This is a genomic window from Streptomyces lydicamycinicus (assembly GCF_000829715.2).
GTDB classification, from domain to species: Bacteria; Actinomycetota; Actinomycetes; order Streptomycetales; family Streptomycetaceae; genus Streptomyces; species Streptomyces lydicamycinicus.
The window spans coordinates 115,139-171,117 of the sequence record NZ_BBNO01000012.1; the positions used below are offsets into that span (position 1 = coordinate 115,139).

Consider the following 55,979-nt stretch of genomic DNA (forward strand, 5'->3'; position numbering starts at 1 on the left):
CGGTCCTGGCGGATCCGCACCGGCTGTACGAGATGTCGCGCGCGGCTTCCGAGTTCGGCCGCCGGGACGCCGACGAGCTGTTGGTTGGCATGGTGTACGAGGCGATCGCACAGCACAACAAGTAGCCCACGAGAGAAGGCAGGGAGCGTGGCCGGACCGACAACCGCCCGGCGAGGCGAGAAGAAGTCACTGTCCGGCCCGCCCTCCGCCGCGGCACCCCCGGGGCGAAGATTCCGGTGGGAGCGCCTTCCCCTTCGCGCGCCGAGCCGTCGCAGTCTGATCATCATCTTGATCGTCGCGGTGCTGCTCGGCGCGTTCGGCGTCTGGGTCCTCTACGCCTCGAACTGGCTCCGGGTGGAGCGCGTCAGCCCCACCGGCACCAAAGTGCTGACGCCGCATGAGGTCATCGCCGCGGCGGACGCCCCCATGAACGCGCCGCTGGCCTCGGTCGATACGGACGCGCTGGCCCACCAGCTGCGCGCCCGGCTGCCGCGCATCAAGACCGTGGACGTCGAACGGTCCTGGCCGCACACAATCAGCCTGAAGGTGACCGAAAGGGTGCCGGAACTGCTGCTGCGATCGGGCAAAAAGTTTGTCGAAGTGGACGCCGGGGGCGTTCGGTTCGCCACCGTCGGCACGGCCCCCAAGGGCGTTCCGCTTCTGGAAATGGCCGTATCCGACTCCCCGAGTCTGCACCGGTTCGGAATCGATCGGTTGCGGCGTGCCGCGGTCGAGGTCGCCCAGGATCTGCCGGCAGCCGTACGCAAGGACGTACGGAAGGTCCGCGTACGGTCCTACGACGCCATCACCCTCGAACTGGCCGGCGACCGCACGGTCGCCTGGGGCAGCCGCGAACAGGGCGCCGAAAAGGCAAAGGTGCTGACCGCGCTGCTGAAAGCGGCGCGTGACGCGCGCCACTTCGACATCTCGGTGCCCAGCGCCCCTGCGGTGTCCGGGAGTTGACGTCCGTAGCGGCAGGCCAGCACCCTGGATGGCTACGACTATGGGTGATCACATAGGGTGAAAAGAAAAACGGGAGGTTCGGCGTGTTCGTTGAACGGGCGCGCCTTGTCGACTTAGTGTCTCGTTCCAAAGGGACTATGGAAGCAAGGAACACAGGCACAGGTAACCCTAAACTTCAACGTTAGGGTTCGGGTCGGCGATACGAACCGTCCCATCGGCATCAGTCGGCGTCCACACGCAGTGCGGCGACGACACGTAACTCGAGGCGAGAGGCCTTCGACGTGGCAGCACCGCAGAACTACCTCGCAGTCATCAAGGTCGTCGGCATCGGCGGCGGTGGCGTGAACGCCATCAACCGGATGATCGAGGTCGGGCTCAAGGGCGTCGAGTTCATCGCGATCAACACCGATGCGCAGGCGCTGCTGATGAGCGACGCCGACGTCAAGCTCGACGTCGGCCGCGAAATGACCCGGGGGCTCGGCGCCGGCGCCAACCCGGATGTGGGTCGGAAGGCGGCCGAGGACCACCGCGAGGAGATCGAGGAGGTTCTCAAGGGGGCCGACATGGTCTTCGTGACCGCGGGTGAGGGCGGCGGCACCGGCACCGGCGGCGCACCCGTCGTCGCCAACATCGCGCGCTCGCTGGGCGCCCTGACGATCGGTGTGGTCACCCGGCCGTTCACCTTCGAGGGCCGCCGTCGCGCCAACCAGGCCGAGGACGGCATCGCCCAGCTGCGCGAAGAGGTCGACACCCTCATCGTGATCCCCAACGACCGACTGCTGTCCATCTCGGACCGCCAGGTGAGCGTGCTCGACGCGTTCAAGTCCGCGGACCAGGTCCTGCTGTCGGGTGTCCAGGGCATCACCGATCTGATCACCACCCCGGGCCTGATCAACCTCGACTTCGCCGACGTCAAGTCCGTGATGTCGGAGGCCGGCTCGGCCCTCATGGGGATCGGCTCGGCGCGCGGCGACGACCGCGCGGTGGCCGCAGCGGAGATGGCGATCTCCTCGCCGCTCCTGGAGGCGTCCATCGACGGCGCCCGTGGTGTGCTGCTGTCCATCTCCGGCGGCTCCGACCTCGGTCTCTTCGAGATCAACGAGGCCGCCCAGCTGGTCAGCGAGGCGGCACACCCGGAAGCCAACATCATCTTCGGTGCGGTCATCGACGACGCACTGGGCGACGAGGTCCGGGTGACGGTCATCGCCGCGGGCTTCGACGGCGGTCAGCCGCCGGCCCGCCGGGACGCACAGTCCTCCGCACTGTCGGCCCCGAAGCGCGAGGAGCCCGCCCCGGCCCCGAGCCGTCCGGCGACTCCGCCCGAGCCGCGTTCGTCGTCCTTCGGCGGACTGGGTTCGGTGCCCGTACGGGACGAGGAGCCGGCACCCGCCGAGTCCTCCTCCTCGCTGAGCGAGGTCCCGTCGTCCCCGGCGAGCGCTCCGCAGGTTCCCCCGGCCCGTCCGTACTCGGACTCCGCGGCCGAGGAACTGGACGTCCCCGACTTCCTGAAGTGACCGAAGCACTGAAGTGATAGGGCAACAGCACCACGAGAGCGGCGCGCACTTCGCCTTCACCGACAGGTGGGGCGGGGTGAGCGCCGCTCCGTACGATCAGCTCAACCTGGGCGGCGCGGTCGGCGACGACCCGCGGGCCGTCCACGCCAACCGGTCCCGCACCGCGGTGGAACTCGGTCTCGACCCGGCCGCCGTGGTCTGGATGAACCAGGTGCACGGCCGGGACGTCGCGGTCGTCGACGGGCCCTGGCGGCACGGTGACGACATCCCCGGTGTGGACGCGGTGGTGACGGAGCGCCGGGGCCTCGCACTCGCGGTCCTGACCGCCGACTGCACCCCGGTCCTGCTCGCCGACCCGGTGGCCGGGGTCGCGGGGGCCGCGCACGCCGGCCGGCCCGGCCTGGTCGCCGGGGTCGTCCCGGCGGTGGTCGAGGCGATGGTGAAGCGGGGTGCGGAGCCGGCGCGGATGATCGCGTACACCGGACCGGCGATCTGTGGGCGCTGTTACGAGGTGCCCGCTCAGATGCGTTCCGACGTCGCCGCGGTGGTTCCTGAGGCCCGCGCGACGACCAGTTGGGGCACTCCCGCGGTCGACGTCACCGCGGGGGTACGGGCCCAACTCGCCGCGCAGGGCGTGCTGGTGCGTGAAGATTCCCACATCTGCACCCGCGAATCCGCGGACCATTTCTCGTATCGGCGCGACCGTACGACGGGGCGGCTCGCGAGCTATGTATGGCTCGGGGAGACCCCCGGCCCGGGGCTGGGGGAGGCCACGCCGTGACGGAGGACCGCAGGACGCAACTGGCAGAGAACCTGGCGCAGGTGGAGGAACGTATCTCCGCCGCCTGCGCCAAGGCCGGCCGGCCGCGTGACGAGGTGACCCTGATCGTGGTCACCAAGACCTACCCCGCGAGTGACGTCCGCCTGCTCGCGGAGCTGGGGGTGCGGCAGGTCGCGGAGAACCGCGACCAGGAGGCGGCCCGCAAGGCCGCTGAATGTGCTGATTTGCCCCTTACTTGGCACTTCGTTGGTCAACTACAGACCAACAAGGTGCGGTCCGTGGCTGGTTATGCCGGAATTGTTCAGTCGGTCGACCGGGCCCGGCTCGTCACCGCACTCGACAAGGAGGCGGTGCGCACCGGGCGCGAACTGGGTTGCCTGATCCAGGTGGCGCTTGACGCGGAGTCGGGTGTGCGGGGTGAACGGGGCGGTGTGGCGCCGGACGGTGTCGCGGCCCTCGCCGAACAGATCGCCGGCGCCCAAGGTCTGCGGCTGGACGGTCTGATGACCGTCGCGCCGCTGGCCGGGCCCTATGCGGGGCGTGAACTCGCGGCTTTCGAACGGCTCATGGAAATCTCATCCGACCTGCGCGGGAACCATCCTGCTGCCAACATGGTGTCAGCAGGCATGAGCGCGGACCTCGAAGAAGCCGTGGCGGCCGGGGCGACACATGTGCGCGTCGGCACTGCGGTACTCGGAGTCCGACCACGGCTCCGGTAACGTCGCCAAGCAAGTCGGACCACAGCACAAAATATGGTCATTCCCGTAAAAAGCGGGGCAGGCCGAGTGGATCCAAGGCCCCTGGTGACGGAGCCGATCCACCACAGAGCGGAGGACGCAGAGAATGGCCGGCGCGATGCGCAAGATGGCGGTCTACCTCGGCCTCGTGGAGGACGATGGGTACGACGGCCGGGGGTTCGACCCCGATGACGAGTTCGAGCCCGAGCTTGACCCGGAGCCCGATCGAGGGCGGCGTCAACAGCACCCGGTGCAGGCTGAAATTCCCCCGGAACGGGAGGAACCCGTCCGTGCCGTGACGCCTCCGGCGCAACGTGAACCGGCCCCGCTTGCCGCGGAAAACGGACGACCCGCGCGAATCGCCCCCGTGGCATCCATCACACCCGACCGTCCGAATCTGGAGAAGAACGCACCGGTGATCATGCCCAAGGTTGTGTCCGAGCGGGAGCCCTACCGCATCACCACACTTCACCCGCGGACCTACAACGAAGCCCGTACCATCGGGGAACACTTCCGTGAGGGCACTCCGGTGATCATGAATCTGACGGAGATGGACGACACCGACGCGAAGCGACTTGTCGACTTTGCGGCCGGTTTGGTGTTTGGTCTTCACGGCAGCATCGAACGGGTGACGCAGAAGGTGTTCCTGTTGTCGCCTGCTAACGTCGATGTCACGGCGGAGGACAAGGCCCGTATCGCAGAGGGCGGGTTCTTCAACCAGAGCTGAGACGCAACACCGGGCACACCGAGGCCGTGAGGCCAACACAGGAGCAAGGCAAGGGGAGAGGGACAGCGCGAGATGAGTGTCTTTGGTCAGGTGATCTACATCGCGCTGTACTGCTTCCTGATCGTGTTGATCTTCCGGCTGGTGATGGACTATGTCTTCCAGTTCGCCCGTTCATGGCAACCCGGCAAGGCGATGGTGGTCATTCTTGAGGCCGCCTACACTGTCACTGATCCGCCACTCAAGCTTCTGCGGCGGGTCATTCCGCCGCTGCGTCTCGGGGGCGTGGCGCTCGACCTGTCCTTCTTCGTATTGATGATCATCGTGTACATCCTGATCACCGTCGTGAGGTCGGTGTTGTTGGTGTGAACGATACGGTCTTGCCGATTGCCGACGACTACGTTGAGGTGAAGTAGAGATGCCGTTGACCCCCGAGGACGTGCGGAACAAGCAGTTCACGACCGTCCGCCTCCGAGAAGGCTATGACGAGGACGAGGTCGATGCCTTCCTCGATGAGGTCGAAGCCGAACTGACCCGGCTCCTGCGGGAGAACGAGGACCTTCGCGCCAAGCTGGCCGCTGCCACCCGCGCCGCCGCGCAGAACCAGCAGCAGCAGGGCCTGCGCAAGGGACCGGACCAGCAGCAGGAGCAGCAGCAGCGGCCCGGGGCTCCGGTGCCCGCCGCCATATCCGGTCCGCAGCCGGTGCCGCCGCAGCAGCAGGGGATGGGTGGACCTCCCCAACTGCCCGGTGGAGCACCTCAGCTGCCTCCTGGTCCCGGTGGTCACGGCCCGCAGGGTCACGGCCCCGGTCCGATGGGCCCCGGTGGTCCCATGGGCGGCCCGATGGGCGGCCCCGGCGGACCTCAGCTGCCCGGCCCCGGTGGCCAGCAGGGCGGCCCGGGTGGTGACAGCGCCGCGCGCGTGCTGTCGCTGGCACAGCAGACCGCCGACCAGGCGATCGCGGAGGCCCGTTCCGAGGCCAACAAGATCGTCGGCGAGGCGCGCAGCCGTGCCGAGGGCCTGGAGCGGGACGCCCGCGCCAAGGCCGACGCGCTGGAGCGGGACGCGCAGGAGAAGCACCGCGTGGCGATGGGCTCGCTGGAGTCGGCCCGCGCGACGCTGGAGCGCAAGGTCGAGGACCTGCGCGGCTTCGAGCGCGAGTACCGCACGCGGCTGAAGTCCTACCTGGAGAGCCAGCTGCGTCAGCTGGAGAACCAGGCGGACGACTCGCTGGCCCCGCCGCGGACCCCGGCGACCGCTTCGCTGCCGCCGTCGCCGTCGATGGCGTCGGCCGGTGCGGGCACCATGGGCGGCAACCACACCATGGGTGGCGGCCAGTCGATGGGTGGCGGCAACCACTCCATGGCCGGTCAGTCCAGCAACGGTCCGTCCTACGGCGGTCAGCAGCAGATGTCGCCGGCGATGACCCAGCCGATGGCTCCGGTGCGTCCGCAGAGCCCGCAGCCGATGCAGCAGACGCCGTCGCCGATGCGCGGCTTCCTGATCGACGAGGACGACAACTGACGTCCGCGTAGCGCGCACAGTCGGCAATCAGGGCCGGGCCCCGAAGGAACATTCCTTCGGGGCCCGGCCCTTTTGTGTGGACTTGTGTGTGCGGTGCGGTGCGGTCAGCGGGGACGGCAGAGCCCCCCGGTGCGGTGGCGCCGGGGGGCTCTGTTGACGTCGCGGGGTGGCCGCGTGCGCGGTTATGCCTTGCGCAGCCGGAACGTGAGAGCCAGGCTCTCGTCGGCGAACGCGGAGCCGTAGGAACCGTCCGCCTCGCCGGGGGCGAAGTCCGTGGCGAGCACCTCGTCGGAGATCAGGCCGGCGTGGTCGGTCAGCGCCGTGCGCACCTCCTCGTCGGTGGACTGCCAGCGCAGCGCGATCCGGTCGGCGACGTCGAGGCCGCTGTTCTTACGGGCGTCCTGGATCAGCCGGATCGCGTCGCGGGCCAGGCCCGCCCGGCGCAGCTCCGGGGTGATCTCCAGGTCGAGGGCGACCGTCGCGCCCGCGTCGGAGGCCACCGACCAGCCCTCGCGCGGGGTTTCGGTGATGATCACCTCGTCGGGGGCGAGCGAGACGGTCTCGCCGTCCACCTCGACGCTCGCGGTGCCCTCGCGCAGGGCGAGGGAGAGGGCGGCGGCGTCCGCCGCGGCGACGGCCTTGGCGACCGCCTGGACGCCCTTGCCGAACCGCTTGCCCAGGGCCCGGAAGTTCGCCTTGGCGGTGGTGTCGACCAGGGACCCGCCGACCTCCGACAGCGAGGCCAGCGAGCTCACGTTGAGCTCCTCGGCGATCTGCGCGCGCAGGTCCTCGGACAGGCCCGCGAAGCCGTGCGCCGCGACCAGTGCACGGGACAGCGGCTGGCGGGTCTTGACGCCCGACTCGGCGCGGGTCGCCCGGCCCAGCTCGACCAGCCGGCGCACCAGCTGCATCTGGCCGGACAGCGCCGGGTCGATGAGCGTGCGGTCGGCGACCGGCCAGGTGGAGAGGTGGACGGAGTCCGGGGCGTCCGGGGTGACCGGGACGACCAGGTCCTGCCAGACCCGCTCGGTGACGAACGGGGTGAGGGGCGCCATGAGGCGGGTGACGGTCTCGATGACCTCGTGGAGCGTGCGCAGTGCGGCCGCGTCGCCCTGCCAGAAGCGGCGGCGGGAGCGGCGGACGTACCAGTTGGAGAGGTCGTCGACGAAGGAGGAGAGGAGCTTGCCGGCGCGCTGGGTGTCGAAGGCCTCCAGCGACTCGGTGACCTGCTCGACCAGGCCGTTCAGCTCACCGAGCAGCCAGCGGTCCAGCAGCGGGCGGTCGGCGGGGGCCGGGTCGGCCGCGGAGGGCGCCCAGCCGGACGTCCGGGCGTACAGCGCCTGGAAGGCGACGGTGTTCCAGTACGTCAGCAGCGTCTTGCGGACGACTTCCTGGATGGTGGAGTGGCCCACCCGGCGGGCGGCCCAGGGTGAGCCGCCGGCGGCCATGAACCAGCGGACCGCGTCGGCGCCGTGCTGGTCCATGAGCGGGATCGGCTGGAGGGTGTTGCCCAGGTGCTTGGACATCTTCCGGCCGTCCTCGGCGAGGATGTGGCCGAGGCAGACCACGTTCTCGTACGAGGACTTGTCGAAGACGAGGGTGCCGACCGCCATCAGGGTGTAGAACCAGCCACGGGTCTGGTCGATGGCCTCGGAGATGAACTGCGCCGGGTAGCGCTTCTCGAACAGCTCCTTGTTGCGGTACGGGTAGCCCCACTGCGCGAACGGCATCGAGCCCGAGTCGTACCAGGCGTCGATGACCTCCGGGACCCGGGTCGCGGTGCCCTGGCAGGTCGGGCAGGGGAAGGTGACCGCGTCGATGAACGGGCGGTGCGGGTCCAGGTCGGACTGATCGGTGCCGGTCAGCTCGGTGAGCTCGGCGAGCGAGCCGACGCAGGTGAGGTGGTCTTCCTCGCAGCGCCAGATGGGCAGCGGGGTGCCCCAGTAGCGGTTGCGGGACAGCGCCCAGTCGATGTTGTTGTTGAGCCAGTCGCCGAAGCGGCCGTGCTTGACCGACTCGGGGAACCAGTTGGTGTTCTCGTTCTCCCGGAGCAGGGCGTCCTTGATCGCGGTGGTGCGGATGTACCACGACGGCTGGGCGTAGTAGAGCAGCGCGGTGTGGCAGCGCCAGCAGTGCGGGTAGCTGTGCTCGTACGCCAGGTGCCGGAAGAGCAGACCGCGGGCGTCCAGGTCGGCGACGAGTGCTTCATCGGCCTTCTTGAAGAACTGGCCGCCGATCAGGGCCAGTTGCTCCTCGAAGGTGCCGTCCGGGCGGACCGGGTTGATCACCGGCAGGTCGTACGCCTTGCAGGTCTTGAGGTCGTCCTCACCGAAGGCCGGGGCCTGGTGCACGAGGCCGGTGCCGTCGTCGGTGGTGACGTACTCGGCGTTGACGACGATGTTGGCGCCGTCGAGCTCGACGAGGCCGAAGGGGCGCTCGTAGGCCCAGCGCTCCATCTCGCGGCCGGTGAACGACTCACCGGTGGCCGTCCAGCCCTCCCCGAGGGCCTTCTCCAGCAGCGGCTCCGCGACGACCAGCTGCTCGGTGCCGTCGGTGGCGACGACATAGGTGACGTCGGGGTGCGCGGCGACGGCGGTGTTGGAGACCAGGGTCCAGGGGGTGGTCGTCCAGATGAGCAGCGCGGCCCGGCCGGCCAGCGGGCCGGAGGTCAGCGGCAGGCGGACGAAGACGGAGGGGTCGACGACGTTCTCGTAGCCCTGGGCCAGCTCGTGGTCCGACAGGCCGGTGCCGCAGCGCGGGCACCAGGGGGCGACGCGGTGGTCCTGGACCAACAGGCCCTTGCCGAAGATCTCCTTCAGCGACCACCACACCGACTCGATGTAGTCGGGGTCCATCGTGCGGTACGGGGCGTCCAGGTCGGTCCAGTAGCCCATACGGGTCGTGAGCTCGGCGAAGGCGTCGGTGTGGCGGGTCACCGACTCCCGGCACTTGGCGTTGAACTCGGCGATGCCGTACGCCTCGATGTCCTTCTTGCCGCTGAAGCCCAGCTCCTTCTCCACGGCCAGCTCGACCGGGAGGCCGTGGCAGTCCCAGCCGGCCTTGCGGTCGACGTGGTAGCCCTGCATCGTGCGGAACCGGGGGAAGACGTCCTTGAAGACGCGCGCCTCGATGTGGTGCGCGCCGGGCATGCCATTGGCGGTCGGGGGGCCCTCGTAGAAGACCCACTCGGGCCGTCCCTCGGACTGCTGGAGGGTACGGGCGAAGACCTTCTGCTCCTGCCAGAACTCGAGCACGGCGTGCTCAAGGGCGGGGAGGTCTACCTGGGCGGGTACCTGGCGGTACTGGGGCTGCGGACTCATCGGGGGCTTCCTCCGGCGGACACCTGCTGCGTTCTCCGTCCGGAGGGACGAGAGCCTGGGCTCCCGCGGTACCACCCTCCTTGGCGGTGCCACTGCACCGCCCCCTCATTGGGGTCGCGCTGCCGGTTCTACTCGCCCAGGGGCTTTCTTCCGGCGGCTCCGGGGTGATCTTCACGTCGTGCACGCCCCCGGGCTTCCACCGTCCCCGGGTCGCTGCTGGCTGCGTACGGCGCTACTCGTCCCGTCAATGCCTCTCGCTGGGCCCAGTGTACGGGGCGGGGCCGACAGCGGCCGACCGGATTTCGGCGGCCGGGCCGGAGCCCGGCGCGGGGCGCCGTACGGGGGTGGCCCGGACCGTCGCCGCGCCGCGCTCCCGGCCCGCGCGATGACCCGAATGCCCAGCGGCCCGCCGCCCCTCCCACGGGCGGATTCGCCCCGCCGGGAAGCGGGCACAACCGAGACGAACCGCCCTTCCGGGCCAGGCGCGGGGGCACGGAGGGCGGTGCGTCCCGTTGCCGCGTGGCGTGCGGCGATTTATCGTTCCCGTCACGATTCGCGAACAAAGTCACATATGTGAAGGGGTCGCGGCCATGGTGGCGAAAAAGACCGCCGCGGAGAAGAGCACGACGCCTGCCGACGAGGCCGACGCGAAGCAGCCTCCGACGAAGAGGACAGCTCCCAAGAAGGCCGCGGCCAAGAAGCCGGCGGCCGGTACGGCCACGCCGGAAAAGGCGACGGCCCGGAAGGCGGCGCCCAAGCGGGCCGCCACGAAGAAGACGGCGGCGAAGAAGACGGTGGTGAAGAAGACGGCGGCGAAGAAGGCCGCGAAGAAGGCTCCGGCCAAAAAGGCCGCGGTGCCCGCTAAGAAGACGGGAGCCAAGACGGTGGTGGCGAAGAAGACTGCGGCCGCATCGGCCACGGCACACGGCAAGGACTCCGCGGTGCCCATGGCCCGGGTGGCCGCGGCGCCGGGCGAGCTCGCCGTACGGCCCGGCGAGGACCCCTGGACGCCCGAGGAGGTCGCCGCGGCCCGGACCGAGCTGATGGACGAGACGGCCCGGCTGCGGCTGGAGATCGTCTCGGCCGAGGACGCCATCGCCGGGCTGATGCGTGACTCCGGGGACGGTGCGGGCGACGACGAGGCCGACACCGGCAGCAAGAACATCACCCGCGAACACGAGCTGGCGCTCGCCTCCAATGCCCGCGAGATGCTCCACCAGACCGAACGGGCCCTCGGCCGGCTGGACGCGGGCACCTATGGGCTGTGCGAGAACTGCGGCAACCCCATCGGCAAGGCGCGGATGCAGGCCTTCCCGCGCGCCACGCTCTGCGTGGAGTGCAAGCAGCAACAGGAGCGCCGCTGAGCCGGCCGACCGGTGGCGCGGACGGCACCCGTGTCGCCCGCGCCCGCACGGGTGTGCCGTACTCTCGTGGTTCAGCCGGGCACGGCCCGGCCGGGGACACAACGGGCTGAGGGACTCACACGTGGCAGAGGCGGAACGCATCACCGGTACGCCGGAACCCGAGCCGGGTACCGGAGCGGATCCCACGACGGGGTCCGAAGGGGGAGGTCCGGTGCGGACGGAGGAGAGCAAGGACCGCGGTAAGCGGCGGATCGCCGCGCTGCTGCTGGTCGCGCTCGTCGTCTACCTGCTCGATCTGGGCAGCAAGCTCCTCGTGGTCGCGAAGCTGGAGCACCATGCGCCCATCGAGGTGATCGGGACGCTGCTGCGGTTCACGGTGATCCGCAACCGCGGCGCCGCGTTCGGCATGGGCGAGGCCCTGACGATCTTCCTCACCATCATCGCGGCGGCCGTGATCCTGGTGATCGCCCGGATCGCCCGCAAGCTCTACAGCCTGCCCTGGGCGATCGCGCTCGGGCTGCTGCTCGGTGGTGCCTTCGGCAACCTCACCGACCGGATCTTCCGCGCCCCGGGCGTCTTCGAGGGTGCGGTGGTCGACTTCATCGCACCGGCGCACTTCGCGGTCTTCAACCTCGCCGACTCCGCGATCGTCTGCGGCGGCGTGCTGATCGTGATCCTCTCCTTCCGCGGGCTGGACCCCGACGGGACCGTGCACAAGGACTGATACCCCGCAGCGGGGCCGGCCGGGGCAGGAGCCGTTGGTGGCGCCGGTCGGCGGGCCCCAGGGGCCGGGGCCCGGCCCCGGGCAGGACACCATGGCGGGACTGCCATACTCGTGAGGTGAGCACCATTCCCGAGATCCGCACCCTGCCCGTACCGGACGGCCTGGAGGGCGAGCGCGTCGACGCCGCGCTGGCCCGGATGTTCGGCTTCTCCCGTACGAAGGCGGCCGAACTCGCCGCCGCCGGAAAGGTCCGGGTCGACGGATCCGAGGTGATGAAGTCGGAGCGGGTGCACGGCGGCGCGTGGCTGGAGGTCGAGATGCCGCAGGCCGCGCCGCCCGTCGAGATCGTCGCCGAGCCCGTCGAGGGCATGGAGATCGTCCATGACGACGACGACATCGTGGTGATCATGAAGCCCGTCGGGGTCGCCGCCCACCCGAGCCCCGGCTGGAGCGGAACCACCGTCATCGGCGGTCTGGCCGCGGCCGGCTACCGCATCTCCACCTCCGGCGCCGCCGAGCGCCAGGGCATCGTGCACCGCCTCGATGTCGGCACCTCCGGCCTGATGGTGGTCGCCAAGTCCGAGCGCGCCTACACCCTGCTCAAGCAGCAGTTCCGCGAGCGGACGGTCGACAAGCGCTACCACTCCCTGGTTCAGGGCCACCCGGACCCGATGAGCGGCACCATCGACGCCCCCATCGGCCGCCACCCCCAGCACGACTACAAGTGGGCGGTCACCGCCGAGGGCAAGCCGTCGGTCACGCACTACGACCTGATCGAGGCGTTCCGTGCGGCCAGCCTGCTCGACATCAAGCTGGAGACCGGCCGCACCCACCAGATCCGGGTGCACATGGCCGCGCACCGCCACCCCTGCGTCGGCGATCTGACCTACGGCGCGGACCCCACGCTCGCCAAGCGGCTGGGCGTCGGACGGCAGTGGCTGCACGCGGTCCGGCTGGGCTTCGAGCACCCCTCGGACGGCCGCTGGGTCGAGTTCGAGAGCGGCTACCCGGACGATCTTCAGCGCGCCCTCGACACCGTCCGGGACGAGAGCGGCTGACGCGGCGGCCTCCGGGTCGCCGGCACCGCGGGCAACCGGCGGCTTCATGGCAGGCTGGGGACGGAACATGACCGGATCCGACCCCGGAGCGTCGCCACCGTGGACCAGCTGGCTCTTGTGTTCGTCCTGCTGCTCGGAGCCGTGGTCATGGTTCCGGTCGGCGACCGGCTGCGGCTCCCGTCACCGGTGCTGATGACGCTCGCCGGCGCCGTACTGGCGCTGCTGCCGTTCGTGCCCAACGTCGAGGTGCCGCCCGAGTTCATCCTGCCGGTGGTGCTGCCGCCGCTGCTCTACGCGGCCGTTCAGCGCACCTCCTGGCGGCAGTTCACCGCCAACCTCCGGCCGATCTTCCTGCTCGCCGTGGCGCTGGTCTTCGCCACCACCGCCGCGGTCGCCGCGGTCGCCCAGGCGGTGGTGCCCGGGATGCCGGTGGCCGCCGCGGTGGTGCTCGGCGCGCTGGTGGCACCGCCCGACCCGGTCGCCGCGACCGCCGTCGCCGGCAAGCTCGGGCTGCCCCGCCGGCTGGTCTCCATCCTGGAGGGCGAGGGGCTGTTCAACGACGTCACCGCGATCGTGCTCTACCACGTCGCCCTCGCCGCGGCCGTCAGCGGCAGCTTCTCGGTGTCCGCCGCGATCGGCTCGCTGGTGCTGTCCGCGGTGGTGGCGATAGCGGTCGGCCTGCTGCTGGGCTGGGTCACCAACAAGCTGATGGGGCTGCTCGGTGACCCGACGCTCCAGATCGGCCTGACGCTGCTGGTGCCGTTCGTCGCCTATGTCCTGGCCGAGGAGTTCCACGGCTCCGGTGTGCTCGCGGTGCTGACGTGCGCGCTGTTCCTGGCCGAATACGCGGTCGACGCGGACGATGTGATGGGCCGGCTGGCCGGCTACACCTTCTGGGAGGTCGTCGACACCCTCGTCACCGGCGTCGCCTTCGGGCTGATCGGGCTGGAACTGCACAACATCTTCGGGGCCGCGTCGCACCGTTGGGGTCAGCTGCTCGGGGCCGGTGCCGCGGTCGTCGGGGTGGTCGTCGGCGTCCGGCTGCTGTGGCTGCTGCCCGCTGCCTGGCTGGCCAAGCGGATGCACAAGCTCCGCGACTACGACGAGGAGATCCCGATGAGCTGGCGGGAGACGCTCATCATGTGGTGGTCGGGGATGCGCGGGGTGGCCTCCGTGGCGCTGGCGCTGGCCATCCCCTTCAGCATCGACGGCGGCAGCGGCTTCCCCGCCCGTGACGACATCCTCTTCATCGCCTTCGCGGTGGTGCTCAGCACCCTCCTCGTCCAGGGCCTCACCCTGCCCTGGCTGGTGCGCAGGCTGCGGGTGCGGGCCGACACCGATGCCGTCGACGCGCTGGAGCGGGAGCTGGCGATCCGGGTGATCAAGGCGTCCAAGCGCCGCCTGAAGGAGATCCTGGAGGTCGAGGAGCTGCCCGACGAGGTCAGCGACCAGCTGGCGCGCCGGGCGTACGACATGGGCGCCCGGATCGCGCCGGACATCGTCGACGACGAGCGCCGCGAGCTCTTCGAGCGGCGCATCCACCGGATGAAGAAGGTGCACCGCATCCAGGGCGAGATGCTCTCGGCCGCCCGGCACGAGGTGCTGGCCGCGCGCAGCGAGCCGGGCACGGACCCGGAGATCGTCGACCGGGTGCTGCGGCATCTGGACATGCGCAGTCTGCGGCACACGCCCTGACGCCGGGGCGCGGCCGGGCGGCCGGGCCGCTCAGCCCTTCCGCAGCTGCCGGGCGTCCGGCTCCTCGCCGTGCCGCGCCTCCGGGACCCCGAGCGGGGCCGGTGCGGTGCTGATCCGCGGCAGCGCGTAGGCGTGCTCGGTCCGCAGCCACTCCAGCATCCGCTCGCGGACCTCACAGCGCACCGTCCAGAGGGTGTCCGCGTCCCGCGCGGTGACCAGCGCCCGCACCACGATCGTGGACGGGGTGGTCTCGGTGACCACCAGGCTCCAGGAGCGGCCGTCCCAGTCCGGGCACTCCTGGAGGATTTCCAGCAGCCGCTGGCGCATCTTCTCCACCGGCGCGCTGTGGTCGAGATGGAACAGGACGGTGCCGGTCATCTGCGACCCGCCGCGCGACCAGTTCTCGAACGGCTTGCCGGTGAAGTACGACACCGGCATGGTGATCCGGCGCTCGTCCCAGGTCCGTACGGTCAGAAAGGTCAGCGTGATCTCCTCGACGGTGCCCCACTCGCCGTCCACGACCACGGTGTCTCCTATCCGCACCATGTCACCGAAGGCGATCTGGAGCCCCGCGAAGAGGTTGCCGAGGGTGGACTGGGCGGCGATACCGGCGACGATGCCGAGCAGTCCGGCGGACGCCAGCATGGACGTGCCGACCGCCCGCATCTCCGGGAACGTCAGCAGCATCGAGGCGGCCGCGACGACGATCACCACGGCCGTCACCACCCGCTGGATCAGCGTCACCTGGGTGCGCACCCGCCGCACCCGCGCCGCGTCCCGGCCGCTCGCCGCGTAGCGCGAGTACGACGACTCGACGATCGCCGCCGCGGCCCGGACCACCAGCCAGGCGGTGGCCGCTATGAGGACCAGGGTCAGCGCCCGGCCGATGCCCGCCTCGTGGTCCTCGGCGATCTTCAGCCCCGACTTGTCGTAGGAGCTGCCCAACAGGGCCGTGCACAGCGCCACTTGCAGCGGTATCCGGCAGCGGCGCAGCAGTCCCCACAAGGGCGTCTCGGGGTGGGCGGCGTCGACCCGGCGCAGGGCGCGGTCGGTGAGCCAGACCAGGATGAGTGTGAGGACGATCGATCCGCCGATGACGACGATCGGACGCAGCACGGCCTCCAGGGACACGGTGTTCCTCCTTGCTGTGGTGCGTGCGGTGTGCTCCTGCCGGTCCTACCGACCGTAGCTGGCACGATGGGGGCAGTGCGATCCAACTCCAGGGAAGTGATGTCAGTGCCGGCCTCGACCGAGTCCTCGAACAGCGGGCTTTCGACGATTGTCCTGTTTCATTCGGTATGCGGGCTGCGTCCCGCGGTGCACGCCGCGGCGGACCGGCTGCGGGCCGCGGGACACGAGGTGATCGTCCCCGATCTGTTCGACGGCCGGACCGCGGAATCGGTACCGGACGGCATCCTCATCAAGGACGAGATCGGCAAGGAGGAGCTGCTCAAGCGCGCCATCACGGCCGTGGCGCCGTACTCCGACCGCGGGCTGGTCTATGCGGGCTTCTCCTTCGGCGGCTCGGTCGCCCAGAACCTCGCGCTGGGCGACGAGAAGACCCGCGGGCTGCTCCTGCTGCACGGCACCTCGGACATCGCGGAGGACACCACCGCCGACGATCTGCCGGTGCAACTGCATGTCGCCGACCCGGACCCGTACGAGCCGCACGACTGGCTGAACGCCTGGTACCTCCAGATGCGCCGGGCCGGCGCGGACGTAGAGGTCTTCCGCTACGCCGGCGCCGGCCACCTGTTCACCGATCCCGGGCTGCCCGACTACGACGCGGAGGCCGCGGAGCGCGCCTGGAAGGTGGCGCTGGGCTTCCTCGCCGGGCTGTGAACCGGGCGGCCGGCGCCGCGCGGGACGTGCGCCGTCAGCCGACCGGCTGGTCCGCCCGCTCCATCTGCTGGGTGCCGGACCGGGTGCGGTACGAGCGCAGCAGTTCGCTGGTGGCCTGCGGGTCGGTCCGGTCGGAGACCCCGAAGTAGTCCATCTGCGTCCGCTCGGCGCTGACGTCCAGGACCCCGTAGCCGTGGGAGTCCATGTCCAGCCACTTCACATGCCGGTTGGCGGCCTTGAGGGCGGCGACCCCGGCCAGCGAGACCGTGTGCGGGGCGACGTGCAGGAAGTCGTCCACGTTGTCGGAGGTGACGGAGGTGACCACGAACTCCGTCGCCACCGCGCGGTCGGCGGGGTAGGTCGCCGCCTGGAGCGGCACCTCGTTGGCCCAGGCCATGTGGATGTCGCCGGTCAGGAACACGGTGTTGTCGATGCCGCGGTCGCTGAGGTGGCTCAGCAGCTCGCGCCGGTCATCGGTGTAGCCGTCCCACTGGTCGGTGTTGATCGCCAGGCCCTCCTTGGGTATCCCGAGGATGTCGGCGAGCGGGCCGAGCAGCTTCGCGGGGACGGCGCCGAAGGCGACCTGCGAGATCATCACCGAGGTGCCGACCAGCCGCCAGGCGGTGTCCGAGCGTTCCAGGCCGGCCTTGAGCCAGTCCAGCTGGGCCCGCCCGGTGAGCGTACGGCTCGGGTCGTCGACCGCGCCGCTGCCCGGCTTGGCCTGCTCGTCGCGGAACGACCGCAGATCCAGCAGATGCAGATCGGCGAGGGTGCCGAAGCGCAGCCTGCGGTAGGTGGTGCCGGCCGTCGAGGGGCGCACCGGCATCCACTCGAAGTACGCCTGCTTCGCGGCGGCCATCCGCGCGGACCAGGGGCCCTCGCTGTCCGGCGTGTGGTTCGTCGCGCCGCCCTTCCAGGCGTTGTCGGCGAACTCGTGGTCGTCCCACATGGCGATGACCGGGTGCGAGGCGTGCATGGCCAGCGCGTCCGGGTCGGTCTTGTGGACGCCGTGCCGGATGCGGTAGTCGGCGAGCGTCAGCAGCTCGTGGGCGGGGGAGTGCGGGCGGACGACGTACTTGAACTCCGGGTACTCGCCGGACTTGTACTCGTAGAGGTAGTCGCCGAGGTGCAGCACCGCGTCCAGGTCGGTGCGGGCGGCCAGGTGCCGGTACGGGGAGAAGTAGCCGGACTCCCAGTTGGCGCAGGAGACCACACCGAAGCGGACGTTGCCGGCGGCGGAGTCATGGGCCGGGGCGGTGCGGGTCCGGCCGACGGGGGAGTGCTGCCCGCCGGCGGTGAAGCGGTAGTAGTAGTGGGTGGCCGGCTTCAGGCCGCGGACGTCCGCCTTGACGGTGTGGTCGGCGGCGGCCGAGGCGGTCAGGTTCCCCCGGGCGACGACGGAGGCGAAGTCCTTGTCGGTCGCCACCTGCCAGCTCACCTCGGTGGCCGGCCCCCGGCCGGATCCGGGGGTGGCCGCCGGGGTCGGCGTGACCCGGGTCCACAGCAGGACGCCGTCCGGGAGCGGGTCACCGGAGGCGACTCCGTGCTGGAAGAACGGGTCCTGGCCGGAGGCCTCTTGGGCGTGCGCCGTGGTGGCGCCGGCGAACGGCAGAAGTGCGGCGGTGGCGGCTACGGCCGTAACGGCAGTGCGGCGCGAGATCTGGTCATGATCGGTCACGGCCGCTCACCCTACTGGCCGGTAAGCGGGCCCGGGAGGGCGAATTCACGGCAACCCCGAGAATTCGCCCGCCCGTTGTCCGAAAGGCGCTCAGCGGGAGGCCGTGGGGTCCTTTTCGCCCTCGCGAATGCCGTTCCGGCCCTCATCGCCCTTGCTGTCGCCCTTGCCCGGGTCCGGCTTCCCGGAGCCCTTCGCCGGGCCGAACTCCTTGTCGATCATCTTCTTGAAGTTGGCCTGGGCGAGCCGGTTGTACTGCGCCTGCGTCATCTGCTGCTGCGGTACCTGGGGGATCGTCAGCTTCTTGTCGCCGTGCATGAAGGTGGGTGTGCCCTTGACGCCCTTACGGCCGAACAGCGCGGTCATGTCCATCACCCAGCGGTCGTAGGTGCCCTGCTTCACCGCCGTCTCGAACGCCTTGTTGTTCTTCAGCTCCGGCACCGTGGCGGCGACCTTGAGCAGTTCGGCGTCCTTGCCGTAGGTGTCCACCTGCTCTTCGGGGTGGAACTTGGCGGAGTACAGCGCGGCCTTGTACTTCAGGAACGCCTCCGGGCTGACGTTCAGCGCCGCGCCGAGCGCGCTCAGCGCGTTCTTCGAGCCCTCGCCGCCGGCCGGGGTGTCGTCGATGAAGGTGTACATCGAGAAGCGGACCCGGTAGCGGCCGTCCTTGATGTCCTTGAGCAGCGCCTCGCCGCTGCTCTGCTCGAAGGAGGCGCACGCCGGGCAGCGGATGTCCTCGAAGACCTCCAGGGTCTCCTTGGCGTTCTTGTCGCCTATCAGGATCTCGGTGCCGTTCTTGCCCTGGGTGTGGGCGGGCGCGACGGGCTTGGCCTCCTTGGCGGCCTCCCAGCCCGTGGGCTCGTTGGCCTTCATCACCATGAAGCCGATGCCGCCGGCCACGGCCAGGACGCCGACCACGGTCCCGGCCACGATGAGCTGACGGCGCAGCTTCTCCTTCTTCTTCTGGCGCTCGCGCTCGGCCCGGATGCGCTCGCGGGCAGCGGCCTTGTTGGCCTGGGTGTTGCGGTTGCTCATGGGGGGTTCCGTCTCTCAAGGGTGGGGTTGCTGCTGCGGACTGGTCAGACGGCGGCCGCGGCGGGCGGGCCGCGGCGCAGTACGCAGTGCACCAGGAGGGGGAGTGGGCCGGCCGGCGGCGGAGGTGGCGGGCACCGGCGCCGACGGGGCGGCGGGAACGCGGTGGTGACCACCGCGACCGCGGTCCGCAGCGGGCGGAAGGCGCCGGCCGCGGCGGCGCGCAGCAGGGCGTCCAGGGCGGCGTCACCGCGGTGCAGCCAGCCGGCGGCGAGCAGGCCGACGGCGACATGGGCGGCGAGCAGCAGCCACGGGGCGGCCGGCGGCACCGGCGGCAGCGGCGTGCCGGTGTGGGCGGCGAGGCGGGCGAGCGGAGTGCCCAACTCGCCGCCCGCGCACAGCAGATCGACGCCGACCGAGCGCAGCGGGCCGGCGACCGGGCCGCCGGCCCCGCCGTAACAGGTGTGCTGCCCGGCGGTGAAGACGGTGTCGGCGGTCAGCTCCAGGGGCACCAGCAGCGCGGCGATCCGGCCGTATCCGCGCTCCCGTCCGGTCAGCGCATAGGCCGCGGCGAAGACACCGGCGCAGATCGCGGCGACCGACGCGGGCGGCAACGGGGCGTGGGAGAGCAGGACATGGGAGGTCGCGGACAGGGTGGTGCACAGCGCGCTGAACAACGCCGCCCGCACCGCCCGGAGCTGGACCCCCGGCGCGGCCGCCGGCCGGGTCCCGGGACGCCCTCCCGTCGCCTGCACGTTCGGGAGTCTGCCATGTGCGCGGCACCGGCACGGGTCAAGATTTGGCATCGGCCGGCACGCGGGGAGCGTGCCGGCCGAGGAGCGAGGAGGGCCGGCCGGGGAGACCGGTCCTCGCCTACGTCACTTCTTCAGGGCCTTGTCCACCGCGGAGTTGAAGGCGGCCACGCTGGACGGTGCCGACGTGCCCTGCGGGGTCTTCGTGCCCAGCACCGTGCCGTTGAGCTTGATCGTCGGGGTGCTCTTGACGTCCTTGACGGAGTTGAAGGCCTTGGACACCCCCAGCGCCCAGCGGTCGTACGTGCCGTCCTTGACGGCCTTCTGGAAGGCGGCGTTCCCCTTCAGCGCCGGGACGGTGTCGGCGACCTTGATCAGGTAGCTGTCGTCGGCGAACTTGTCCGGCCCGGTCTCGTCCGGGTGGAACTCCTTCGAGTACAGCGCGTACTTGTACTTCAGGAAGGCGTCCGGGCTGACGTTCAGGGAGGCGCCCAGCGCGCTGAGCGCGTTCTTGGAGCCGGTGCCCTGGAGATTGTTGTCGAGGAACGTGCCCAGGTGGTACGAGGCCTTGTACTTGCCGTCCTTGATGTCCTTCTCGATGGTGGCGCCGGCGGTCTGCTCGAAGGCGGCGCAGCCGGGGCAGCGCGGGTCCTCGAAGAGCTCCAGGGTGTTCTTGGCGTCCTTCTTGCCGACGATGATCGTGGTGCCGTTGGTGCCGCTGGTGTTGGCGGGCTTGACCAGCGGGCCGTTCGCTCCGTCGTCACCCGAGGAGGCCACGGCCACCGCGATGCCGCCGGCTATCGCCAGGACACCGACGATCGCACCGCCGACGGTCAGCTGCCGGCGGAGCCGGTCCTTCTTCGCCTGCCGCTCACGCTCGGCGCGCAGCCGCTCGCGGGCTGCCTGCTTGTTGGCCTGGTTGTTGCGATTGCTCATGACTGTTCCTGCTCCGTGAAGTCCGTGGGACGGGGTGGGTGCGGTGGCCTACGCGGCGAGCGCGCAGGGCGGCCCACGGCGCACGACACAGTGCACGAGCAGGGGGACGGTGCGGACGGGACGCCCGGACCGGACAGGAGCGGGCCCCGGGCGGCGCGGGGCGGCGGTGGCGCCGATGACCGCGACGGCGAGGAGCAGCGGGCGGAAGGCGAAGCCGGCCACCGCGCCCAGCAGCCGGCCGAGCGCGGCCTCACCGCGGCGCAGCCAGCCCGCGGCCAGCAGCCCGATCAGCAGATGCGCCGCGAGCAGGACGAGCCAGCTGCTCACCGGCCCGGCCTGGTCCTCGGGCAGCCGCGTCAGGGGTGTGCCGACCGGGCCGCCGCCGCACAGCAGATCCACACCGAGCGAGCGCAGCGGGCCGGCGACCGGTCCGCCGGCCGCGCCGTAACAGGTGTGCTGACCGAGGCTGAACATCAGATCGGCGGTGAGCTCCAGGGGGACCAGCAGCGCCGCGATGCGCCAGTAGCCGCGCTCCCGGCCGGCCAGCGCGTAGGCGAGGACGAAGACGGGGGTGGCGATCGCGGCGACGGTGGTCAGCGGCAGCGGCATACGGGACAGCAGCACATGGGACGCCGCGGACAGCGAGACGCACAGCGCCGTGAAGAGCGCCGCGCGCAGGGCCCGCAGGTGAGGTGCCGAAATGTCCATCGCAGCCGAGTGTGCCATGAGGAGGGATAAGGGGTGCTTAAGGGGGCCCGAAGCCGTACGCACCGGACGATACGGTGCGTACGGAGCGACTCGGGCCCGTGCTCCCTACAGGCCGGGGATCCGGCCGTTGCGGAAGAGGTCCACGAAGATCTGGTGGTCGGCACGGGCGCGGGCGCCGTAGGAGTGCGCGAAGTCCACCAGCAGCGCCGCGAAGCCCTCCTCATCGGCCGCGATGGCGGCGTCGATGGCGCGTTCCGTCGAGAACGGGACGAGGGAGTGGCCGCTCTCGTCGTCCGCGGCGGCGTGCATGGTCGCGGTGGCCCGGCCCAGGTCGGCCACCACGGCCGCGATCTCCTCCGGGTCGTCGATGTCGGACCAGTCCAGGTCGACCGCGTACGGCGAGATCTCGGCGACCAGCTGGCCCGCGCCGTCGAGCTCGGTCCAGCCCAGCCACGGGTCGGCGTGGTCCTGGAGGGCGCGCTGCGAGATCACCGTGCGGTGGCCCTCGTGCTGGAAGTAGCCGCGGACCTCGGGGTCGGTGATGTGCCGGGAGACGGCCGGGGTCTGCGCCTGCTTCATGTAGATCACGACATCGTTCTCCAGGGCGTCGCTGTTGCCCTCCAGAAGGATGTTGTACGACGGCAGACCGGCCGAGCCGATGCCGATGCCACGGCGGCCCACCACGTCCTTGACGCGGTAGGAGTCCGGGCGGTTCAGGCTCGACTCCGGCAGCGTCTCCAGATAGCCGTCGAAGGCGGCGAGGACCTTGTAGCGGGTCGCCGCGTCCAGCTCGACGCTGCCGCCGCCCGCCGCGAAGCGCCGCTCGAAGTCGCGGATCTCGGTCATCGAGTCCAGCAGCCCGAACCGGGTCAGCGAGCGGGCGTCGCGCAGCGCGTCCAGCAGCGGGCCCTCGGCGGTGTCCAGCGTGAAGGGCGGCAGCTCGTCCTTGTCGGAGCTCTTCGTCCCGGAGGCCAGTGCGTGGATGCGCTCCCGGTAGGCGGCCGCGTAGGTGCGCACCAGGTCGGTGATCTGCTTGTCGCTGAGCGCCTTGGCGTAGCCGATCAGCGCGACCGAGGCGGCGAACCGCTTCAGGTCCCAGGTGAACGGGCCGACGTAGGCCTCGTCGAAGTCGTTGACGTTGAAGATCAGCCGGCCCGTGGCGTCCATGTAGGTGCCGAAGTTCTCGGCGTGCAGATCGCCGTGGATCCACACCCGGGCGGTCCGCTCGTCCAGATACGGGCCGCTGTCCTTGCCGCCGTCCTGTGCGGCGTATGCCTCCATGTCCCGGTAGAACAGGCAGGCCGTGCCCCGGTAGAAGGCGAACGCGGAGGCGGCCATCTTCCGGAATTTCACGCGGAAGGCCGCGGGGTCGGCGGCGAGCAGCTCTCCGAAGGCGGTGTCGAAAACGGCGAGGATCTCCTCGCCGCGCTGCGCGGCGTCCTGCGCCGGGGCGTGCTGGGACGGCATCGCTGGGTGCCTCCTGAGGTGCGGAACGGTACGGGATCCGTGGCGGATCCCCCGGCGGTGGCCGGGGGAGGATCTGCCACTGACAACGCGCGAGGCTACTCGTCGGTGCCCGTCGATTGTCACCGGGGAGCCGTAGACTTCGAGACCACCATCCGCCCCTCCCGGTCATGCCGGGCAGGCGCCCCCGCCGACCGTTTTCCCGGAGGTCCTCCGCCGTGGCAGCCCCGTCCAGGCCCCCCTTCACGCACCTGCATGTCCACACCCAGTACTCACTGCTGGACGGTGCGGCGCGGCTGTCGGACATGTTCAAGGCGTGCAACGAGATGGGCATGACGCATATCGCCATGTCCGACCACGGCAACCTCCACGGCGCCTATGACTTCTTCCACTCGGCGCAGAAGGCCGGGGTGACGCCGATCATCGGCATCGAGGCCTATGTGGCCCCGGAGTCGCGGCGCAACAAGCGCAAGATCCAGTGGGGCCAGCCGCACCAGAAGCGCGATGACGTCTCCGGTTCCGGTGGTTACACCCACAAGACGATCTGGGCGGCCAACAAGACCGGTCTGCACAACCTCTTCCGGCTGTCCTCGGACGCGTACGCCGAGGGCTGGCTCCAGAAGTGGCCGCGGATGGACAAGGAGACCATCGCCCAGTGGTCCGAGGGCCTGATCGCCTCCACCGGCTGCCCCTCCGGTGAGCTCCAGACCCGGCTGCGGCTCGGCCAGTTCGACGAGGCGCTGAAGTCCGCGTCCGAATACCAGGACATCTTCGGCAAGGACCGGTATTTCCTGGAGCTGATGGACCACGGCATCGAGATCGAACGCCGGGTCCGCGACGGCCTCCTGGAGATCGGCAAGAAGCTCGGCATCCCCCCGCTGGTCACCAACGACTCGCACTACACCTACGCCCACGAGTCCACGGCACACGACGCCCTGCTGTGCATCCAGACCGGCAAGAACCTCTCCGACCCGGACCGCTTCCGCTTCGACGGCACCGGCTACTACCTCAAGTCCACGGACGAGATGTACGCCATCGACTCCTCGGACGCCTGGCAGGAGGGCTGCGCCAACACCTTCCTGGTGGCCGAGCAGATCGACACCTCCGGGATGTTCGAGAAGCGCGACCTGATGCCGAAGTTCGACATCCCGGAGGGCTTCACCGAGGTCACCTGGTTCCAGGAGGAGGTCCGGGTCGGCATGCAGCGCCGCTACCCGGACGGGATCCCCGAGGACCGGCAGAAGCAGGCCGAGTACGAGATGGACATCATCATCCAGATGGGGTTCCCCGGCTACTTCCTCGTCGTCGCCGACTTCATCATGTGGGCCAAGAACAACGGCATCGCGGTGGGCCCCGGCCGTGGCTCCGCGGCCGGCTCGATCGTGGCGTACGCGATGGGCATCACCGACCTCGACCCGATCACGCACGGGCTGATCTTCGAGCGGTTCCTCAACCCCGAGCGTGTCTCCATGCCCGATGTCGACATCGACTTCGACGAGCGCAGGCGCGTCGAAGTCATCCGGTATGTCACGGAGAAGTACGGCGCCGACAAGGTCGCCATGATCGGCACCTACGGCAAGATCAAGGCCAAGAACGCCATCAAGGACTCGGCCCGCGTCCTGGGTTACCCGTACGCCATGGGCGACCGCCTCACCAAGGCCATGCCCGCCGACGTCCTCGGCAAGGGCATCGACCTCAGCGGCATCACCGACCCCCAGCACCCGCGCTACAGCGAGGCGGGCGAGATCCGGGGGATGTACGAGAACGAACCGGACGTGAAGAAGGTCATCGACACCGCCAAGGGCGTCGAGGGCCTGGTCCGGCAGATGGGTGTGCACGCGGCCGGCGTGATCATGTCCAGCGAGCCCATCGTCGACCACGCCCCGGTCTGGGTCCGGCACACCGACAACGTCACCATCACGCAGTGGGACTACCCCCAGTGCGAGTCGCTCGGCCTGCTGAAGATGGACTTCCTGGGCCTGCGCAACCTCACCATCATGGACGACGCCGTCAAGATGGTGAAGAAGAACAAGGGCGTCGAGCTGGAGATGCTCTCCATCCCGCTGGACGACCCCAAGACGTACGAGATGCTCTGCCGCGGTGACACCCTCGGCGTCTTCCAGTTCGACGGCGGCCCGATGCGTTCGCTGCTGCGGCTGATGAAGCCCGACAACTTCGAGGACATTTCCGCCGTCTCGGCCCTGTACCGCCCGGGCCCGATGGGCATGGACTCGCACACCAACTACGCACTGCGCAAGAACGGCCTCCAGGAGATCACCCCGATCCACCCGGAGCTGGAGGAGCCGCTCAAGGAGGTCCTGGGCCTCACCTACGGCCTGATCGTCTACCAGGAGCAGGTGCAGAAGGCCGCCCAGATCATCGCCGGGTACTCCCTCGGCGAGGCCGACATCCTCCGCCGCGTCATGGGCAAGAAGAAGCCCGAGGAGCTGGCGAAGAACTTCGTGCTCTTCCAGGAGGGCGCCCGCAAGAACGGCTTCTCCGACCAGGCCATCCAGGCGCTGTGGGACGTCCTGGTCCCGTTCGCCGGCTACGCCTTCAACAAGGCGCACTCCTCCGCGTACGGCCTGGTCACCTACTGGACCGCCTACCTCAAGGCCAATTACCCCGCCGAATACATGTCCGCGCTGCTGACCTCCGTGCGCGACGACAAGGACAAGTCGGCGGTCTATCTGAACGAGTGCCGGCGCATGGGCATCAAGGTGCTGCCGCCCAACGTCAACGAGTCCGAGGCGAACTTCGCCGCCCAGGGCGACGATGTGATCCTCTTCGGCCTCACCGCGGTCCGCAACGTCGGCCAGAACGTCGTCGATTCGATCATCCGCTGCCGCAAGGCGAAGGGGAAGTACCTCTCCTTCCCCGACTACCTCGACAAGGTCGACGCGGTCGTCTGCAACAAGCGCACCACCGAATCACTGATCAAGGCCGGTGCCTTCGACGAGATGGGCCACACCCGCAAGGGGCTGACGGCCCACTACGAGCCGATGATCGACAACGTCGTCCAGGTCAAGCGCAAGGAAGCCGAGGGGCAGTTCGACCTCTTCGGCGGCATGGGCGACGACAGCGCCGACGAGGGGCCGGGCTTCGGGCTGGACGTCGAGTTCTCGGACGTCGAGTGGGACAAGACCTATCTCCTCGCCCAGGAGCGCGAGATGCTCGGTCTCTACGTCTCCGACCATCCGCTCTTCGGCCTGGAGCACGTCCTGTCCGACAAGGCGGACGCCGCCATCGCCCAGCTGACCGGCGGCGACTACTCGGACGGCTCGATCGTCACCATCGGCGGCATCATCTCCGGCCTCCAGCGCAAGATGACCAAACAGGGCAACGCCTGGGCCATCGCCACCGTCGAGGACCTGGCCGGCTCCATCGACTGCATGTTCTTCCCGGCCACCTACCAGCTGGTGTCCACCCAACTCGTCGAGGACACCGTGGTCTTCGTCAAGGGCCGCCTCGACAAGCGGGAGGACATCCCGCGGCTGGTGGCCATGGAGATGATGGTCCCCGACCTCTCGGAGGCCGGCACCAACGCCCCGGTGACGATCACCATTCCGACGGTCAAGGTCACCCCGCCGATGGTCGAGAAGCTGGGAGAGGTGCTCAGCAGTCACCGCGGCTCCACGGAGGTGCGGATCAAGCTCCTGGGGGCGCGCAAGACCACCGTGCTCCGGCTGGACCGGCACCGGGTCACGCCCGACCCGTCGCTGTTCGGTGATCTGAAGGTGCTGCTCGGCCCGTCCTGTCTGGCGGGCTGAGCGGCCGGCCCGCCGAGGGGCCGCTGTTACCCCGAGGGGCGCGTCCGTTGCGGACGCGCCCCTCAACTTCCCTGCGGCACAGGTCAGTTGTGACCGAAGCGCCGCTGGTGCTTACGTGCCACATCCGCCGGGCTGCCCTGCGCCTGCGACCGTGCCTGGGACTGTGCCTCCAGGCTCGCCCTCTGGGCCTCCTGCTGGCCGCGCTCTGCCGCGGAGGCCTTCTGCTGACTGCGGTCCTGCTTCTTGTCCTTGGCCATGATCTTTGCCTCCTGAGGGGGGAATCCGGGATCTGGGCCGGAACCAGACTGACATGGCGGACAGGTGCCTGCATTTCGGGCAATTACCGTGCGTTATATGGTTGGTCACGCACCGTGTACGACGCCCCCGCTGAATCCGCCACGCCGATGATCGAGTTCGGGCAGATAACGCCCGTACGGTCGGGCAGACTCGAAGGAAAGCCGAAGAGCACTCGAGCCATGGGCCGAGCCGGGGGGCGACCGGACTTTCAGCACCTCAGGGAAGAGGGTGGAACGTGGATCGCTGCGTCGTCCTGGTGGACGCCGGATATTTGCTCGGTGCCGCCGCCAGTCTGCTCGCCGGAGAGCCCGCCCGTTCCAGGATCACCGTCGACCACGCCGCCCTCATCCAGGGGCTGCGCCAGCGCGCCGAGGCGGAGACCGAACGCCCGCTGCTGCGGATCTACTGGTTCGACGGCGCCCCCGACCGCGTCCCGCAGCCCGAGCACCGCAGGCTGCGGGTGATGCCCCGGGTCACCGTCCGGCTGGGTGCCCTGACCCGCAGTGACGGCCGCTGGGCGCAGAAGGGCGTGGACGCCGCCATGCACGCCGAGCTGACCGAACTCGCCCGTAACCGCGCCTGCTCCGACATCGTGCTGGTCACCGGCGACGGTGATCTGCTGCCCGGACTGATGTCGGCGAAGGAGCACGGCGTCGCCGTCCATCTGTGGGCCGTGCAGGCCGCGGACGGCGACTACAACCAGTCCGAGGACCTGGTCGCCGAGGCCGATGAGCGGCGGGTGCTGGACCGGACCTGGATCACCCGCGCGGTCCGCGCCAAGGAACTCGGCGGCCCCTGCGCCCCGCCGCCGGTGCCCCGCCCCGAGATCGCCGCGATCCTCTCCGCGCCGCTGCCCGAGTCCGCGGCCGCGGCAGCCGCGGCCGCCGCCGCGGCCGGCCCGGAAGCCGCCGAACACACCCATGAGCACAACGGCGCCAACGGCGTCTCCCGCCCGGCGGCCGCCGGGAGCGCGGCGACCGCCGCCGACGGGCCCGGCGCCGCCGGCTCCAAGGTCGTGCCCACCCCCAAGGACCTGGCCGGCCTCGGCCGGGCGCACGCCGCGGGCCAGCCGCCGGCCGGCGCGGGCGGGCCTGCCCCCGCGGCGGGCGCCACCCTGCGCTGGTCGTCCGACAAGGGCTGGGTCGAGCGCGGCGGCGCCGCCGGTGAACCGGACGGGACCGCGGCCCTGCCCACCCTCGCCCAGCTCACCAGCGCCGAGCAGCGCTGGGCCGACCGCGAGGAGGACATCACCGCCGTCAGCGGTGACCCCTTCGAGGTCGGTCAGGTCTTCGCCCGCCGCTGGACCGACCGGCTCTCCGACGCCGCGCATCTCCAGCAGCTGTCCACGGAGTACCCGCGCATCCCGCACCGGATCGACGGTGAACTGCTGCGCTACGCCGCCCGCTTCGGGTTGCTCGCCCACAAGGACGACCAGATCGACGAGCACGACCGCTATGCGATCCGGGCCGGTTTCTGGCGCGAGGTCGATCTGCGGACGGCCGCCGAGCACACGCCGGCCGGGGACTGACGGCCCGCGCCGCCCCGGGCCCGGCTCGCCCGCCGGAGCCCCGCGGCCCGGAGGCGGCCCGGGGACGCGTACCCTCATAGCTCGTGAGGACGGGCGCAAAACAGGTGAAGCGCGGGGTGCCGGTGTGCGCCGTGCGGGACCTGGTCAAGACATACCCCGCGATGCGCGGGCGCCGCGGGGCGGCACAGGCGCCCGCCGTACGCGCCAACGACGGCATCACCCTCGATGTGCACCGCGGCGAGATCTTCGGGCTGCTCGGCCCCAACGGCGCCGGGAAGTCCACCCTGGTGCGCCAGCTCACCGGACTGCTGCGCCCCGACTCCGGCGGGATCTCCGTCCTGGGCCACGACCTGGTGCGCCACCCGGAGCGGGCGGCCCGGCTGCTCGGCTACCTGGGCCAGGAATCCACCGCCCTGGACGAGATGACCGTCGCGCTGGCCGTGGAGACCACCGGCCGGCTGCGCGGGCTCGGGGCCCGCGAGGCGCGCGCCGAGCGGGACGCGGTGATCGACGAACTGGGCCTCGCGGACCTCACCGGACGGGCCCTGAAGAAGCTCTCCGGCGGGCAGCGCCGGCTGGCCTGCTTCGCCACCGCGCTGATCGGCGAGCGGCCGCTGTTGGTGCTGGACGAGCCGACCACCGGTATGGACCCGGTCGCGCGGCGCGCCGTATGGGCCGCGGTGGACCGGCGGCGGGCCGAGCGCGGCGTCACGGTGGTGCTGGTGACGCACAACGTCCTGGAGGCCGAGAGCGTGCTCGACCGGGTCGCGGTGATCGACCGCGGCCGGGTCATCGCCTGTGACACGCCCGGCGGACTGAAGGAAATGGTGAGCGACGAGGTGCGGCTGGAGCTGGTGTGGCGCGACCGCCCGCCGCTGGAAGTGCCCGAGGTCGCCGCCCTCGAAGCCGCCGCGCACGCCTCCGGCCGCCGCTGGACCCTCCGCCTCCCCGCCGACCGGGCCCGCTCCGCCGTCGCCGCCGTCACCGCGGGCCCCGCCTTCGCCGCCCTCGACGACTTCACCCTCGCCACGCCGAGCCTGGAAGATGTCTACCTGGCCCTCGGCGGCCGTGCCGAGGGGCTGGTCAAGGCGTGAACGGGGACCGGTCCGGCGGACGTATGCAAGACCACGGGGGCAGCGAGGAAGGCGTGATGACAGCGTGAGTGTGGTTCCCGTGCAGGCGGTGGCCGGGGCGGCTCCGGCGACCGGAGCGCGAGACGAGGAGGCGGCCCCGCTGGCGCCGCGCGCCCGTCTGGTGCCCGCGCTGGTCGCCGTCTACCGTGCCCAGCTCTCCCGGGCCCGGGTCGCACGGATCCCGCTGCTGTTCGTCGCCACCTTCCAGTCCATCGGGATCATGGTCCTGCTGCGCGGGGTGGTCGACGGCGGCGAACCGGCGCGGTCGGTGGTGTCCGGCTCCAGTGTGCTGGTCGTCGCCTTCGTGGCGCTCAACCTCCTCGCCCAGTACTTCGGCCAGCTGCGGGCCGGCGGCGGCCTCGACCACTACGCCACGCTGCCGGTGCCGCCGGCCGCCGTGGTGCTCGGCGCCGCCGCCGCGTACGCCTCGTTCACCGTGCCGGGCACGGTGGTCACCGCGGTCACCGGCTGTGTCCTCTTCCAGCTGCCGATGTCCCATCTGTGGGTGCTGGCCGCGGTGCTCCCGCTCGCCGGGGCGGCGCTGGCCGGTCTCGGCGCGGCCCTCGGCCTGCTCGCCCCGCGCCAGGAACTCGCCACGCTCTGCGGTCAGTTGGGCATGTCGGCGGCGCTGCTGCTGGGCGTGCTGCCGGCCGAGCGGATGCCCGCGGTGATCGGCTGGGCCCGTGATCTGCTGCCCTCGACCTATGGCGTGGAGGCGCTTGCGCGCAGCTTCGACCCGCACCCGGACTGGGTCGCGGTCGGCGCCGACCTGGGCGTCTGCGCGGCCGTCGGCGTGCTGTCACTGGCCGTCGCCACCTGGGCCTACCGGCGGGCGGCGACCCGATGAGCGGTGCCACCCCGCCGAACGGGCGTCCTGCTTCCGGCCCCACCAGCCTCACCTGGCACGATGACGGTGTGACCGCACCGCTGACACCCCGCGACAACCAACCGCCCGAAGAGCCCCGGCACCCCGAGGCCGCGCCCGACGCCGATCACGGTGGTCTCGGCGGCCCGGAGCTGGCCCGCGAGCTGCGCGAGGGTGCGCTGATCGCGCTCCTGGTCGCGGTGACCGGTGCGCTGCTCGGCCTGCTGTGGAACTGGCTCGCGCCGCATGTCCCGCTGGTGGCGGACACCCGCAACGTCTACCTCAAGAACACCGAGGGCGAGGAGTCGATCGGCGCGGACGGCACCTTCCTCCTGCTGGCCTTCGCCTTCGGTGTGCTCACCACCGCCGTGGTCTTCCTCTTCCGCCGGCGCGGCGGGATTCCGCTGGTCGTGGCGCTGGTCGTGGGCGGGCTGCTCGGCGCGACGCTGGGCTGGATGACGGGGATGTGGCTGGGCCCGACCCCGGATGTGGTGGCACACGCCAAGCAGGTCGGCCCCGGTGTGGTCTTCGACGGCCCGCTGCGACTCCAGGCCAAGGGCGCCCTGCTGGCCTGGCCGATGGGGGCGATGCTCACCCAGGTGCTGCTGTCCGCGCTGTTCGGACCGCCCGACCCGGTGCCGGAGGTGCCGTACTGGCTCCAGGGGCAGCACGGGGAGCAGGGACCGGAGGTCCAGCAGGCACCGGAGGCTCCGGAGACACCGCAGCAGGAGGTCCCGGACCGGCTCCGGGAGCACCACGACCAGAAGCCGCCCGCCGAGGGCTGAGCAGCACGCAACCGCACGGGGCGGCCGGTCCACCGGCCGCCCCGCGGCGTGTTCAGCCGCGGGCGATCGGCGCGAGGTGCGCCCCCGTGAGCGCCACCAGATCACCGGGCGCCAGCTCGACCTCCAGGCCGCGCCGCCCCGCCGAGACACAGACCGTCGGCCGGCCCTCGGCCGAGGCGTCCACGACGGTGCGCAGCCGCTTGCGCTGCCCCAGCGGTGAGATGCCGCCGCGGACGTAGCCCGTGCTGCGCTCGGCCGCCGCCGGATCGGCCATCGTGGCCCGCTTGCCGCCCACCGCGGCCGCCAGCGCCTTGAGGTCCAGCGACCCCGACACCGGGACCACGGCGACCGTCAGGGTGCCGTCGACGTCCGCCAGCAGGGTCTTGAACACCTGGTCCGGCGCGACACCGAGCGCCTCGGCGGCCTCCTCGCCGTACGACGGGGCGGCCGGGTCGTGCTCGTAGGAGTGCGTGGTGAACGGGACGCCGGCCGCGGTGAGGGCGACGGTCGCCGGGGTGCCGACGGACTTCTTGGACTTCTTCGCCAACGTCTTCGTGCCTCGCGTCAGGGGCCCGGTAGCTGGGGCCGCTCGGTCAGTTGGGGCTGGTCGGCTGCCGGGTCAGGTCCACCGCCGGCAGCGACGGGAGCTTACCGAGCAGCGCCGACTCCTGGCGAAGCAGTTTCAGCTCCTGTGCCAGCCGGGCCGCGGTGTCCGGCGCCTCCAGCAGCCGCTGCTTGGCGGGCACGTCCAGCACGGCCGCCGCGGCGACGAGGTACGACAGCACGGACGGGTCGGCCGGCAGGTCCTGCCCGCTCGACAGGGTCCGCTCGTTCGCCCAGGCCAGCCGCTTCTGATAGGTCCGGAACGCCCGTACGACCCCGGAGGCCAGCGCGCCGGCACCCTCACCGTCGTCGTCCTCCAGTTCCTCCAGCTCCCCGGTCAGATACGGCCCCGAGGCATCCACCGACAGCAGCCGGAAGCGGGTGGTGCCGGTGGCGAGGACCTCGTAGCCGGTGTCGTCGTCGGACGACTTCTCCCGGATGGTGGCCGCGTCGGCGATACAGCCCACGGTGTGGAACGCCTGCACCGGGTCGTCGCCGAAGCCCGCCGCGGGACCGTCCGAGGCGGGCACGGTGTTGTCGGGCATGCCCTGGGCCGTGGCGGCGACCTCCCGGCCGTCCCGGATCGCGATCACCGCGAAGCGGCGGTCGTCCTCGGGTACGGCACTCAGATCGCGCATCATGGCCCGGTACCGCGCCTCGAAGACGTTCAGCGGGAGCACGAGTCCCGGGAACAGCACCGAGTTCAGCGGGAAGAGCGGTAGGCGCACGGAGGTCACAGCCCGTAAGCCTAGAGCCTGTGGCGTGCGGGGCCACCACCCGTACCCCCGCTATTGCCGCCGCAGCAGCCGGGACGCACCGGCCGCGATCGTCGTGGCCAGCACCCAGCCCGCCAGGATGAGCACCGCGGCCGCCCACTGCGCACCGCCGCCCGGCTTCCAGGCGGCGCTCTGGTTGAGGTCTATCACCGGCAGCAGCAGGTCGAGGGAGTAGAGATACGGATTCCAGGGCGGCGCCTCGCCCGTCTTGAGGGGCGGCGGCGGGGACATCGAGAAGTAGATCGTGCCGATCGCCCACAGGATGGCCATCCACACCGCGGCCCGCCCCGGGCGGTAGCCGTAGGCCACCGTCCAGTCCTGGAGGAAGCCCCAGGCCTTCGCCGCCAGCGGCAGCGTCTCGCGGCGCCGCCGCTGCTTGGCCAGCAGCACCTCGCGGGCGTCGGCGTCCTCACCGGTGGTGCGCAGCGAGGCGGCGAGCATCTCGTACGGCTCGGGCGCGTACTCGGGGGTCGCCGCGGCCACCCACCGGAGCCGCAGCGAGAGCGGGAAGTGGCCGCGCGGGATCAGCGTCTCGTAGGCGAAGCCGGCCATCCACAGGCCGCCGAGCCCCGGCCAGCTCGCCGACTTGTCGACGAGATTGACCACCCGGGCGCCGGAGAGGATCACCCGGCCGCGCTGCGGCCGCTCACCGAGGAACCGCAGCTCGGGCGTCTGGATGCGGCGCAGCGACAGCTCCTGGTCGGACTCCATGATGAACCGGGCGTCCTCGAAGTCGACCGCGTCGCCGAACCGCCCGTCGTCCAGCCGCATCCCGCCCTCGCACTCGAAGCGCTGCACACGGGTGCCGCGTGAGGGGGTGTAGACGGTGCCGTACGGGGGAGTGGTGCCGCTGGAGAACGGGGAGTTGGGCAGCCCGGCGGCGGTCAGGTAGAAGGTGCGCTCGACGGTCAGCTGCGGGGCGTTCAGGGCGCGGCGGCCGAAGGGGTTGCTCAGCCGGCTGCCGCGCAGGCTCAGCGACACGCCGATGGTGGCGCCGCGCAGCGACAGCTCCCCGTAGGACTCCAGCATCTCGGCCTGGAGGTCCTGGGTGACGGTCATCCCGTCCGCCATGATCGATCGGCCCTGGCGGTCCTTGTGCACCACGGTCTGATTGAGCATCAGGTCCGTGCCGATGTGCGCGTCGGTGAGCCGGATGCCGGACTGCACCACACAGCGCGGCAGGTGGAGATCGCCCTCGGTCTGGAGCCGGGCCGCCTCCACCCGGGGTATCGCGCAGTTCACCAGCCGCAGGGTGGTGAAGCGGCTCTCGGGGAGCACCACCTCGGCCTCGAAGCGGCAGTCCCGCAGCTCCACGAATGGCTTGATCGTGCCGCCCGCGACGTCGAGAGTGTCCGTGATGTACGCACCGGTGAGCTTGAGCGCGGAGACCCGGCCGGGCTGCGCCGGCGGCCCGTCGAGCAGCAGCAGCGCCACGACCCGGGCCCGCACCCGGCGCTCCGGGCCCCACAGATGCTGCCCGTGCGGATCGTCCCTGGCCGGATCGCCGATGTGCAGATCGCAGGTGCTGCCGTTGCGGAAGGCCTGCCACATGCTCCATTCCGCGGAGGTCAGCTGCAGCTCGGCCGGCGCGTCGCCGTCCGCGGGTTCGGTCACTGTGGGTCCCCCTTGCTCTCCCGTGGTGTGTCGCAACCTGTTCGGACGCAATTCGTGCACTGGTCGTGTTGCGTCCCGCAGGTCTCCCCGTACGCCGTCGTGTGGCCCTTGCCCGCCCCGTGACTGCTTGAACACGCATGGTCAGGGCCAACTCCGGTCAACTTCGAACGGCCGGGTCACGGTGCGTCCGAGGTGTGCTCCGCTGTGTATCACTGAGTGATACGGCCGCTCGGGCGCCGGAGCGGGTCTGAGACACTGGGGGAGTGATCTCCCGAATCGATCTGCGCGGTGACGCCCTTCCCGAGGGCGGCGCCCTGCGCGACCTGCTGCCCCGTGCCGAGTTCGACGTGGAAGCCGCCCTGGAGAAGGTGCGGCCCATCTGCGAGGACGTACGCCATCGCGGGACCGCGGCGCTGATCGATTACGCGCTGCGGTTCGACGGTGTGGAGATCGAGCGCGTACGGGTGCCCGATGAGGCCCTGCGGGAGGCGCTCGACGGGCTCGACCCCGCCGTGCGGGCCGCCCTGGAGGAGTCCATCCGGCGCGCCCGGATCGTCCACCGCGAACAGCGCCGCACGGACGTCACCACCACAGTCGTCCCCGGCGGCACGGTCACCGAACGCTGGGTGCCGGTCGAGCGGGTGGGCCTCTATGTCCCCGGCGGCCTCGCGGTCTACCCGTCCTCCGTGGTCATGAACGTGGTCCCGGCGCAGGAAGCCGGTGTCACGGGCATCGCCGTGACCTCCCCGCCGCAGAAGGAGTTCGGCGGCCGCCCGCACCCGACCATCCTCGCCGCCTGCGCCCTGCTCGGTGTCGACGAGGTCTACGCGGCCGGCGGCGCCCAGGCCATCGCGATGTTCGCCTACGGCACCGACGAGTGCCTGCCGGTCAACCTCGTCACCGGCCCCGGCAACATCTATGTCGCCTCCGCCAAGCGCCTGCTCAAGGGCCGGATCGGCATCGACGCCGAGGCCGGGCCGACCGAGATCGCGGTCCTCGCGGACGCCACCGCCGACCCCGAGCACGTCGCCGCCGACCTGATCAGCCAGGCCGAGCACGACACCCTCGCCGCCGCCGTCCTGGTCACCGACTCCGCCGACCTCGCCGACGCCGTCGACGCGGCCCTCAAGCGCCAGGTCGCCGCCACCAAGCACATCGAGCGGATCACCGAGGCGCTGGCCGGCCGGCAGTCCGCGACCGTCCTCGTCGACGGCATCGACGAGGGCCTCAAGGTCGTGGACGCCTATGGCGCCGAGCACCTGGAGATCCAGACCGCCGACGCCACCGCCGTCGCCGCCCGGGTCCGCAACGCCGGCGCGGTCTTCGTCGGCCCGTACGCCCCGGTCTCGCTCGGCGACTACTGCGCCGGCTCCAACCACGTGCTGCCCACCGGCGGCTGCGCCTGCCACTCCTCCGGCCTGTCCGTGCAGTCCTTCCTGCGCGGCATCCATGTCGTGGACTACTCGCGTGACGCGCTGGCCGAGGTCGCCCACCATGTGGTGACCCTCGCCGAGGCCGAGGACCTCCCGGCCCATGGCGCCGCTGTGAAGGCCCGTTTTGCCGGAGGCGAACGAGACCAGGGCAGTGACCGGAAGGTCCCGCAGAGCAAGTGAGCAGGCACGTGACCCGTATTGACGATCTCCCCATCCGGGACGAGCTGCGCGGCAAGTCGCCCTACGGCGCGCCGCAGCTGGACGTCCCGGTGCGGCTGAACACCAACGAGAACCCCTACCCGCTGCCCGAGCCGCTGGTCCGGCGGATCGCCGAGCGGGTGACCGAGGCCGCCCGGCAGCTCAACCGCTACCCCGACCGGGACGCGGTCGAGCTGCGCACCGAACTGGCCCGCTACCTCACCCACACCGCCGGCCACGAGGTCACCAAGGACCACGTGTGGGCCGCCAACGGCTCCAACGAGGTCATCCAGCAGCTGCTCCAGACCTTCGCCGGCCCCGGCCGTACCGCCCTCGGCTTCGAGCCGTCGTACTCGATGCACGGGCTGATCTCCCGCGGCACCGGCACCGGCTGGATCTCCGGCCCGCGCAACGACGACTTCACCATCGACGTCGAGGCGGCCACGGCGGTCATCGCCGAGCGGCGGCCCGATGTGGTCTTCATCTGCTCGCCGAACAACCCCACCGGCACCGCCGTCGAGGCCGCCACCGTGCTCGCGCTGTACGAGGCGGCGCAGGCGGCCCGCGCCGACGGGGCCGGGGCCCTGGTGGTGGTCGACGAGGCGTACGGCGAGTTCAGCCACCGGCCCTCGCTGCTGCCGCTGCTCGCGGGCCGGCCGAATCTGGTGGTCTCCCGGACGATGTCCAAGGCCTTCGGCGCCGCCGGGCTGCGGCTGGGCTATCTGGCCGCCGACCCCGCCGTGGTCGACGCGGTCCAGCTGGTCCGGCTCCCGTACCACCTCTCGTCCGTCACCCAGGCCACCGCGCTGGCCGCGCTGGAGCACACCGACACGCTCCTGAAGTACGTCGAGCAGCTCAAGACCGAGCGGGACCGCCTGGTCACCGAGCTGCGGGCGGCCGGCTGCCAGGTCGTCGACTCCGACGCCAACTTCGTGCAGTTCGGCCTCTTCGAGGATTCCCACGCCACCTGGCAGGCGATCCTCGACCACGGCGTGCTGGTCCGTGACAACGGCGTACCGGGCTGGCTGCGGGTCACCGCCGGCACCCCGGCCGAGAACGACGCGTTCCTCGACGCGGTTCGCGCAGTACTGAAGGAGAGCAAGCGATGACCCGCGTAGGACGCGTGGAGCGCACGACGAAGGAAACGTCCGTGCTCGTCGAGATCGATCTCGACGGCCGCGGCGACGTGGACGTGTCGACAGGTGTCGGCTTCTACGACCACATGCTCGACCAGCTCGGCCGGCACGGTCTGTTCGACCTCAAGGTCAAGACCGACGGCGATCTGCACATCGACACCCACCACACCATCGAGGACACCGCCCTCGCCCTGGGCGCCGCCTTCAAGCAGGCCCTCGGTGACAAGTCCGGGATCTACCGCTTCGGCAACTGCACCGTCCCGCTGGACGAGTCGCTGGCCCAGGTGACCGTCGACCTCTCCGGCCGCCCGTATCTGGTGCACACCGAGCCGGAGAACATGGCGCCGATGATCGGCAGCTACGACACGACGATGACCCGGCACATCTTCGAGTCCTTCGTCGCCCAGGCCCAGATAGCGCTGCACATCCACGTGCCGTACGGCCGCAACGCCCACCACATCGTGGAGTGCCAGTTCAAGGCGCTGGCCCGGGCCCTGCGCTACGCCAGCGAGCGCGACCCGCGGGCGGCCGGCATCATCCCGTCCACCAAGGGAGCCCTGTAGCCCGTGAACGGTCTCTCCACCGTCTTCATCCTGCTCGGGCTCTTCCTCCTCGGCGGCGTCTACTCCTTCTGGAAGCAGCAGCTGCCCAAGAGCCTGCTCGTGCTGCTGTCCATCGGCTCGGCGATGTGCCTGCTCGCCGGCGTGCTGCGGCTGGAGGTATGGAATTGACCTCGGCACCCCGTAAGAACGTCGTCGTCTTCGACTACGGCTTCGGCAACGTCCGCTCCGCCGAGCGCGCGCTGGCACACGTCGGCGCCGAAGTGGAGATCACCCGGGACTTCGACCGGGCGATGAACGCCGAGGGGCTGCTGGTCCCCGGCGTCGGCGCGTTCGCCGCCTGTATGGCCGGGCTGAAGGAGGCCCGCGGCGACTGGCTGGTGGGCCGTCGGCTGGCCGGCGGCCGCCCCGTCATGGGCATCTGCGTCGGCATGCAGATCCTCTTCGGCCGTGGCATCGAGCACGGTGTGGAGACCGAGGGCCTGGACGAGTGGCCCGGCACGGTCGGCCCGCTCAAGGCCGACATCGTCCCGCACATGGGCTGGAACACCGTCGAGGCCGCCGAGGGCTCGCAGCTCTTCGCCGGTCTGCCCGCCGACGCCCGCTACTACTTCGTGCACTCCTACGCGGTGCACGACTGGGAGCTGGAGGTCGGCAACCCGCACCTCGCCGCGCCCAAGGTCACCTGGGCCACGCACGGCGCGCCCTTCGTGGCCGCGGTCGAGAACGGCCCGCTGTGGGCCACCCAGTTCCACCCCGAGAAGTCCGGCGACGCCGGCGCCCAGCTCCTGACCAACTGGATCAACACCCTGTGAGCCCCCTGATGCCGAAGCTCGAACTCCTCCCCGCCGTCGACGTCCGCGACGGCCAGGCCGTCCGCCTCGTCCACGGCGAGTCCGGCTCCGAGACCTCCTACGGCGACCCGCTGGAGGCGGCGCTCGCCTGGCAGCGGTCCGGCGCCGAATGGCTGCACCTCGTCGACCTCGACGCGGCCTTCGGCACCGGCGACAACCGGGCGCAGATCGCCGAGGTCGCCCGCTCCATGGACATCAAGGTCGAGCTGTCCGGCGGCATCCGCGACGACGACACGCTCGCCGCCGCCCTCGCCACCGGCTGCCGCCGGGTCAACCTCGGCACCGCCGCGCTGGAGACCCCCGAGTGGGTCGCCAAGGTCATCGCCGAGCACGGTGACAAGATCGCGGTCGGTCTGGACGTCCGCGGCACCACGCTGCGCGGCCGCGGCTGGACCCGCGACGGCGGCGACCTCTACGAGACGCTGGCCCGCCTCGACGCCGAGGGCTGCGCCCGCTACGTCGTCACCGACATCAATAAGGACGGCACCCTCCAGGGCCCCAACCTCGAACTGCTGCGGAACGTCTGCGCGGCCACCGACCGGCCCGTGGTCGCCTCCGGCGGCGTGTCCTCGCTCGACGACCTGCGGGCACTGGCCACGCTGGTGCCGGAAGGTGTCGAGGGCGCGATCGTCGGCAAGGCGCTCTATGCGAAGGCGTTCACCCTCGAAGAGGCGCTGGCGGCAGTGTCGTAACAGCGGACGAAAGGCGGCGTGATGACCATCGAGCGCGTACGGACCGGCGGTCCCTGGGAAGAGAAGATCGGCTTCGCACGCGCCGTGGCGGCCGGCGACCGGGTCCTGGTCGCCGGCACGATGCCGCTGATCGACGGCGTCCTCCAGGGCGAGGGCGATCCCTATGTGCAGACCAAGGTCGCCCTCGCCAACGCCCTGGAGGCCCTCACCCCCTTCGGCCTCGGTGCCGAAGCGGTCCTCCGCACCCGTCTGTACCTCACCCATCTGCGCGACGTGGACGCGGCCGGCCGCGCCCACCGGGAGCTGTTCGCCGCGGCGCCGCCGGTCTCGACCCTGGTCGTGGTCTCCGGCTTCGTCGACTCCCGCGTCCTGGTCGAAGTGGAACTGGAAGCTTTCCGAGAAATGTCAGAGAGGCCTGAACCGACATGACCCTGGCGGTCCGAGTCATCCCTTGCCTGGACGTCGACAACGGCCGGGTCGTCAAGGGCGTCAACTTCCAGAACCTGCGGGACGCCGGCGACCCCGTCGAGATGGCGAAGATCTACGGGGACGAGGGCGCCGACGAGCTGACCTTCCTCGACATCACCGCCTCCTCCGGCAACCGCGAGACCACCTATGACGTGGTCCGCCGCACCGCCGAGCAGGTCTTCATCCCGCTGACCGTCGGCGGTGGCGTCCGCACCCCCGAGGACGTCGACAAGCTGCTGCGGGCCGGTGCCGACAAGGTCGGGGTCAACACCGCCGCCATCGCCCGCCCCGACGTGATCCGCGAGATCGCCGAGCGCTTCGGCAGCCAGGTCCTGGTCCTCTCGGTGGACGCCCGCCGCACCGACGCGGGCACCCCGTCCGGCTACGAGGTCACCACCCACGGCGGCCGCCGCGGCACCGGTATCGACGCCGTCGAATGGGCCCACCGCGCCGCCGAGCTGGGCGCCGGCGAGATCCTCCTGAACTCCATGGACGCCGACGGCACCAAGGACGGCTACGACGTCGAGATGATCGAGGCGGTCCGCAAGCACGTCACCATCCCGGTGATCGCCTCCGGCGGCGCCGGCAAGCTGGACGACTTCGCCCCGGCCGTCGCCGCCGGCGCCGACGCGGTGCTGGCCGCCTCCGTCTTCCACTTCGGTGATCTGCGCATCTCTCAGGTCAAGGACGCCCTGCGGGGGGCGGGTCACCCGGTGCGCTGACCGCGGCGCACGCCTAGGCTCGCCCCATGAGCCGTGTCAACGATGTGGGTGGCCAGGCCGGGTTCGGGGCCCTGGAGATCGAGGCGGACGAGCCGCCGTTCCATGCCGACTGGGAGGCGCGGGTCTTCGCGCTGAACTCCGTGCTGGTGCGGAACGGGGTCTACCGGCTCGACCAGTTCCGGGACGCCGTCGAGCGGATGGCCCCGCAGGAGTATCTGGCGGCGTCGTACTACGAGCGCTGGCTGCACGCGATCGAGACGCTGCTCGCCGAACGGGGGCTGCTCGATGAGGGCTGACTTCCGGGCGGGGGAGCGGGTGCGGGTGCGCGCCGTCGACCCGGAGGGGCACACCCGGGTGCCGCGGTACGTGCGGGGCCAGGTGGGGCGGATCGTCGAGTGCCAGGGGCGGTGGGCGCTCGCCGACGAGATCGCGGCGGGCGTCGCCGAACCGCGCGTCGAGCCCGTCTACACCGTGGCCTTCGCCGCGGGTGATCTGTGGGGCGAGGGCGGCCACGAGGTCACGGTCGACCTCTGGGAGTCGTACATCGAGCGGGTACGGGAGGACGGCGCATGAGCGGCGAGCACACGAGTACACCGGTGGCGGCGCGGGTCAGGCGGCTGGAGGCGCGGCTGACCGGGGCCGGGGTGGTCACCGAGGAGCAGCTGGACGCGGCGCTCGCCGCGATGCTGGAAGGGGCCTCGCCGGTCAACGGGGCGCGGATCGTGGCGCGCGCCTGGACCGACCCGGGGTTCCGGGAGCGGCTGCTGGCCGATGCGAACGCGGCGCTGCCCGAAGTGGGGCTCTCGATGGCGGGCGGCATCCAGGAGCAGCGGCTCAAGGTCGTCGAGAACACCGCCACCACGCACCACGTCCTCGTGTGCACGCTGTGCTCCTGCTATCCGATCGGGCTGCTGGGGCCGTCGCCGTCCTGGTACAAGAGCGAGGCCTACCGCTCGCGGGTGGTGCGCGAACCCCGCGCCGTACTGGCCGAGTTCGGGCTGGAGCTGCCCGACGACACCACGATCACGGTGTGGGACTCCAGCGCCGAGAGCCGCTACATGGTGCTGCCGCGGCGGCCCGAGGGCACCGGGGGACGGAGCGAGCCGGAGCTGGCCGCGCTCGTCACCCGCGAGGGGCTCATCGGGACCGCCGCGGTCTGACTCAGCGGCCCTTCCGCGCCGCCCGCAGGAACTCGCGGTTCATCGCCGTGATGCTGAACAGCGGGATGCCCTTGGGGCAGGCGGTGGCACACTCGCCGGCGAGGGTGCAGCCGCCGAAGCCCTCCTCGTCCATCTGCGCCACCATGTCCAGCACCCGGGCTCCGCGCTCGGGCGCGCCCTGCGGCAGCACATTGAGATGGTTCACCTTGGCGGAGGTGAACAGCATCGCGGCACCGTTCGGGCAGGCCGCCACGCAGGCCCCGCAGCCGATGCACTCGGCGTGCTCGAACGCGAAGTCGGCGTCCGGCTTGGGCACGGGGGTGGCGTGGGCCTCCGGCGCGGACCCGGTCGGCGCGGTGATGTAGCCGCCGGCCTGGATGATCCGGTCGAAGGCGGAGCGGTCGACGACCAGGTCCTTGACGACCGGGAACGCCGCAGCGCGCCACGGCTCGATGTCGATGGTGTCGCCGTCCCGGAAGGACCGCATGTGCAGCTGGCAGGTCGTGGTGGGCTCCGGGCCGTGCGCCGCGCCGTTGATGACGAGCGAGCAGGCGCCGCAGATGCCCTCGCGGCAGTCGTGGTCGAAGGCGACCGGGTCGCCGCCGCTGAGGATCAGCTCCTCGTTGAGGGTGTCGAGCATCTCCAGGAACGACATGTCCGGTGAGATGCCGTCGACCTCGTAGGTGGACAGGGCGCCGTCGGCGCCGGCGTTCCGCTGGCGCCAGACGCGCAGGGTGAGCCTCATGCGTAGCTCCGCTGGGTGGGGTGGACGTACTCGAAGACCAGGTCTTCCTTGTGCAGGACGGGGGCCGCGCCGGTGGCGGTGAACTCCCAGGCCGCGGCGTAGGAGAACTGCTCGTCGCGGCGCGCGGCCTCGCCGTCCGGGGTCTGCGACTCCGTACGGAAGTGGCCGCCGCAGGACTCGGCCCGGTGCAGCGCGTCGAGGCACATCAGCTCGGCGAGCTCCAGGTAGTCCACGATGCGGTTGGCCTTCTCCAGGGACTGGTTGAACTCCTCGCCGGTGCCCGGCACCTTGAGGCGGCGCCAGAACTCCTCGCGGATCTGCGGGATCCGGTCGAGGGCCTTGCGCAGACCGGCGTCGGTGCGGGCCATACCGCAGAACTCCCACATCAGCTCGCCGAGTTCGCGGTGGAAGGAGTCCGGCGTACGGTCCCCGTCGACGGCGAGCAGCCGCGCGAGGCGGTCCTCCGTCTCCCGTACCGCCGCGGTGACCGCCGGGTGGTCCGCGGAGATCTCGTCGTGGTGCGGGTGACGCGCCAGGTAGTCGTTGATCGTGGACGGCAGGACGAAGTAGCCGTCGGCCAGTCCCTGCATCAGCGCGGACGCGCCGAGCCGGTTCGCCCCGTGGTCGGAGAAGTTGGCCTCACCGATCGCGAAGAGGCCCGGGACGGTGGTCTGGAGGTCGTAGTCGACCCACAGCCCGCCCATCGTGTAGTGCACGGCGGGGTAGATCCGCATCGGCACCTCGTACGGGTCCTCCGCGGTGATCCGCGCGTACATCTCGAAGAGGTTGCCGTACTTCTCCTCGACCTTCGCCCGGCCCAGGCGCGCGATGGCGTCCGCGAAATCGAGGTAGACGCCCTGCCCGCCGGGGCCGACGCCGCGGCCCTCGTCGCAGACGTTCTTCGCGGCGCGGGAGGCGATGTCCCGGGGCACGAGGTTGCCGAAGGACGGGTATCCGCGCTCCAGGTAGTAGTCGCGCTCGTCCTCGGGGATCTCGGCGGGCGGCCGGGTGTCGCCCTGGGCCTTCGGCACCCAGATCCGGCCGTCGTTGCGCAGCGACTCGCTCATCAGCGTCAGCTTCGACTGGTGGTCGCCGGTGCGCGGGATGCAGGTCGGATGGATCTGGGTGAAGCAGGGGTTGGCGAGGTAGGCGCCCCGGCGGTGGGCCCGCCAGATCGCGGTGGCGTTGGAGTTCATGGCGTTCGTCGAGAGGTGGAAGACGTTGCCGTAGCCGCCGGACGCGAGGACCACGGCGTCCGCGAAGTAGGTGGCGGTCTTCCCGGTGACGAGGTCCCGGGCGACGATGCCGCGGGCCCGTCCGTCGACGACGATCAGGTCGAGCATCTCGGTCCGCGGGTGCAGCTCCACGTTCCCGGCGGCGATCTGCCGCGACAGCGCCTGGTAGGCGCCGAGCAGCAGCTGCTGGCCCGTCTGCCCGCGGGCGTAGAAGGTCCGGGACACCTGGACACCGCCGAAGGAGCGGGTGTCGAGCAGACCGCCGTACTCCCGCGCGAAGGGGACGCCCTGGGCGACGCACTGGTCGATGATCTCGACGGAGATCTGCGCCAGCCGGTGGACGTTCGACTCACGGGCCCGGAAGTCGCCGCCCTTGACGGTGTCGTAGAACAGCCGGTGGACCGAGTCGCCGTCGTTGCGGTAGTTCTTCGCCGCGTTGATGCCGCCCTGCGCGGCGATCGAGTGGGCGCGGCGCGGTGAGTCCTGGTAGCAGAACTGGACGACGTGGTAGCCCTGTTCGGCGAGCGTGGCACCGGCCGAGCCGCCCGCGAGACCGGTGCCGACCACGATCACGGTGTGCTTGCGGCGGTTGGCGGGGTTGACGAGCTTCGCCTCGAAGCGCCGCTTGTCCCAGCGCCCGGCGACCGGCCCGCCCGGCGCCTTGGTGTCGCGGACCGGCTCCCCGGTCGCGTAGTCCACATAAGAGCTCATGTCAGCTCACCACTCCGGTCATGACGGCGACGGGTACGGAGATGAAGCCCACGGTCAGCACCAGCGCGAGGACCTGGGCGAGGGTCTTCAGCAGGCGTTCGCGGGCCCGGCTGCCGACGCCGAGCGTCTGCGCGGCGCTCCAGAAGCCGTGCCGGATGTGCAGCCCGAGGGCGAGCATCGCGACGAGGTAGATGACGTTGCCGTACCAGGTCGAGAAGGTGTCCACGACGTTCTGGTAGGGATGGCCCGCCTGGAAGCCGCCCGGGTGCACGGTGCCGGTCGTCAGGTCGAGGAGATGCCAGACGATGAACAGACCGAGGATGATCCCGCCCCACCGCATGGTGCAGGTGGCGTAGCTGCTCCGGGCCTTCTTGTGCGCATAGCGGCTGGGGCGCGCCCTGAGGTCGCGGCGGCTGAGCTGGTACGCCGACGTGGCATGGGCGACGACGGCTGCCACGAGGACCACCCGGACCAGCCACAGCGTCCACTCGTGGTGCATGAACGGTTCCCCGACGACGCGCAGCCAGTGGGCGTAGCCGTTGAACTCGTCCGCCCCGAAGAAGATCTTCAGGTTGCCGATCATGTGGACGACCAGGTAGAGCAGCATGACCAGGCCGCTCACGGCCATCACCGTCTTCTTGCCGACGGTCGAGCCCCACAACAGAGCCGCGAAGGACGGCCGTCGGTCCGTCCGTGTGTCCAGTGCCATGGGTCCCGACGGTAAGGACCGGGCGGCCCATCAGTCCAAGACATGGTGCGGCTCATCTCCATAGATGCTGCCTATCGATGCCCTACCGTCGTCGTATGCAGTTGCAGCAGCTCCGCTACTTCGCCGCCGTGGCCGACACCCGGCACTTCACCCGCGCCGCCGAGCGCGAACATGTCGCCCAGCCCTCCCTCTCCCAGCAAATCCGCGCCCTGGAACGGGAGCTGGGAGCGGAGCTCTTCCACCGGGCCCGCGGCCACATCACCCTCACCGACGCCGGCGAGACGCTGCTGCCGTTCGCCCGGCGCATCCTCGCCGACGCCGAGACCGCCCGCCGCGAGGTCCAGGAGGTCGCCCAGCTCCGCCGCGGGCGGCTGCGCCTCGGCGCCCCGCCCAGCCTCTGCGCCAGCCTCGTCCCCGACGTCTTGCGCGCCTTCCACGCCGGCTACCCCGGCGTGGACCTGATCGTCACCGAGGACGGCTCCCAGGGCCTGGTCCGGGCGCTGGCCGACGGCGCCCTGGACCTGGCCCTGATCATCACCCCGCTCCCGCTCCAGGCGCCCGCCCTGGCCACCTCCGAGCTGCTGCGCGAGGAACTCGTTGTGGTCTCCGCCCCCGACCGCCCCGCCCCCGTCGGCCGGCGCACCCGCATCCGGGTGGAGGATCTGCGCGGCCGGCCGCTCGCCATGTTCCGCCGCGGCTACGACCTGCGGGAATTCACCACCGCGGCATGCCGGGCGGCCGGCTTCGAACCGGCCTTCACCGTCGAGGGCGGCGAGATGGACGCGGTCCTCGGCTTCGTCCGCGCCGGGCTGGGCGTCGCCGTGGTGCCCAGCATGGTCGCCGAGCGCTCCGGCCTGCGGGTCACCCGCTTCTCGACGCCCGGAATGCACCGCGTGGTGTCCGTCGCCCACCGCGGCGATGTCTCCCCGCCGCGCGCCGCACGGGAACTGGCGCGCATCCTGATGGAGCATGTGGACCCGGGCGCGTCCTGAGCGGGGACGGGCCCGGCGGCCGGGGCGACCGGGCGGTCACCGGCGCGGGCCCGGGGCGCGGCGCCGTGGCAGGGGTGCGGGGGCGGTCGTAGGCTGGCTGCATGTCGACCCATGCGAAGCGTGAACGGCTCCTTCTCGCCGACTTGTTGGAGAGCGCCGGCCCCGAGGCGCCGACGCTGTGTGAGAACTGGAGCGCGCGGGACCTGGCCGCGCACGTGGTGGTGCGCGAGCGGCGCGCCGACGCGGCCGGCGGGCTCCTCGTCAAACCGCTGGCCCCCCGGCTGGAACGGGTCCAGGCGGAGTTCGCCGGCAAGCCGTACGAGGAGCTGATCCACCTGATCAGGACCGGCCCGCCACGGATGTCGCCGTTCGCCCTGAAGCAGATCGACGAGGCGTCCAACACCGTCGAGTTCTACGTCCACGCCGAGGACGTCCGCCGTGCCCAGCCGGACTGGGCGGCGCGCGAGCTGGACCCCGTGTTCGCCGACGCCCTGTGGTCCAGGATCGAGCGGATGGCCCGGGTGCTCGGCCGGAAATCGCCGGTGGGACTGGTGCTGCGGCGGCCGGACGGGCGGACCGCGGTGGCCCATCGCGGCACCCCGGTGGTCACCGTCGTCGGCGAGCCGGGCGAGCTGACCATGTTCGCCTTCGGCCGGCAGCAGGTCGCCGATGTGCAGCTGGACGGGGACAAGGAGGCGGTCGACCTGGTGACGGCGGCGAAGCTGGGCATGTGAGCCCGCCCCCTGCCCCGTAGGCACGCGCTACGAGCGGAGCACCACCACCGCGACCACCACGGCCACCACCACCGCCGCCGCGAAGACCGCACCCAGGACCCGCGCCGCGACCCGCGCGGCGCGGTCCGGGTCCGGCGGCGGTGGCGGCGCGGACGGCGCTTGAGGATGCATAGGTGCAGGATGCCGCACGGCACAATGGAGACCATGAGCAGCCGCGCCACCACCCCGGACACCACCCCCGCCCTCGACCCCGCCATCGCCGCCCGCCTCAAGCGCGGCGCCGACGGCCTGGTCCCGGCCATCGCCCAGCAGTACGACACCGGCGAGGTGCTGATGCTCGGCTGGATGGACGACGAGGCGCTGCGCCGCACCCTGACCACCGGCCGCTGCACGTACTGGTCCCGCAGCCGCCAGGAGTACTGGGTCAAGGGCGACACCTCCGGCCACGTCCAGCATGTGAAGTCGGTGGCGCTGGACTGTGACGCCGACACCGTCCTGGTCCGGGTCGACCAGGTCGGCGCCGCCTGCCACACCGGCGACCGCACCTGCTTCGACGCGGACGTTCTGACCACCCGGGACGCCCGGGACCAGTAGGCTCCGCGCCATGACCACGGGAACCACCGGCACCGCCCTTCCGGACCTCGACACCTTCCGCACCCTCGCCAAGGACCGGCGGGTCATCCCCGTCACCCGGCGGCTGCTCGCGGACGGCGACACACCGGTCGGGCTCTACCGCAAACTCGCCGCCGAACGCCCCGGCACCTTCCTCCTGGAATCCGCCGAGAACGGCCGTACGTGGTCGCGCTACTCCTTCATCGGCGTCCGCAGCGCCGCCACCCTCACCACCCGCGACGGGCAGGCGCACTGGCTCGGCACCCCGCCCGTCGGCGTGCCCGCCGACGGCGACCCGCTCGCCGTCCTGCGCGCCACCGTCGAGACCCTGCACACCCCCCGGGACCTCATCGAGGGGGAGGGGCTGCCGCCGTTCACCGGTGGCATGGTCGGCTACCTCGGCTACGACATCGTGCGCCGCCTGGAGAAGATCGGCGAGCAGACCACCGACGACCTCCGGCTGCCCGAGCTGACCATGCTGCTCACCTCGGACCTTGCCGTCCTCGACCACTGGAGCGGCACCGTCCTGCTGATCGCCAACGCGATCAACCACAACGACCTCGACACCGGCATCGACGAGGCCTACGCGGACGCGGTGGCCCGTCTGGACACCATGGCCGACGACCTGGCCCGGCCCGCGCCCGCCAGTGCCGCCGCGCTGCCGCCGTCCGAGGTCCCGCCGTACACCGCCAAGTGGGGCGGCGCTGCCTACCAGGACGCCGTCGAGGACATCAAGGAGCGCATCCGGGCCGGCGAGGCCTTCCAGGTCGTGCCCTCCCAGCGGTTCGAAACCCCGTGCACGGCGAGCGCGTTGGACGTCTACCGGGTGCTGCGGGCCACCAACCCCAGCCCGTACATGTACCTCTTCCGCTTCGAGGGCCCCGACGGCGGCGAGGACGGCGCCTTCGACGTGGTGGGCTCCAGCCCCGAGGCGCTGGTGAAGGTCGAGGACGGCCGGGCCATGGTCCACCCCATCGCGGGGACCCGTCCGCGCGGCGCGTCCGTCCAGGAGGACCAGGCCCTGGCGGACGAGCTGATGGCCGACCCCAAGGAGCGCGCCGAGCATCTGATGCTGGTCGACCTGGGCCGCAACGACCTGGGCCGGGTCTGCGAACCGGGCAGTGTCGAGGTCGTCGACTTCATGTCCGTCGAGCGCTACAGCCATGTGATGCACATCGTCTCGACGGTCACCGGGCAGGTCGCCGCGGGCCGCAGCGCCTTCGACGTGCTCACCGCCTGCTTCCCCGCGGGCACCCTCTCCGGCGCCCCCAAGCCGCGCGCCCTCCAGATCATCGAGGAGCTGGAGCCGTCCCGGCGTGGTCTGTACGGCGGCTGTGTCGGCTATCTCGACTTCGCCGGCGACTCCGACACCGCCATCGCGATCCGCACCGCCCTGCTGCGTGACGGCACCGCCTACGTCCAGGCGGGCGCCGGGGTGGTCGCCGACTCCGACCCGGTGGCCGAGGACACGGAGTGCCGCAACAAGGCCGCCGCGGTGCTGCGCGCCGTGCACACCGCCAACCACCTGGGCAGGTAACGGGCCGGTCACCCGCAGCACCCCCGCGCACCGGCCCCCGGCGGCCGGTGCGCGATAGTGGTACGCGTGAGTGCCGCATCCCAGACCCCCACCGACACCGCGCCGCAGGGCGATTCGGGCCCGCCGCCGGCCAGGCCCGCGCGCCGCGCGCACCGCAGCCTCGCCCTGGCGCTGCTGGCCGGCGCGGCGGGCGCCGGCCTGGCGCTGCTGGCCTCCGGCCGCACCTGGGCCGAGGGGTCCGCGGTGCTGGCCCAGGGCGCGCTGCCGCGCACGGTGACCGGCGCCGATGTGACCGGCGTGCCCGGTGCGCTGGCTGTCGTCGGCCTGGCCGCGCTGGTCGCCGTCTTCGCGGTCCGCCGGGCCGGCCGGATCGCGGTCGCCGCCCTGCTCGCGCTCAGCGGCGTGGGCATCGCCGTCGCCGCCGTACTGGGCAACTCCGACACCTCGGCGCTGCGCGAGAAGGCCGCCACCGCGGTCGGGCTGACCGGAACCGATGTGCATCACGTCACCCACACCGGATGGCCGTGGGTGGCCGCGGCCGGCGGTCTGCTGCTGCTGGTCGCCGGACTGCTGGCACTGGTGTACGGACGCCACTGGCCTGCGATGTCGGGCAAATACGAGCGCACGCCCGGCGGCGGCCGCGGCCCGCGACGGGCACCGGCCCCGCCGGATCTGGACCGCCCCGAGGAGATCTGGAAGTCCCTGGACCGCGGTGAGGACCCCACCCGGTAAAAGGGCTCCTTCCGGCATCGGTGACAATGGGCCGAGCGGATCATCGCGCCCCGACCCCGGCGCGACAGAGCATCGAGGAGCATTCATGTCGAGCAGTGGCCACGGACACACCCCCGCCGCCTGGACCGGCGTCATCATCTCGTTCATCGGCTTCTGTGTGGCCGGAGCCTTCATCGTGCTGGCGAATGTGCCCGGCTTCTGGGCCGGCATGGCGCTCATCGGTCTCGGTGCCGTCGTGGGCGGTCTGATGCGCATGGCCGGTCTGGGCTCGGAGCCCAAGCGCGCCGCCAAGCCGCGCCCCCAGGCGCAGGCGCAGCCGCAGGAGGGCTGAGCCCCCGCTCCCGTGGCGCCGGGGTCCGGCGCCACTCCCGCAGCACCCCCGAAGGCGCCGCTTCCCGGCCCGTACGCACCGTGGTGCCGTACCCGCCGTCCGTGACCGTTCCGTACGGCGGCCGAGAAGCTGCGCCTTCGCCTGTCCGGCCGGACAATCGGCACGTGAGCCAACCCGCCACCCGGCCCGGCACCTCCCCGCGCAGCGGTCTGCCGCGCCGCCTCGTGGCGCCCCTCGGCGCCCTGGCCGCCGCCACCGCCGCGTTCGCCGTCCTCGGCGCCGTCGATCCGAACGAGCCCGGCCACTACCCCGTGTGCCCGCTGCTGCACCTCACCGGCATCTACTGCCCGGCCTGCGGCGGGCTGCGCAGCGCCCATGCCGTCGCGCACGGCGACCTCGTCGCGGCACTGGGCGCCAACGCGCTCGCGGTGGCCGGGTACGCGGCCTGTGCGGTCTTCTGGGCGCTCTGGCTGGGCAATGCGGTCCGTGGGCGCCGCACGGCGGGGCCGCGGCCGCGAGCCGTCCACTGGTGGGCGCTGGGCGGGCTGCTGCTGGTCTTCACGGTCGTCCGCAACCTCCCCTTCGGCAGTGGGCTCGCACCGTGACCCGGGGGCCGTGCGGACCCGGTGCCACCGGCCCCGCAGCATCCGCAGAAGTCCAGGTCGTGGGATCACGGTCCACCGGATGTGAGACCTGCCTCGCTTGGCGGATACCATCGGAGTGCCGGATGGGACCGTTCGTCCGGGGGACCGTCCACCACCGCTCCAGAAGGAGGCCGCTCGCGTGAGTGTGCTCGACGAGATCATCGACGGCGTGCGCGCCGACCTCGCGGAGCGGCAGGCGCGGGTGAGCCTCGACGAGCTCAAGGAGCGGGCCCAGAAGGCGCGCCCCGCGAAGGACGGCGTCGCCGCGCTCAAGGGCGAGAGCGTCACGGTCATCTGCGAGGTCAAGCGCTCCAGCCCCTCCAAGGGCGCGCTCGCCGCGATCGCCGACCCGGCCGGTCTGGCCGCCGACTACGAGGCCGGCGGCGCGGCGGTCATCTCCGTCCTCACCGAGCAGCGCAAGTTCGGCGGTTCGCTGGCCGACCTGGAAGCCGTCCGCGCCAAGGTCGACATCCCCGTCCTGCGCAAGGACTTCATCGTCACCGCCTACCAGCTGTGGGAGGCCCGCGCCTACGGCGCCGACCTCGCGCTGCTGATCGTCTCCGCGCTGGAGCAGGAGGCGCTGGTCTCGCTGATCGAGCGCGCCGAGTCGATCGGTCTGACGCCGCTGGTCGAGGTGCACGACGAGGAGGAAGTCGCCCGCGCGGTGGACGCCGGTGCCAAGATCATCGGCGTCAACGCCCGCAATCTGAAGACCCTGGAGGTCGACCGCGGCAACTTCGCCCGGGTCGCCCCCGAGATCCCCGACCACATCGTCAAGATCGCCGAGTCCGGTGTCCGCGGACCGCACGACCTGATCGCCTACGCCAACGACGGTGCGGACGCGGTGCTGGTCGGTGAGTCGCTGGTCACCGGCAAGGACCCCAAGACCGCGGTCTCCGACCTGGTCGCCGCGGGCTCCCACCCGGCGATCCGGCACGGCCGGTCCTGAGCGCCCCGGACAGCACACCGACATGACCGCCACCGCCGCAGACCTCCGCTGCCGGGCCCGGGTACCGCACCCGGGCCCCGCCGGAGTGCGTGCCGGGGCGGCCGTCCGCGTTCCCTGCCCGGTGGTGCCGGTCCACGGCTTCCCGCCCGCCCCGCACCGGCGCCCCGACCCGAAGCGCTGTGCGCTGCCGCCGTGGCACCGGGGCTGCCGGGCGCCCGCCCGGCGGGTCCACGGGCGCCGGGTCAGGTATCACATCGGTTCCGAGCCGGGACAGATCAACGGCATGCGATGGCGACCGGGGTCCGCGCGCTGACGCGTCGGCCCCGCCCGGGCGCCGGGACACCGGGGGACGCAGCGGTCGTCTGACTGCCTGCTCACCCCCCCACCCCCGAACCCACCCCCCGCCCCCTCCCCCGAAGGGGGAGAGGGGGAGGGGGCGGGGGAGCGCCGCAGCCGGGCCGGGGAGCGCCCCGGCCGGGCCGGGGAGGAACGCCGCGGCCGGGTCCCGACACCGGCCGGCCTCCGCGAGCGCCCCGTGCCGCTCCCGCTGTGGCAACGGTCCGCCCGCTCCGCGCGCGCCGCATACCGTGATGCCCATCCCGCCACCACTGGACTTCCGGGGCAGTTGCCCCGGCGAGGAGTGCGTCTGATGTCCGCCGATTTCTTCCTTCCCGATCCCGAGGGACGGGTGCCGAACCCCGAAGGCTATTTCGGTGAGTTCGGCGGCAAGTTCATTCCCGAGGCGCTGGTCGCCGCGGTCGACGAGGTCGCCGCGGAGTACGAGAAGGCCAAGGGTGACCCCGCGTTCGCGGCCGAGCTCAACGACCTGATGGTCAACTACACCGGGCGCCCCAGCGCGCTCACCGAGGTGCCGCGGTTCGCCGGGCACGCCGGCGGGGCCCGGGTGTTCCTCAAGCGCGAGGACCTCAACCACACCGGCTCCCACAAGATCAACAACGTGCTGGGCCAGGCACTGCTCACCAAGCGGATGGGCAAGACCCGGGTCATCGCCGAGACCGGCGCGGGCCAGCACGGCGTGGCCACCGCCACCGCCTGCGCCCTGTTCGGCCTCGAATGCACGATCTACATGGGCGAGATCGACACCCAGCGGCAGGCCCTCAACGTCGCCCGGATGCGGATGCTCGGCGCCGAGGTCATCGCCGTGAAGTCCGGCAGCCGCACCCTCAAGGACGCCATCAACGAGGCCTTCCGCGACTGGGTCGCCAATGTCGACCACACCCACTACCTGTTCGGGACCGTCGCCGGACCGCACCCGTTCCCCGCGATGGTGCGCGACTTCCACCGCGTCATCGGCGTCGAGGCGCGCCGCCAGATCCTGGAGCGCGCCGGCCGGCTGCCGGACGCCGTGGTCGCCTGCGTCGGCGGCGGCTCCAACGCCATCGGGCTCTTCCACGCCTTCATCCCGGACGCCGGGGTGCGGCTGATCGGCTGCGAGCCCGCGGGCCACGGCATCGAGACCGGCGAGCACGCCGCCACGCTGAGCGCCGGTGAGCCGGGAATCCTGCACGGGTCGAGGAGTTACGTCCTCCAGGACGACGAGGGCCAGATCACCGAGCCGTACTCCATCTCGGCCGGTCTCGACTACCCGGGCATCGGGCCCGAGCACGCCTTCCTCAAGGACAGCGGCCGCGGTGAGTACCGCGCGGTCACCGACGACGCCGCGATGCAGGCGCTGCGCCTGCTCTCGCGGACCGAGGGCATCATCCCGGCCATCGAGAGCGCGCACGCCCTCGCCGGGGCCCTGGAGGCCGGCCGGGAGCTCGGCGAGGACGGCCTGATCGTCGTCAACCTGTCCGGGCGCGGCGACAAGGACATGGACACCGCCGCCCGCTACTTCAGCCTCTACGACGCGGACGCCGCCGTCGAGGCGGACGCCGGCACCGAGGACGCGGAGATCGAGGGGGACGCCAAGTGAGCGGGAACATCAAGCTGTTGAGTGACACCCTCGCCGCCGCCAAGGCGGAGGGCCGGTCCGCGCTCATCGCCTACCTGCCGGCCGGGTTCCCGACCGTCGACGGCGGCATCGAGGCGGCCAAGGCCGTCTTCGACGGCGGCGCGGACGTCGTGGAGATCGGGCTGCCGCACAGCGACCCGGTCCTCGACGGGCCCGTCATCCAGACCGCCGACGACATCGCCCTGCGGGGCGGGGTGAAGATCGCCGACGTCCTGCGGACCGTGCGCGAGGCCCATCAGGCCACCGGCAAGCCCGTCCTGGTGATGACGTACTGGAACCCGATCGACCGCTACGGCATCGAGCGCTTCACCGCCGAGCTCGCCGAGGCGGGCGGCGCGGGCTGCATCCTGCCCGACCTGCCCGTCCAGGAGTCCGCGACCTGGCGGGAGCACGCCGACAAGCACGGTCTCGCCACCGTCTTCGTCGTCGCCCCCAGCAGCAAGGACGCCCGGCTCGCCGAGATCACCGCGGCCGGTTCGGGCTTTGTGTACGCCGCCTCGCTGATGGGCGTCACGGGCACCCGTGAGTCGGTGGGTGAGCAGGCGCAGGACCTCGTGCGGCGCACCAAGGCCACCACCGAACTGCCGGTCTGCGTCGGCCTCGGGGTCTCCAACGCCGAACAGGCCGCCGAGGTGGCCCGGTTCGCGGACGGGGTGATCGTCGGCTCGGCGTTCGTCAAGCTGCTGCTGGCGGCGGACGGCGACCTGGCGGCCGGTCTCGCCGGGGTCCGCGGCCTGGCGGGCGAGCTGGCCGAGGGCGTGCGCAAGCGCTCCTGACGGCGGGGCGCGCGGGCCGGGCCGGCGGGACGCGGGCCCGGCCGCTGTCCCTCGATAGAGCGAACATCGGTGCGGAGGGGTGCGGCGGCACCCCTCCGCTTCGTTGTCCAGGGGCGTGAGCCAGAAGAATCATGAAGGTAAGAAATCCGCCCGCGAGCGCCTCCAGGAACAGCGGGAGAAGGAGAAGGCGCGCGCCCGGCGCGGCCGCCAGGCGATCGTCGCGGGGGCGGTGGTGGTGGTGCTGGCGGTGGCCGGCGGGATCGCCGTCTGGGCGTCGTCGTCCTCCGAGGAGCACGCCGCCGAGGACAACGAGGTCGCCGTCCCGAAGCAGGCCAGCGGCGGCGCCAGGCCCGCCGTCCCGGTGGGCGCGGCCGGCGCCCCGGCCACACTCACGGTGTGGGAGGACTTCCGCTGTCCCGCCTGCCAGCAGTTCGAGACCGGCTTCCGCCCGGTCATCCATGAGCTGGAGGACGCCGGCCGGCTCAAGAGCGAGTACCACCTCGTGACCATCATCGACGGCAACGCCGGCGGCCAGGGGTCGCGGAACGCCGCCAACGCCGCCCTGTGCGCGCAGGACGCCGGGAAGTTCCGCGCGTACCACGACATCCTCTACTCCCACCAGCCGCCCGAGCCGCAGGACAAGTTCGCCGACAAGCAGTACCTCCTCCAACTGGCCGGCAAGGTCAAGGGTTTGGTGACCCCCGCCTTCACCAAGTGCGTCAACGACGGCACGTACAACCGCTTCGTGCAGAAGTCCAGCGACGCCTTCGCCTCCTCCGGATACCGCGGCACCCCGACCGTCCTGCTCAACGGCAAGGACCTGTCCAAGGAGAAGGGCGGCCAGTTCAGCCCCGCGGATCTCAAGAAGATGGTGCTGGACGCCGACAAGGCCAAGCAGCCGGGGAAGAAGAGCGCCGCACCGCACACCGGATCCTCGCCCCAGGGCCGGCACCCCGCACGGAGCGCCGCACCCCGGGCGGAGCCGACGGGCCGGGGCGTCACCCCCTGAGCGGAGCCGCCCGGCGCCGCGGACACACAGCGTCACCGCGTGCCGACGGGGTCGTTACGCAGCCGTAGCCGGGCCGGGTTGCCGCCGACCCCGCCCGGCGCGGTAGCGTCGTCCCTGCCATGGACCTCGCATTCATTCCCAGCCCGTCGGTCGGCGTCGTACATCTCGGCCCGATCCCGCTGCGCGGCTACGCGTTCTGCATCATCATCGGCGTCTTCGTCGGCGTCTGGCTCGGCAACAAGCGCTGGGTGCAGCGCGGTGGCCGCTCCGGAACCGTCGCGGACATCGCCGTATGGGCCGTCCCCTTCGGGCTGGTCGGCGGCCGTCTCTACCACGTCGTCACGACGTACGAGCCGTACTTCGGCCCGAACGGCCACCCGCTCGACGCCTTCAAGGTGTGGGAGGGCGGCCTCGGCATCTGGGGCGCGGTGGCGCTCGGCGCGGTCGGCGCCTGGATCGGCTGCCGCCGGCGCGGTATCCCGCTCCCCGCGTACGCCGACGCGCTGGCGCCCGGGCTGGCCCTCGGGCAGGCGATCGGCCGCTGGGGCAACTGGTTCAACCAGGAGCTGTACGGCAAGCCGACCGATGTGCCGTGGGCGCTGGAGATCAGCTCCGACCCGGCCATCGGCCGCGTCGGCGGCACCTACCACCCGACCTTCCTCTACGAGTGCCTGTGGTGCATCGGCGTCGCGGCGCTGGTGATCTGGGCCGACAAGCGCTTCCGGCTCGGCCACGGGCGGGCCTTCGCGCTCTACGTCGCCGCCTACTGCGCGGGCCGCGCCTGGATCGAGTACATGCGGGTCGACGAGGCGCACCACATCCTGGGCCTGCGGCTGAACGTCTGGACCGCGCTGATCGTCCTCGTCCTGGCCGTCGCCTA

The 55,979-nt window shown here is 71.4% G+C and carries 58 protein-coding genes (2 of these 58 running past the window's edge); 42 read left to right on the forward strand and 16 right to left on the reverse strand.

The features are described from left to right. From murG to TU31_RS34315, 8 genes are all read left to right on the forward strand, one after another. A protein-coding gene (murG, locus tag TU31_RS34280) for an undecaprenyldiphospho-muramoylpentapeptide beta-N-acetylglucosaminyltransferase (protein WP_018090251.1) crosses the window boundary here: on the forward strand, nt 1-125 show its 3' end. 967 nt of this gene lie to the left of the window's left edge; 125 of the gene's 1,092 nt are visible here — the last part of the coding sequence; the start codon falls outside the window, past its left edge; it ends in the stop codon at nt 123-125. 22 nt (nt 126-147) lie between these two features. Next, nucleotides 148-963: a cell division protein FtsQ/DivIB gene (locus TU31_RS34285; protein WP_042162044.1), complete on the forward strand. Its 816-nt coding sequence runs from the start codon at nt 148-150 to the stop codon at nt 961-963. 281 nt (nt 964-1,244) lie between these two features. Continuing rightward, nucleotides 1,245-2,477, forward strand: coding sequence for a cell division protein FtsZ (gene ftsZ, locus TU31_RS34290; RefSeq protein ID WP_042162047.1), 1,233 nt, complete (start codon nt 1,245-1,247; stop codon nt 2,475-2,477). Between the two features lie 13 nt (nt 2,478-2,490). Continuing rightward, nucleotides 2,491-3,258, forward strand: coding sequence for a peptidoglycan editing factor PgeF (pgeF, locus tag TU31_RS34295; RefSeq protein WP_078886106.1), 768 nt, complete (start codon nt 2,491-2,493; stop codon nt 3,256-3,258). After that, nucleotides 3,210-3,977, forward strand: coding sequence for a YggS family pyridoxal phosphate-dependent enzyme (locus TU31_RS34300; RefSeq protein ID WP_042162051.1), 768 nt, complete (start codon nt 3,210-3,212; stop codon nt 3,975-3,977). Before pgeF ends, TU31_RS34300 begins: the two co-directional genes overlap by 49 nt. A 124-nt stretch (nt 3,978-4,101) precedes the next feature. After that, a complete protein-coding gene (locus tag TU31_RS34305; protein ID WP_042162053.1) occupies nt 4,102-4,722 on the forward strand; it encodes a cell division protein SepF in 621 nt (206 codons plus the stop codon). 72 nt (nt 4,723-4,794) lie between these two features. Next, nucleotides 4,795-5,088, forward strand: coding sequence for a YggT family protein (locus TU31_RS34310; RefSeq protein ID WP_042162056.1), 294 nt, complete (start codon nt 4,795-4,797; stop codon nt 5,086-5,088). Between the two features lie 49 nt (nt 5,089-5,137). Continuing rightward, nucleotides 5,138-6,244 (forward strand): DivIVA domain-containing protein, encoded by a 1,107-nt coding sequence (locus TU31_RS34315; RefSeq protein WP_042162058.1) that lies wholly within the window; start codon nt 5,138-5,140, stop codon nt 6,242-6,244. Nucleotides 6,245-6,426: 182 nt separating this feature from the next. Here TU31_RS34315 and ileS read toward each other — a convergent pair whose 3' ends face one another. Then, complete coding sequence (gene ileS / locus TU31_RS34320) at nt 6,427-9,564, reverse strand: isoleucine--tRNA ligase (RefSeq protein ID WP_042162061.1); 3,138 nt, start codon at nt 9,562-9,564, stop codon at nt 6,427-6,429. A gap of 590 nt (nt 9,565-10,154) precedes the next feature. Here ileS and TU31_RS38290 point away from each other — a divergent pair. The 4 genes from TU31_RS38290 to TU31_RS34340 all read left to right on the forward strand — a co-directional run bounded on the left by TU31_RS38290 (nt 10,155) and on the right by TU31_RS34340 (nt 14,405). Next, entirely contained in the window at nt 10,155-10,928 is a 774-nt protein-coding gene (locus TU31_RS38290) for a TraR/DksA family transcriptional regulator (RefSeq protein WP_042162062.1), read from the forward strand. A gap of 121 nt (nt 10,929-11,049) precedes the next feature. Further along, nucleotides 11,050-11,652, forward strand: coding sequence for a signal peptidase II (gene lspA, locus TU31_RS34330; RefSeq protein ID WP_042162064.1), 603 nt, complete (start codon nt 11,050-11,052; stop codon nt 11,650-11,652). Between the two features lie 116 nt (nt 11,653-11,768). Beyond that, nucleotides 11,769-12,710 carry an RluA family pseudouridine synthase gene (locus TU31_RS34335; RefSeq protein WP_042162066.1) on the forward strand — a complete coding sequence of 314 codons (942 nt, stop codon included), beginning with the start codon at nt 11,769-11,771 and terminating at the stop codon, nt 12,708-12,710. 99 nt (nt 12,711-12,809) lie between these two features. Beyond that, nucleotides 12,810-14,405: a Na+/H+ antiporter gene (locus TU31_RS34340; RefSeq protein ID WP_042162068.1), complete on the forward strand. Its 1,596-nt coding sequence runs from the start codon at nt 12,810-12,812 to the stop codon at nt 14,403-14,405. Nucleotides 14,406-14,435: 30 nt separating this feature from the next. Here the strand turns inward: TU31_RS34340 and TU31_RS34345 are convergent, their stop codons facing one another. After that, nucleotides 14,436-15,530, reverse strand: a complete 1,095-nt coding sequence (locus TU31_RS34345) for a mechanosensitive ion channel family protein (protein WP_042162196.1) — start codon at nt 15,528-15,530, stop codon at nt 14,436-14,438. A gap of 105 nt (nt 15,531-15,635) precedes the next feature. Between TU31_RS34345 and TU31_RS34350 the strand changes: the two genes are divergently transcribed. Beyond that, on the forward strand, nt 15,636-16,247 hold the full coding sequence (locus TU31_RS34350; protein ID WP_181018734.1) for a dienelactone hydrolase family protein: 612 nt from the start codon (nt 15,636-15,638) through the stop codon (nt 16,245-16,247). Nucleotides 16,248-16,281: 34 nt separating this feature from the next. On the opposite strand, the gene TU31_RS34355 is transcribed toward TU31_RS34350, so the two are convergent. The 6 genes from TU31_RS34355 to TU31_RS34380 all read right to left on the reverse strand — a co-directional run bounded on the left by TU31_RS34355 (nt 16,282) and on the right by TU31_RS34380 (nt 22,817). Continuing rightward, on the reverse strand, nt 16,282-17,925 hold the full coding sequence (locus TU31_RS34355) for an alkaline phosphatase D family protein (RefSeq protein ID WP_042162072.1): 1,644 nt from the start codon (nt 17,923-17,925) through the stop codon (nt 16,282-16,284). A 90-nt stretch (nt 17,926-18,015) separates the two neighbouring features. Continuing rightward, entirely contained in the window at nt 18,016-18,957 is a 942-nt protein-coding gene (locus TU31_RS34360; RefSeq protein WP_042162073.1) for a thioredoxin domain-containing protein, read from the reverse strand. A 44-nt stretch (nt 18,958-19,001) separates the two neighbouring features. Continuing rightward, the gene (locus TU31_RS34365) at nt 19,002-19,709 is read right to left on the reverse strand and encodes a hypothetical protein (protein ID WP_078886108.1); all 708 of its coding nucleotides are present in this window, start codon (nt 19,707-19,709) and stop codon (nt 19,002-19,004) included. Nucleotides 19,710-19,832: 123 nt separating this feature from the next. Further along, on the reverse strand, nt 19,833-20,642 hold the full coding sequence (locus TU31_RS34370) for a thioredoxin domain-containing protein (RefSeq protein ID WP_042162075.1): 810 nt from the start codon (nt 20,640-20,642) through the stop codon (nt 19,833-19,835). A 48-nt stretch (nt 20,643-20,690) separates the two neighbouring features. Continuing rightward, the gene (locus TU31_RS34375; RefSeq protein WP_042162078.1) at nt 20,691-21,350 is read right to left on the reverse strand and encodes a hypothetical protein; all 660 of its coding nucleotides are present in this window, start codon (nt 21,348-21,350) and stop codon (nt 20,691-20,693) included. A 105-nt stretch (nt 21,351-21,455) separates the two neighbouring features. Next, a complete protein-coding gene (locus TU31_RS34380; RefSeq protein ID WP_042162079.1) occupies nt 21,456-22,817 on the reverse strand; it encodes a DUF2252 domain-containing protein in 1,362 nt (453 codons plus the stop codon). 167 nt (nt 22,818-22,984) lie between these two features. Here TU31_RS34380 and dnaE point away from each other — a divergent pair, with 167 nt between their 5' ends. Beyond that, nucleotides 22,985-26,584 carry a DNA polymerase III subunit alpha gene (gene dnaE / locus TU31_RS34385; RefSeq protein WP_042162081.1) on the forward strand — a complete coding sequence of 1,200 codons (3,600 nt, stop codon included), beginning with the start codon at nt 22,985-22,987 and terminating at the stop codon, nt 26,582-26,584. A gap of 83 nt (nt 26,585-26,667) precedes the next feature. On the opposite strand, the gene TU31_RS39275 is transcribed toward dnaE, so the two are convergent. After that, the gene (locus TU31_RS39275; RefSeq protein WP_181018731.1) at nt 26,668-26,841 is read right to left on the reverse strand and encodes a hypothetical protein; all 174 of its coding nucleotides are present in this window, start codon (nt 26,839-26,841) and stop codon (nt 26,668-26,670) included. Between the two features lie 275 nt (nt 26,842-27,116). Between TU31_RS39275 and TU31_RS34390 the strand changes: the two genes are divergently transcribed. From TU31_RS34390 to TU31_RS34405, 4 genes are all read left to right on the forward strand, one after another. Further along, a complete protein-coding gene (locus TU31_RS34390; RefSeq protein WP_042162083.1) occupies nt 27,117-28,409 on the forward strand; it encodes an NYN domain-containing protein in 1,293 nt (430 codons plus the stop codon). 161 nt (nt 28,410-28,570) lie between these two features. Beyond that, nucleotides 28,571-29,503, forward strand: a complete 933-nt coding sequence (locus TU31_RS34395) for an ABC transporter ATP-binding protein (RefSeq protein WP_245698965.1) — start codon at nt 28,571-28,573, stop codon at nt 29,501-29,503. Nucleotides 29,504-29,567: 64 nt separating this feature from the next. Further along, a complete protein-coding gene (locus tag TU31_RS34400; RefSeq protein WP_245698963.1) occupies nt 29,568-30,389 on the forward strand; it encodes an ABC transporter permease in 822 nt (273 codons plus the stop codon). Between the two features lie 68 nt (nt 30,390-30,457). Then, nucleotides 30,458-31,192 (forward strand): ABC transporter permease, encoded by a 735-nt coding sequence (locus TU31_RS34405; protein ID WP_042162089.1) that lies wholly within the window; start codon nt 30,458-30,460, stop codon nt 31,190-31,192. Nucleotides 31,193-31,244: 52 nt separating this feature from the next. Here the strand turns inward: TU31_RS34405 and ybaK are convergent, their stop codons facing one another. The 3 genes from ybaK to TU31_RS34420 are packed head-to-tail and all read right to left on the reverse strand — an operon-like array spanning nt 31,245 to nt 34,185. Continuing rightward, nucleotides 31,245-31,739 (reverse strand): Cys-tRNA(Pro) deacylase, encoded by a 495-nt coding sequence (gene ybaK, locus TU31_RS34410; protein ID WP_042162090.1) that lies wholly within the window; start codon nt 31,737-31,739, stop codon nt 31,245-31,247. Between the two features lie 46 nt (nt 31,740-31,785). After that, on the reverse strand, nt 31,786-32,532 hold the full coding sequence (locus TU31_RS34415; protein ID WP_042162091.1) for an LON peptidase substrate-binding domain-containing protein: 747 nt from the start codon (nt 32,530-32,532) through the stop codon (nt 31,786-31,788). A 51-nt stretch (nt 32,533-32,583) separates the two neighbouring features. Continuing rightward, a complete protein-coding gene (locus tag TU31_RS34420) occupies nt 32,584-34,185 on the reverse strand; it encodes a hypothetical protein (RefSeq protein ID WP_042162093.1) in 1,602 nt (533 codons plus the stop codon). 263 nt (nt 34,186-34,448) lie between these two features. Here TU31_RS34420 and hisD point away from each other — a divergent pair, with 263 nt between their 5' ends. From hisD to TU31_RS34475, 11 genes are read left to right on the forward strand one after another with little or no spacing between them, the layout of a single operon-like run. Beyond that, a complete protein-coding gene (gene hisD, locus TU31_RS34425; RefSeq protein WP_042162094.1) occupies nt 34,449-35,798 on the forward strand; it encodes a histidinol dehydrogenase in 1,350 nt (449 codons plus the stop codon). Between the two features lie 8 nt (nt 35,799-35,806). After that, a complete protein-coding gene (locus tag TU31_RS34430; protein WP_042162095.1) occupies nt 35,807-36,925 on the forward strand; it encodes a histidinol-phosphate transaminase in 1,119 nt (372 codons plus the stop codon). Next, the gene (gene hisB, locus TU31_RS34435) at nt 36,922-37,515 is read left to right on the forward strand and encodes an imidazoleglycerol-phosphate dehydratase HisB (RefSeq protein ID WP_020397738.1); all 594 of its coding nucleotides are present in this window, start codon (nt 36,922-36,924) and stop codon (nt 37,513-37,515) included. Before TU31_RS34430 ends, hisB begins: the two co-directional genes overlap by 4 nt. Nucleotides 37,516-37,518: 3 nt before the next feature. After that, complete coding sequence (locus tag TU31_RS39280) at nt 37,519-37,683, forward strand: CG2302 family histidine operon protein (RefSeq protein ID WP_042162099.1); 165 nt, start codon at nt 37,519-37,521, stop codon at nt 37,681-37,683. After that, nucleotides 37,674-38,327, forward strand: a complete 654-nt coding sequence (gene hisH, locus TU31_RS34445; protein WP_042162101.1) for an imidazole glycerol phosphate synthase subunit HisH — start codon at nt 37,674-37,676, stop codon at nt 38,325-38,327. Before TU31_RS39280 ends, hisH begins: the two co-directional genes overlap by 10 nt. An 8-nt stretch (nt 38,328-38,335) precedes the next feature. Next, nucleotides 38,336-39,058, forward strand: a complete 723-nt coding sequence (priA, locus tag TU31_RS34450) for a bifunctional 1-(5-phosphoribosyl)-5-((5-phosphoribosylamino)methylideneamino)imidazole-4-carboxamide isomerase/phosphoribosylanthranilate isomerase PriA (protein ID WP_026169748.1) — start codon at nt 38,336-38,338, stop codon at nt 39,056-39,058. Between the two features lie 21 nt (nt 39,059-39,079). Continuing rightward, complete coding sequence (locus TU31_RS34455; protein ID WP_042162103.1) at nt 39,080-39,487, forward strand: Rid family hydrolase; 408 nt, start codon at nt 39,080-39,082, stop codon at nt 39,485-39,487. Next, the gene (gene hisF / locus TU31_RS34460) at nt 39,484-40,248 is read left to right on the forward strand and encodes an imidazole glycerol phosphate synthase subunit HisF (RefSeq protein WP_042162104.1); all 765 of its coding nucleotides are present in this window, start codon (nt 39,484-39,486) and stop codon (nt 40,246-40,248) included. The genes TU31_RS34455 and hisF overlap by 4 nt, the downstream gene beginning before the upstream one ends. A gap of 26 nt (nt 40,249-40,274) precedes the next feature. Beyond that, nucleotides 40,275-40,544, forward strand: a complete 270-nt coding sequence (locus TU31_RS40710) for an SH3-like domain-containing protein (protein WP_042162106.1) — start codon at nt 40,275-40,277, stop codon at nt 40,542-40,544. Beyond that, a complete protein-coding gene (locus TU31_RS40715; RefSeq protein ID WP_042162109.1) occupies nt 40,534-40,821 on the forward strand; it encodes an SH3-like domain-containing protein in 288 nt (95 codons plus the stop codon). The genes TU31_RS40710 and TU31_RS40715 overlap by 11 nt, the downstream gene beginning before the upstream one ends. Then, nucleotides 40,818-41,408 (forward strand): nitrile hydratase subunit alpha, encoded by a 591-nt coding sequence (locus tag TU31_RS34475; protein WP_042162111.1) that lies wholly within the window; start codon nt 40,818-40,820, stop codon nt 41,406-41,408. Before TU31_RS40715 ends, TU31_RS34475 begins: the two co-directional genes overlap by 4 nt. 1 nt (nt 41,409) lies before the next feature. On the opposite strand, the gene TU31_RS34480 is transcribed toward TU31_RS34475, so the two are convergent. The 3 genes from TU31_RS34480 to TU31_RS34490 are packed head-to-tail and all read right to left on the reverse strand — an operon-like array spanning nt 41,410 to nt 44,808. Further along, nucleotides 41,410-42,153: a succinate dehydrogenase/fumarate reductase iron-sulfur subunit gene (locus tag TU31_RS34480; protein ID WP_042162113.1), complete on the reverse strand. Its 744-nt coding sequence runs from the start codon at nt 42,151-42,153 to the stop codon at nt 41,410-41,412. Then, nucleotides 42,150-44,099, reverse strand: coding sequence for a fumarate reductase/succinate dehydrogenase flavoprotein subunit (locus TU31_RS34485; RefSeq protein WP_042162115.1), 1,950 nt, complete (start codon nt 44,097-44,099; stop codon nt 42,150-42,152). Before TU31_RS34485 ends, TU31_RS34480 begins: the two co-directional genes overlap by 4 nt. Nucleotide 44,100: 1 nt before the next feature. Then, nucleotides 44,101-44,808, reverse strand: a complete 708-nt coding sequence (locus TU31_RS34490) for a succinate dehydrogenase (RefSeq protein WP_042162116.1) — start codon at nt 44,806-44,808, stop codon at nt 44,101-44,103. Nucleotides 44,809-44,903: 95 nt separating this feature from the next. Here TU31_RS34490 and TU31_RS34495 point away from each other — a divergent pair, with 95 nt between their 5' ends. Then, nucleotides 44,904-45,800, forward strand: a complete 897-nt coding sequence (locus tag TU31_RS34495) for a LysR family transcriptional regulator (RefSeq protein WP_042162117.1) — start codon at nt 44,904-44,906, stop codon at nt 45,798-45,800. A 101-nt stretch (nt 45,801-45,901) separates the two neighbouring features. Continuing rightward, nucleotides 45,902-46,534, forward strand: a complete 633-nt coding sequence (locus tag TU31_RS34500) for a TIGR03085 family metal-binding protein (protein WP_042162119.1) — start codon at nt 45,902-45,904, stop codon at nt 46,532-46,534. A gap of 27 nt (nt 46,535-46,561) precedes the next feature. Here TU31_RS34500 and TU31_RS38880 read toward each other — a convergent pair whose 3' ends face one another. Next, complete coding sequence (locus TU31_RS38880) at nt 46,562-46,705, reverse strand: hypothetical protein (RefSeq protein ID WP_158894839.1); 144 nt, start codon at nt 46,703-46,705, stop codon at nt 46,562-46,564. 33 nt (nt 46,706-46,738) lie between these two features. On the opposite strand from TU31_RS38880, the gene hisI reads away from it, so the two are divergent. The 11 genes from hisI to lgt all read left to right on the forward strand — a co-directional run. Next, on the forward strand, nt 46,739-47,128 hold the full coding sequence (hisI, locus tag TU31_RS34505) for a phosphoribosyl-AMP cyclohydrolase (protein ID WP_042162200.1): 390 nt from the start codon (nt 46,739-46,741) through the stop codon (nt 47,126-47,128). Between the two features lie 10 nt (nt 47,129-47,138). Continuing rightward, a complete protein-coding gene (locus TU31_RS34510; protein ID WP_042162120.1) occupies nt 47,139-48,683 on the forward strand; it encodes an anthranilate synthase component I in 1,545 nt (514 codons plus the stop codon). 66 nt (nt 48,684-48,749) lie between these two features. Next, nucleotides 48,750-49,415 carry a TIGR02234 family membrane protein gene (locus TU31_RS34515; protein WP_042162122.1) on the forward strand — a complete coding sequence of 222 codons (666 nt, stop codon included), beginning with the start codon at nt 48,750-48,752 and terminating at the stop codon, nt 49,413-49,415. 85 nt (nt 49,416-49,500) lie between these two features. Continuing rightward, nucleotides 49,501-49,746, forward strand: a complete 246-nt coding sequence (locus TU31_RS34520) for an HGxxPAAW family protein (RefSeq protein ID WP_030988665.1) — start codon at nt 49,501-49,503, stop codon at nt 49,744-49,746. A gap of 164 nt (nt 49,747-49,910) precedes the next feature. Then, on the forward strand, nt 49,911-50,351 hold the full coding sequence (locus tag TU31_RS34525) for a DUF2752 domain-containing protein (RefSeq protein WP_042162125.1): 441 nt from the start codon (nt 49,911-49,913) through the stop codon (nt 50,349-50,351). 178 nt (nt 50,352-50,529) lie between these two features. After that, nucleotides 50,530-51,339 carry an indole-3-glycerol phosphate synthase TrpC gene (gene trpC, locus TU31_RS34530; protein WP_018090304.1) on the forward strand — a complete coding sequence of 270 codons (810 nt, stop codon included), beginning with the start codon at nt 50,530-50,532 and terminating at the stop codon, nt 51,337-51,339. A 22-nt stretch (nt 51,340-51,361) separates the two neighbouring features. Then, nucleotides 51,362-51,652, forward strand: coding sequence for a tryptophan biosynthesis modulator TrpM (gene trpM, locus TU31_RS40720; RefSeq protein ID WP_078886109.1), 291 nt, complete (start codon nt 51,362-51,364; stop codon nt 51,650-51,652). A 336-nt stretch (nt 51,653-51,988) separates the two neighbouring features. Next, nucleotides 51,989-53,275: a tryptophan synthase subunit beta gene (gene trpB / locus TU31_RS34535; RefSeq protein ID WP_042162130.1), complete on the forward strand. Its 1,287-nt coding sequence runs from the start codon at nt 51,989-51,991 to the stop codon at nt 53,273-53,275. Next, on the forward strand, nt 53,272-54,090 hold the full coding sequence (trpA, locus tag TU31_RS34540) for a tryptophan synthase subunit alpha (protein WP_042162132.1): 819 nt from the start codon (nt 53,272-53,274) through the stop codon (nt 54,088-54,090). Before trpB ends, trpA begins: the two co-directional genes overlap by 4 nt. Before the next feature lie 115 nt (nt 54,091-54,205). Next, complete coding sequence (locus TU31_RS34545) at nt 54,206-55,099, forward strand: DsbA family protein (protein WP_042162134.1); 894 nt, start codon at nt 54,206-54,208, stop codon at nt 55,097-55,099. 119 nt (nt 55,100-55,218) lie between these two features. Then, nucleotides 55,219-55,979 carry the 5' portion of a prolipoprotein diacylglyceryl transferase gene (gene lgt, locus TU31_RS34550; protein ID WP_042162139.1) on the forward strand. 298 nt of this gene lie beyond the right edge of the window, so 761 of the gene's 1,059 nt are visible here — the first part of the coding sequence; the start codon lies at nt 55,219-55,221; its stop codon lies beyond the right edge, outside the window.

What these genes read in the sequence shown, in the direction of transcription:
- TU31_RS34455 (WP_042162103.1), top strand. Translation starts at nt 39,080, where the DNA reads ATGACCATCGAGCGCGTACGGACCGGCGGTCCCTGGGAAGAGAAGATC.
- TU31_RS34370 (WP_042162075.1), bottom strand. Translation starts at nt 20,642, where the DNA reads ATGAGCAATCGCAACAACCAGGCCAACAAGCAGGCAGCCCGCGAGCGG.
- TU31_RS34305 (WP_042162053.1), top strand. Translation starts at nt 4,102, where the DNA reads ATGGCCGGCGCGATGCGCAAGATGGCGGTCTACCTCGGCCTCGTGGAG.
- TU31_RS34300 (WP_042162051.1), top strand. Translation starts at nt 3,210, where the DNA reads ATGGCTCGGGGAGACCCCCGGCCCGGGGCTGGGGGAGGCCACGCCGTG.
- trpB (WP_042162130.1), top strand. Translation starts at nt 51,989, where the DNA reads ATGTCCGCCGATTTCTTCCTTCCCGATCCCGAGGGACGGGTGCCGAAC.
- TU31_RS39275 (WP_181018731.1), bottom strand. Translation starts at nt 26,841, where the DNA reads ATGGCCAAGGACAAGAAGCAGGACCGCAGTCAGCAGAAGGCCTCCGCG.
- TU31_RS34475 (WP_042162111.1), top strand. Translation starts at nt 40,818, where the DNA reads ATGAGCGGCGAGCACACGAGTACACCGGTGGCGGCGCGGGTCAGGCGG.
- TU31_RS38290 (WP_042162062.1), top strand. Translation starts at nt 10,155, where the DNA reads ATGGTGGCGAAAAAGACCGCCGCGGAGAAGAGCACGACGCCTGCCGAC.
- TU31_RS34490 (WP_042162116.1), bottom strand. Translation starts at nt 44,808, where the DNA reads ATGGCACTGGACACACGGACGGACCGACGGCCGTCCTTCGCGGCTCTG.
- dnaE (WP_042162081.1), top strand. Translation starts at nt 22,985, where the DNA reads ATGCCGGGCAGGCGCCCCCGCCGACCGTTTTCCCGGAGGTCCTCCGCC.
- hisI (WP_042162200.1), top strand. Translation starts at nt 46,739, where the DNA reads ATGAGCAGCCGCGCCACCACCCCGGACACCACCCCCGCCCTCGACCCC.
- hisF (WP_042162104.1), top strand. Translation starts at nt 39,484, where the DNA reads ATGACCCTGGCGGTCCGAGTCATCCCTTGCCTGGACGTCGACAACGGC.
- ileS (WP_042162061.1), bottom strand. Translation starts at nt 9,564, where the DNA reads ATGAGTCCGCAGCCCCAGTACCGCCAGGTACCCGCCCAGGTAGACCTC.
- TU31_RS34375 (WP_042162078.1), bottom strand. Translation starts at nt 21,350, where the DNA reads ATGGACATTTCGGCACCTCACCTGCGGGCCCTGCGCGCGGCGCTCTTC.
- TU31_RS34500 (WP_042162119.1), top strand. Translation starts at nt 45,902, where the DNA reads ATGTCGACCCATGCGAAGCGTGAACGGCTCCTTCTCGCCGACTTGTTG.
- TU31_RS34395 (WP_245698965.1), top strand. Translation starts at nt 28,571, where the DNA reads ATGCGCGGGCGCCGCGGGGCGGCACAGGCGCCCGCCGTACGCGCCAAC.
- TU31_RS34350 (WP_181018734.1), top strand. Translation starts at nt 15,636, where the DNA reads ATGTCAGTGCCGGCCTCGACCGAGTCCTCGAACAGCGGGCTTTCGACG.
- TU31_RS34480 (WP_042162113.1), bottom strand. Translation starts at nt 42,153, where the DNA reads ATGAGGCTCACCCTGCGCGTCTGGCGCCAGCGGAACGCCGGCGCCGAC.
- TU31_RS34310 (WP_042162056.1), top strand. Translation starts at nt 4,795, where the DNA reads ATGAGTGTCTTTGGTCAGGTGATCTACATCGCGCTGTACTGCTTCCTG.
- TU31_RS34380 (WP_042162079.1), bottom strand. Translation starts at nt 22,817, where the DNA reads ATGCCGTCCCAGCACGCCCCGGCGCAGGACGCCGCGCAGCGCGGCGAG.
- hisH (WP_042162101.1), top strand. Translation starts at nt 37,674, where the DNA reads ATGGAATTGACCTCGGCACCCCGTAAGAACGTCGTCGTCTTCGACTAC.
- priA (WP_026169748.1), top strand. Translation starts at nt 38,336, where the DNA reads ATGCCGAAGCTCGAACTCCTCCCCGCCGTCGACGTCCGCGACGGCCAG.
- TU31_RS40715 (WP_042162109.1), top strand. Translation starts at nt 40,534, where the DNA reads ATGAGGGCTGACTTCCGGGCGGGGGAGCGGGTGCGGGTGCGCGCCGTC.
- TU31_RS34520 (WP_030988665.1), top strand. Translation starts at nt 49,501, where the DNA reads ATGTCGAGCAGTGGCCACGGACACACCCCCGCCGCCTGGACCGGCGTC.
- TU31_RS40710 (WP_042162106.1), top strand. Translation starts at nt 40,275, where the DNA reads ATGAGCCGTGTCAACGATGTGGGTGGCCAGGCCGGGTTCGGGGCCCTG.
- TU31_RS34510 (WP_042162120.1), top strand. Translation starts at nt 47,139, where the DNA reads ATGACCACGGGAACCACCGGCACCGCCCTTCCGGACCTCGACACCTTC.
- TU31_RS34495 (WP_042162117.1), top strand. Translation starts at nt 44,904, where the DNA reads ATGCAGTTGCAGCAGCTCCGCTACTTCGCCGCCGTGGCCGACACCCGG.
- TU31_RS34315 (WP_042162058.1), top strand. Translation starts at nt 5,138, where the DNA reads ATGCCGTTGACCCCCGAGGACGTGCGGAACAAGCAGTTCACGACCGTC.
- TU31_RS38880 (WP_158894839.1), bottom strand. Translation starts at nt 46,705, where the DNA reads ATGCATCCTCAAGCGCCGTCCGCGCCGCCACCGCCGCCGGACCCGGAC.
- hisB (WP_020397738.1), top strand. Translation starts at nt 36,922, where the DNA reads ATGACCCGCGTAGGACGCGTGGAGCGCACGACGAAGGAAACGTCCGTG.
- TU31_RS34360 (WP_042162073.1), bottom strand. Translation starts at nt 18,957, where the DNA reads ATGAGCAACCGCAACACCCAGGCCAACAAGGCCGCTGCCCGCGAGCGC.
- TU31_RS34485 (WP_042162115.1), bottom strand. Translation starts at nt 44,099, where the DNA reads ATGAGCTCTTATGTGGACTACGCGACCGGGGAGCCGGTCCGCGACACC.
- trpM (WP_078886109.1), top strand. Translation starts at nt 51,362, where the DNA reads ATGACCGCCACCGCCGCAGACCTCCGCTGCCGGGCCCGGGTACCGCAC.